Source organism: Myroides marinus, assembly GCF_900109075.1.
In the GTDB taxonomy this organism is placed as follows: domain Bacteria; phylum Bacteroidota; class Bacteroidia; order Flavobacteriales; family Flavobacteriaceae; genus Flavobacterium; species Flavobacterium marinum_A.
The window spans coordinates 1-43,499 of the sequence record NZ_FNYS01000027.1 but is presented as its reverse complement, the minus strand read 5'-3'; the positions used below and the strand labels follow the sequence as shown (position 1 = coordinate 43,499).

The 43,499-nt window shown below is 32.7% G+C and carries 40 protein-coding genes; 34 read left to right on the top strand and 6 right to left on the bottom strand.

Translation table 11 applies throughout. The features are described from left to right. On the bottom strand, positions 1–299 hold a 299-nt coding region (locus BMX53_RS17250; RefSeq protein ID WP_143061447.1), incomplete at its 3' end, for a transposase. Positions 300–380: 81 nt separating this feature from the next. On the opposite strand from BMX53_RS17250, the gene BMX53_RS17245 reads away from it, so the two are divergent. The 22 genes from BMX53_RS17245 (at position 381) to BMX53_RS17140 (ending at position 24,573) form a co-directional block, all read left to right on the top strand. After that, on the top strand, positions 381–1,106 hold the full coding sequence (locus BMX53_RS17245; RefSeq protein WP_074748053.1) for a hypothetical protein: 726 nt from the start codon (positions 381–383) through the stop codon (positions 1,104–1,106). Between the two features lie 95 nt (positions 1,107–1,201). Further along, complete coding sequence (locus BMX53_RS17240) at positions 1,202–2,392, top strand: PDDEXK-like family protein (protein ID WP_074748050.1); 1,191 nt, start codon at positions 1,202–1,204, stop codon at positions 2,390–2,392. A gap of 10 nt (positions 2,393–2,402) precedes the next feature. Continuing rightward, on the top strand, positions 2,403–3,041 hold the full coding sequence (locus BMX53_RS17235; protein WP_074748048.1) for a C39 family peptidase: 639 nt from the start codon (positions 2,403–2,405) through the stop codon (positions 3,039–3,041). Positions 3,042–3,158: 117 nt separating this feature from the next. Then, positions 3,159–6,239: a type I restriction endonuclease gene (locus BMX53_RS17230; protein ID WP_074748045.1), complete on the top strand. Its 3,081-nt coding sequence runs from the start codon at positions 3,159–3,161 to the stop codon at positions 6,237–6,239. Between the two features lies 1 nt (position 6,240). Then, on the top strand, positions 6,241–7,341 hold the full coding sequence (locus BMX53_RS17225; protein WP_074748043.1) for a PD-(D/E)XK nuclease family protein: 1,101 nt from the start codon (positions 6,241–6,243) through the stop codon (positions 7,339–7,341). Positions 7,342–7,344: 3 nt separating this feature from the next. Next, positions 7,345–8,961, top strand: a complete 1,617-nt coding sequence (locus BMX53_RS17220) for an HsdM family class I SAM-dependent methyltransferase (protein ID WP_074748040.1) — start codon at positions 7,345–7,347, stop codon at positions 8,959–8,961. Next, positions 8,954–10,840: a restriction endonuclease subunit S gene (locus tag BMX53_RS17215; RefSeq protein WP_074748037.1), complete on the top strand. Its 1,887-nt coding sequence runs from the start codon at positions 8,954–8,956 to the stop codon at positions 10,838–10,840. The genes BMX53_RS17220 and BMX53_RS17215 overlap by 8 nt, the downstream gene beginning before the upstream one ends. Positions 10,841–10,884: 44 nt before the next feature. Next, positions 10,885–11,934 carry a pentapeptide repeat-containing protein gene (locus BMX53_RS17210; protein WP_074748034.1) on the top strand — a complete coding sequence of 350 codons (1,050 nt, stop codon included), beginning with the start codon at positions 10,885–10,887 and terminating at the stop codon, positions 11,932–11,934. After that, on the top strand, positions 11,931–12,560 hold the full coding sequence (locus tag BMX53_RS17205; RefSeq protein WP_074748031.1) for a nucleotidyltransferase domain-containing protein: 630 nt from the start codon (positions 11,931–11,933) through the stop codon (positions 12,558–12,560). The genes BMX53_RS17210 and BMX53_RS17205 overlap by 4 nt, the downstream gene beginning before the upstream one ends. Then, positions 12,544–12,828, top strand: coding sequence for a hypothetical protein (locus BMX53_RS17200; protein WP_074748028.1), 285 nt, complete (start codon positions 12,544–12,546; stop codon positions 12,826–12,828). Before BMX53_RS17205 ends, BMX53_RS17200 begins: the two co-directional genes overlap by 17 nt. Before the next feature lie 304 nt (positions 12,829–13,132). After that, the gene (locus BMX53_RS17195; protein WP_074748025.1) at positions 13,133–13,996 is read left to right on the top strand and encodes a hypothetical protein; all 864 of its coding nucleotides are present in this window, start codon (positions 13,133–13,135) and stop codon (positions 13,994–13,996) included. A gap of 152 nt (positions 13,997–14,148) precedes the next feature. Then, positions 14,149–14,550 carry a four helix bundle protein gene (locus tag BMX53_RS17190; RefSeq protein ID WP_074748022.1) on the top strand — a complete coding sequence of 134 codons (402 nt, stop codon included), beginning with the start codon at positions 14,149–14,151 and terminating at the stop codon, positions 14,548–14,550. A 132-nt stretch (positions 14,551–14,682) separates the two neighbouring features. Further along, positions 14,683–14,964, top strand: a complete 282-nt coding sequence (locus tag BMX53_RS17185; RefSeq protein WP_074748019.1) for a helix-turn-helix domain-containing protein — start codon at positions 14,683–14,685, stop codon at positions 14,962–14,964. A gap of 7 nt (positions 14,965–14,971) precedes the next feature. Further along, complete coding sequence (locus tag BMX53_RS17180; RefSeq protein WP_317040038.1) at positions 14,972–16,216, top strand: type II toxin-antitoxin system HipA family toxin; 1,245 nt, start codon at positions 14,972–14,974, stop codon at positions 16,214–16,216. 10 nt (positions 16,217–16,226) lie between these two features. Beyond that, positions 16,227–16,568 (top strand): DUF3024 domain-containing protein, encoded by a 342-nt coding sequence (locus tag BMX53_RS17175; RefSeq protein ID WP_074748013.1) that lies wholly within the window; start codon positions 16,227–16,229, stop codon positions 16,566–16,568. A gap of 17 nt (positions 16,569–16,585) precedes the next feature. Continuing rightward, positions 16,586–17,158, top strand: coding sequence for a Crp/Fnr family transcriptional regulator (locus BMX53_RS17170; protein WP_074748012.1), 573 nt, complete (start codon positions 16,586–16,588; stop codon positions 17,156–17,158). 69 nt (positions 17,159–17,227) lie between these two features. Beyond that, complete coding sequence (locus BMX53_RS17165; protein ID WP_074748010.1) at positions 17,228–18,205, top strand: quinone oxidoreductase family protein; 978 nt, start codon at positions 17,228–17,230, stop codon at positions 18,203–18,205. 192 nt (positions 18,206–18,397) lie between these two features. After that, a complete protein-coding gene (locus BMX53_RS17160) occupies positions 18,398–19,090 on the top strand; it encodes an HAD family hydrolase (RefSeq protein WP_074748007.1) in 693 nt (230 codons plus the stop codon). 234 nt (positions 19,091–19,324) lie between these two features. After that, on the top strand, positions 19,325–22,630 hold the full coding sequence (locus BMX53_RS17155; protein WP_074748004.1) for a VWA domain-containing protein: 3,306 nt from the start codon (positions 19,325–19,327) through the stop codon (positions 22,628–22,630). Positions 22,631–22,735: 105 nt separating this feature from the next. Further along, positions 22,736–23,449 (top strand): hypothetical protein, encoded by a 714-nt coding sequence (locus BMX53_RS17150; protein ID WP_074748002.1) that lies wholly within the window; start codon positions 22,736–22,738, stop codon positions 23,447–23,449. A gap of 98 nt (positions 23,450–23,547) precedes the next feature. Continuing rightward, positions 23,548–24,177 (top strand): SatD family protein, encoded by a 630-nt coding sequence (locus BMX53_RS17145; protein WP_074748000.1) that lies wholly within the window; start codon positions 23,548–23,550, stop codon positions 24,175–24,177. Next, the gene (locus tag BMX53_RS17140; protein WP_074747997.1) at positions 24,178–24,573 is read left to right on the top strand and encodes a hypothetical protein; all 396 of its coding nucleotides are present in this window, start codon (positions 24,178–24,180) and stop codon (positions 24,571–24,573) included. Positions 24,574–24,671: 98 nt separating this feature from the next. Here the strand turns inward: BMX53_RS17140 and BMX53_RS17135 are convergent, their stop codons facing one another. Further along, positions 24,672–25,850, bottom strand: coding sequence for a TlpA disulfide reductase family protein (locus tag BMX53_RS17135; RefSeq protein WP_074747994.1), 1,179 nt, complete (start codon positions 25,848–25,850; stop codon positions 24,672–24,674). Between the two features lie 31 nt (positions 25,851–25,881). Continuing rightward, positions 25,882–27,213, bottom strand: coding sequence for a leucine-rich repeat domain-containing protein (locus BMX53_RS17130; protein WP_143061446.1), 1,332 nt, complete (start codon positions 27,211–27,213; stop codon positions 25,882–25,884). Positions 27,214–27,380: 167 nt separating this feature from the next. On the opposite strand from BMX53_RS17130, the gene BMX53_RS17125 reads away from it, so the two are divergent. From BMX53_RS17125 to BMX53_RS17080, 9 genes are all read left to right on the top strand, one after another. After that, entirely contained in the window at positions 27,381–29,318 is a 1,938-nt protein-coding gene (locus BMX53_RS17125; protein ID WP_074747988.1) for a DUF262 domain-containing protein, read from the top strand. 384 nt (positions 29,319–29,702) lie between these two features. Next, positions 29,703–30,635: a hypothetical protein gene (locus BMX53_RS17120; protein ID WP_074747985.1), complete on the top strand. Its 933-nt coding sequence runs from the start codon at positions 29,703–29,705 to the stop codon at positions 30,633–30,635. Positions 30,636–30,910: 275 nt separating this feature from the next. Further along, the gene (locus BMX53_RS17115) at positions 30,911–31,168 is read left to right on the top strand and encodes a helix-turn-helix transcriptional regulator (RefSeq protein ID WP_038985764.1); all 258 of its coding nucleotides are present in this window, start codon (positions 30,911–30,913) and stop codon (positions 31,166–31,168) included. Between the two features lie 2 nt (positions 31,169–31,170). Next, the gene (locus BMX53_RS17110; RefSeq protein ID WP_074747982.1) at positions 31,171–32,430 is read left to right on the top strand and encodes a type II toxin-antitoxin system HipA family toxin; all 1,260 of its coding nucleotides are present in this window, start codon (positions 31,171–31,173) and stop codon (positions 32,428–32,430) included. Positions 32,431–32,528: 98 nt separating this feature from the next. Next, a complete protein-coding gene (locus tag BMX53_RS17105; RefSeq protein ID WP_074747979.1) occupies positions 32,529–33,137 on the top strand; it encodes a hypothetical protein in 609 nt (202 codons plus the stop codon). Beyond that, complete coding sequence (locus tag BMX53_RS17100) at positions 33,134–34,255, top strand: aminotransferase class I/II-fold pyridoxal phosphate-dependent enzyme (RefSeq protein ID WP_074747976.1); 1,122 nt, start codon at positions 33,134–33,136, stop codon at positions 34,253–34,255. Before BMX53_RS17105 ends, BMX53_RS17100 begins: the two co-directional genes overlap by 4 nt. Then, positions 34,242–34,829, top strand: coding sequence for a dethiobiotin synthase (gene bioD / locus BMX53_RS17095; RefSeq protein ID WP_074747973.1), 588 nt, complete (start codon positions 34,242–34,244; stop codon positions 34,827–34,829). Before BMX53_RS17100 ends, bioD begins: the two co-directional genes overlap by 14 nt. Positions 34,830–34,967: 138 nt before the next feature. Then, entirely contained in the window at positions 34,968–36,248 is a 1,281-nt protein-coding gene (gene bioA, locus BMX53_RS17090) for an adenosylmethionine--8-amino-7-oxononanoate transaminase (RefSeq protein WP_074747970.1), read from the top strand. Positions 36,249–36,698: 450 nt separating this feature from the next. Next, a complete protein-coding gene (locus BMX53_RS17080) occupies positions 36,699–37,202 on the top strand; it encodes an acetyl-CoA carboxylase (protein WP_074747964.1) in 504 nt (167 codons plus the stop codon). A gap of 99 nt (positions 37,203–37,301) precedes the next feature. Here the strand turns inward: BMX53_RS17080 and eptA are convergent, their stop codons facing one another. Next, positions 37,302–38,828 carry a phosphoethanolamine--lipid A transferase EptA gene (gene eptA, locus BMX53_RS17075; RefSeq protein ID WP_074748056.1) on the bottom strand — a complete coding sequence of 509 codons (1,527 nt, stop codon included), beginning with the start codon at positions 38,826–38,828 and terminating at the stop codon, positions 37,302–37,304. After that, complete coding sequence (locus tag BMX53_RS17070) at positions 38,815–39,642, bottom strand: phosphatase PAP2 family protein (protein ID WP_038985704.1); 828 nt, start codon at positions 39,640–39,642, stop codon at positions 38,815–38,817. Before BMX53_RS17070 ends, eptA begins: the two co-directional genes overlap by 14 nt. 366 nt (positions 39,643–40,008) lie before the next feature. Here BMX53_RS17070 and BMX53_RS19155 point away from each other — a divergent pair, with 366 nt between their 5' ends. The 3 genes from BMX53_RS19155 to BMX53_RS17060 all read left to right on the top strand — a co-directional run bounded on the left by BMX53_RS19155 (position 40,009) and on the right by BMX53_RS17060 (position 41,845). Next, a complete protein-coding gene (locus BMX53_RS19155; protein ID WP_164071956.1) occupies positions 40,009–40,179 on the top strand; it encodes a hypothetical protein in 171 nt (56 codons plus the stop codon). A gap of 6 nt (positions 40,180–40,185) precedes the next feature. Further along, positions 40,186–41,025 carry a helix-turn-helix domain-containing protein gene (locus BMX53_RS17065; RefSeq protein ID WP_074747961.1) on the top strand — a complete coding sequence of 280 codons (840 nt, stop codon included), beginning with the start codon at positions 40,186–40,188 and terminating at the stop codon, positions 41,023–41,025. 73 nt (positions 41,026–41,098) lie between these two features. Next, the gene (locus BMX53_RS17060) at positions 41,099–41,845 is read left to right on the top strand and encodes an MBL fold metallo-hydrolase (protein WP_038985700.1); all 747 of its coding nucleotides are present in this window, start codon (positions 41,099–41,101) and stop codon (positions 41,843–41,845) included. A 112-nt stretch (positions 41,846–41,957) separates the two neighbouring features. On the opposite strand, the gene BMX53_RS17055 is transcribed toward BMX53_RS17060, so the two are convergent. After that, positions 41,958–42,857: a DUF4299 family protein gene (locus tag BMX53_RS17055; protein WP_074747958.1), complete on the bottom strand. Its 900-nt coding sequence runs from the start codon at positions 42,855–42,857 to the stop codon at positions 41,958–41,960. Positions 42,858–43,499: the final 642 nt, after the last annotated feature.

The following is a 43,499-nucleotide window of genomic DNA, read 5'->3' as shown; positions in this document are numbered from 1 at the left end:
CCCATTTGAATACTTGAGATACTTTTTGTAGAAGTTGTCATTTCAAACACAATCATAAATGCTTTTTGCAAACCAAATTTGACTTTGTGAAATAAGGTATTAGCCGTTGAACTCTCAACATGTTCACAATTATAACAATAGTATGAATGATTAGTTTTTAAACAACCTTTTTGGTGACCACATTTTACACATGTAAAACCGTTTGACCACTTTATTTTGCTTAAATAAGCTTTACAAGATTCGTCATCTGGTAGTTCTTTTACTAAGTTCAGAAGGTTTTGACCCTTAAAAATTTCCATACTATTGATTTTAAGATACTAAAATACGGAAGTTAATTTAATAACTCAAAAGAAGTATAATTGATTTAGAATACAACTGATATGAAGTATTTTTTTAATGATTTATTTGAGAAAATTAATAGATTTTCTCATAAAATTGATAGTAGAGCACTTTTAGAACACCAGCATTGGGTTGTGATGAATGAGATAGAGGAGGTAAAGAAAGTTTTTATTTTCAGACCTAATAATGAGTTGTTAGTATCATCTAATGGGAAAGTACAATTATGTAAATGGGATTATTTAGGTTATAACTCTATTTTGTTAAGTATAAATGATGAACATTTTTTATACAAGAATGAGTTTTTTGATGAAGATGTTCTTGCTCTGCGTTTAGATGGTCAGGAAATACCTTTTTTGTTGTTAAACGAAACAAGGTATGGTCAGGATATAGGGAATATGGATAGAGTATTAGAATTCTTGCAGACAAAATATGCTCCTAAAAAAACAGTAGTTGAGAAGAGAGAACCTATAAAAGATGTATTTATTGAAGAAAAAGAAATACCTAAAGATTATGCAGATGATTATTATCTTGACCCAGTTGCTCGTGCTAATGTAGATATTATAAAAGAAGATTTATTAAAATTATTTCGATACAGGTATAATTATGTCAAGCAAGGGGTAGTGGTTTATCAATATTTAAACGCAATGTATTCTATAAGTTATGGAGATCGAGTATTTGATGTATTAGGTAATCCTTTTACAGGTAAATTGAGGGTAAATTGGATTACTTCATACAATGTGGAGAATGGCATAGTTAGATCTGTTTAGTAAGAATATAAAACCGAGGTATTACTTCGGTTTTTTTGTATATAGATAATGATGAAGTTTACTGTACTTTTAGGAACTATTAAAAAAGAAGAATTATGAATAGTGTTGTTCAGTTTTATGAAGATGTAATCACGTTAATTGAATATAATACAAGAAGTAATAATCAACAAGGAGAAGATTTTAATTTAGTTTCATTGCTTGGGATGGAAAGTGATGAGGTTAGAACACATTCTAGGATTATTGCTGATTTATTAAACCCAAAAGGGAGTCATGGACAAGGCAGTGTTTTTTTACAACTTTTTGTAGAACAATTAAACAATAATAAAAAGAATACAGGTGCTTTTGATATAGGTGTTTTCGATTTTAAATCAGCGTATATAGAGGTGGAGCACTACGCTGGTTTAGTTACGAATACTATGGGTGGAAGAATAGATATCTTTATCAAAGATAAGATGGATAATGTTCTTTTGATAGAGAATAAAATTTATGCTGAGGAGACAACAAATCAGATGGAACGTTATCGAGGCAGTTTTCCTAAAGCATATATTGTTTACTTAAGTTTATTTACTGAGGAGTCAGATAAAAATAAAGATATTGTAGACAGTTTTATAACTTATGAGAAAGATATATTAAAATGGCTAAATCTATGTAGAAAGGAAAGTATTGATCTGCCTATATTACGTGAAGGAATTGCTCAATATGCTCATTTGATTAAGAAATTAACCTCTCAAAGAAATACTGATATTATGGATGAAAAAATTATTGATAGAATAACAAGAGACAATGTCTCATTAGAAAATTATTACGAGTTATTAAGCTATAGAGAGGCTGTTTCAAATAGAATTCACAAGCGATTTATACAAGAACTAAAGGATGAATTAAACAAGCTTTCTTTGAATTATGATGACATTTCATTAAATGAGATGTATAAGAGATACAATGGATTTACAATTTATACACCTGAAATGAAAGAAAAAAACCTAGGTGTGTTTTTTGAATTTGGTAGGAATGGGCTAGTAGATTTTTATTTAGGAGTAGGGTATTTTAATAATTTAGAAGAAGCAAAAGAGTATTCTCAAGAGGTTGTCGTACAAATAAATGCTATAGGATACAATTATGATAAAGGTAATGTAGGATGGTTGTGTAGTAAGTGTTTTGATATATTATGTAATTGGAATACACCAGAATGTTTAATAGCAATGAGTAATGGTGAAGCTATAATTGAGTTTAAGAAGGAAGTAACTATTTTAAAGGAGTTTATTGAACAAATTTTGCTAAAATCATAAACTGACTATCATGAAAAAAATTAAAGTTATTGATAGTTTGTATCTGTCTGAAAATGGTGTGTATACAAAGTATAAAAGCAATGGAAAGGCACATGATTTTTTCATTAAACAAGGAGATTTAGATGGAGCCTGCGCTCCTTATTCAGTAAGCATGATTTTAATGCTTCTAGGAATTATTAAAAGAAACGAGATAGGGATACGTCAACTTAGAGATAAGAGAACTCGATTAGGAAAACTGATGAGTTTGTTTTTAGATGAGAAAGGATTAGTGTTAGATGGGTACGATTATAAAGCCCTTCATCATGAATTGCAGGGGATTAAAAACTTGGTAAAAACTACTTATTATAAGGGGGATAACGAAGCTTTTTTTGAGGACTTAAAACAAAAAGTGGCTAACAATTTTCCTTTGTTGATGAGTTTAGAATATAGTGGTGGAGCCCATGCTTTGGTAGCAGTGGGGTATGAGTATGATTTAGATGGAGATATTACTAAAGTACTTTGTTTAGATCCAGGTTTTGAGAAACCATTGTTTACATATTGGAATTCTGTTATAGATGTAGAGACAGTGTATACTGGTAAGTATAAATATAAGTGGTTAAACAGTAATAGTTATGTAGATATAGATGACTATATCTGTTTTGAAAGATGATTGACTTCTAAAGTTTTGGGTTCTATATTCCCTCAATAATTCGCATTGTTTACGGGAATCCTCTTGTGCAATAGGTGTGAGGGTGGTATATTTACTTTTTATATCAAGAAAATTGTAATGGGGTACAATCCTTTTAATGAAGATACACGTGTAAAGATTCCTGCTATATGGCATTTAATGCGATTAGGATATCAATATATTCCTTCAAATGAACAACATAGAAATGAAGCAAATAATATTTTTACAGAAATATTTGTTTCTAAGATTACAGAGATAAATAATATTACAGATGAAGAAGCACTTCGCATATTAGATGAGATAAATCTTGAGTTAGATTATGAAGATTTGGGAAAGAAATTTTTTGAACGACTAACAGCTACTTCAGGTATCAAGTTGATTGATTTTGATAATTTCAATAATAATAGTTTTCACGTTACCACTGAATTGACATGTACGTCAGCTGAGGAAGAATTTCGTCCAGATATTACTGTGTTAATTAATGGAATGCCTTTAGCCTTTATAGAAGTTAAAAAGCCACATAATAAAGAAGGGATTATATCAGAACGCAAAAGAATGGGAGTGCGTTTTGGTAAGAAGTATTTTAGACGTTTTGCTAATATTACCCAACTGATGGTGTTCTCTAATAATATGAAGTACGAAGAAGGAGTAGTAGATCCGGTATATGGTGCCTATTATGCTACTTCATCTTATGGGCAGTTTAGCTTTAATTTCTTTAGAGAGGATCCTGATTATCCTGTTAAACAACGTCTTTTAGATTTAGATGATACTACTGAGAGTATGTTGCTAAAAGATAATAATAAGTCTGTTATTAAGCACAGTCCTGAGTATATAACTAATAAAAGTGAGAACACTTCTACCAATAGTATCTTAACTTCTTTGTTTGCTAAAGAACGTTTAGGTTTTATATTACAATTTGCTATTACTTATGTCGAAGAACTGAGTGGAGGTAAGATAGATAGACAAAAACACATTATGCGTTATCCACAAATGTTCGCTACACAGGCGATAGCTTCTAAGTTAGATAATGGACAACAGAAGGGGATAATATGGCATACGCAAGGGTCTGGAAAAACAGCCTTAGCTTATTATAATGTAAAATATCTAACACATTATTATGCTAAAAAAGGGATTATACCTAAGTTCTACTTTATCGTTGACCGATTAGATTTATTGATTCAAGCTTCTACAGAATTTTCGAATAGAGGATTGCGAGTAAATGCAATCAATTCAAAGCAAGATTTTGTAAGAGATATGCAACTTATCGGAGCTATTAATAACGACAGTGGGGAACCTGAGATTACAGTAGTCAATATTCAGAAGTTTAGTGAGGATGCTACTGCAATTCACTCGAAGGATTATGATATTGATGTACAGAGAGTTTTCTTTTTAGATGAAGCGCATAGGTCCTATAATCCTAAAGGTAATTTCTTAGCTAATCTGATGAATTCAGATAGAAAAGCTGTAATTATAGCACTTACAGGAACTCCATTATTAAAAGAGGTGGCTAAGGATTACGATTCTAAGATGTTGTTTGGGAATTATATCCATAAGTATTATTATAATATGTCTATTGCAGATGGTTATACTTTGCGATTGATACGTGAACAGATAGAAGGAAACTTCAAGATGGAGATGAAGGAGGTAATGGATCAAATCAAGGTGTTACAAGGGGATATTTCTGCACGTAAGATATATGCACATCCCAAGTTTGCGGCTCCTCTGTTAGACTATATTACAAAGGATCTGATTAAGTTTAGAAGAGATAATCAAGATACTACTTTAGGAGGAATGGTTGTTTGTGATTCTGCAGATCAAGCTAAGGAGTTGTTTAGATTATTTCAAGAGAAATACGGTGTGCAGGAGACTGATGCAAGTCTGTTTATGGCAGCTGAACCTAAGAGTGTGTATGGCAAAGAAGAACCAGTACTGACTGCTTCTCTTATATTACATGATGAGAATGATAAGGCAATCAGGAAAGAATTAATCTCTGCGTATAAGAAGGCTAAGATTGATATTCTATTTGTTTATAATATGCTTTTGACAGGCTTTGATGCTAAGCGATTAAAGAAACTGTATTTGGCAAGAGTAGTACAAGACCACAACCTGTTACAGACTTTAACTCGTGTCAATAGACCTTATGGAAATTACCGATATGGTTACGTAGTTGACTTTGCGGATATATCTAAAGCTTTTGATCGTACTAATAAATTGTATTTTGATGAACTACAAGAGCAATTAGGAGATGAGATGGAGATGTACTCTTATCTATTCAAAACAGAAGAAGAGATAGAACAGGAAATAAAAGAGATAAAAGAAACACTGTTTCATTATGATACTCAGAATAGGGAGATATTCTCACAGCAGATTGAACAGATAAATGATAAGAAGGTAGTAACTAAATTGATAAATGCTTTGCGATTAGCAAAGGAGTTAAAGAATATAATAGCTGTTAACAATTATGAAGCTTTAGATGGTATAGCTGATTTTGATATATGGAATGGATTATTGATTGAGGCTCAAGGACGCTTAGATAATTTAAACTTTGTAGAGAGTATTGGTAATGAAGATGTTTCTAAGAATCTATTGAATACGGCATTAGAGGATATTGTATTTCAATTTATAAAAGTTGATGAGAGCGAATTAGTTCTGGCTGATGCATTTAAAGACATTTTACGTCAAACAAGAGAGTCTTTGCAAAATAATTTTGATCAGAATGATCCTCAGTTTGTATCTTTGCGCGAGGAGTTGGAGCGTATTTTTAAGAAGAAGAATCTAAGTGAGACTACACAAGAAGATATGGTAGAACATATGCATCTACTACGTGGTATCTATGATAAAGCAAAGGAACTAAATAGAAAAAATGCTTTGATTAAAGCTAAGTATGAGAATGATGATAAGTATGCTCGTATTCATAAGCGATTGACAGAAAAGAAGACTTTAAATGCTAAAGAATTGCAGTTACACAATGCTTTAATGCAGGTAAAGTGGCAGGTGGATGAAAAGTTAGAACATCAAGAAGATATCATTAACAACGAAGCTTTCTTTAAGAAATATATGATGCAGGTAGTTATTGCTGAGTTTAAAAAGAAGGAAAACATTCCATTAGATTATGATACTACAGAAAGTATCAATCACCTGATAGTAAACGAATATTTACTACAGTATCAAAATAGATAATATGACACAAGATATAAATACACCCAATATTTTTGATTATGCAACCAAGGAGTTGTCACAAGATGCTTTTCTATGTTGGATATTAAGTTTTGCAAAACCTGAGTATAAAATAGATCATAAGAATCTACATTTATTGGCTCTAGATTGTTTTGATCAATTATTAGATTTTAAAGAACCAATAACTACACTTGTAATTAAAACACAAGTAAAGAGTATTGATATATGGATAGAAATAAATGGTAGTCATCTAATTATCATAGAGGATAAAACTTTTAGTACTTTAGGTAACGATCAATTAGAGAGATACTATAAGGTTGCTGAAAAAGAAATTCAAAAATTGGGTTTTAAATCGTTAAACTGTGTTTATTTTAAATCAGGGATAGAATCAGAGAATGTTTTTAAGAACAGTGAATTTAGTAAATTTTGGACAAGTAAGAATCTTAAAGATTTAATGCAAATCTTTAAGAAGTATTCTACTAAGATAGAGCATCCTTTTTTTAGAGATTTTTATCTTAGATCATTTGAACGTTTAAGAAGACAAGCAGAGTTCTATAAGTATATTAAACAAGATACGATAGATGTTGATACAGATGTGTTAGAAGCTTTCTACAAGAAATTAGAAGAAGATAGTGTTTTTACAAATTGGAAGTATAATGATCAACGTGGTACTCGTGCTTATTATGCTAATGATTATGAATATTGCGGAGTATTACCCTACGTCTATATTCAATTAGATCGTTTAGAATTAAAATTAAAGATAGATTTAGGGGAACTAAGAGAAGAAAGAGGTAAAACATATAAAAAGTTTCAAGAGAAATTAAGAAGTAAAGATATCAAATCAATTTTCAATAAAGTGTATGACTTGTTTGTCGAGGATCAAACATTGAAGACTTGCTTACTAAAGCAAGGTAGAATATCTGTTCATAATTTTATGATATTATCTAAATTTGAGAGAACAGCATGGATGGCTTTTAATGAGCAAGGGGAGTTGGATTACGATACAACTAAAGCGAAATTCTTACAATTAAGAGAGCAAGTAGAGAATAGAAGAATAGAAGTACAAGAGCAAATAGAAGATGTTGCTAATAAAGTATTGAGATAAACGATGACACAAGATATAACATTCATAACGAAGACAAAATCATTAATCGACAACCTAAAGAGCGTATGTGCTAATTACGGTTTAGGAAATGATGGAAATGAATTTAAGATTATTACCCAAGTATTTTTATATAAGTTCTTAAATGATAAGTTTCGTTATGAAGTAAAGAAGGAAATGCCAGAAATGGCAAGTGCAAAGGATTTTTCGGAAGCGTTAGAAGCATTAGGGAAAGATGATTATAAGTTTATGTTAGCGAGTTTGGATGCTAATATACCACACTTACAACCAGAGCATTTGATTTCTCATTTGTTTAAAAGACAAAATGACGGTGATTTTGCTAAGACTTTTGACGATACTCTTCGTCAGATTTCGATTGATAATGCAGAGGTATTTTCTATTAAATCTTTTTCAGGTGCAAAAGATACACTGTTTGACGAATTAACACAGTTTATATCAGATGCTTCTCAACGAGATGCTTTTGCAAAAGCGTTGATTAATAAATTATTTGAGTTTAGTTTTGAAGAGATGTTTGAACAGAAGTATGACTTCTTCGCTACTATTTTCGAATACTTGATTAAAGACTATAACACAGATTCGGGAGGGAAGTATGCAGAGTATTATACTCCTCATGCAGTAGCTCGTATTATGGCGGATATCTTAGTACCAGAACCTGTAAAAGGAGTGAAGTGCTATGATCCATCTGCAGGATCGGGAACGTTATTAATGAGTATAGCACATCAGATAGGAGAAGAGAACTGTACCATATATTCTGAGGATATCTCTCAGAAATCGAGTAATATGTTGCGTCTGAACCTTGTGTTAAACAACTTAACGCATTCTATTCCAAATATTATAAAAACGAATACAATTGCTCAACCTTCTTACTTAGATCAAAAGTTTGACTATATAGTATCAAATCCTCCATTCAAGTTAGATTTTAGTGATTTTCATGGAGACTTAGATAAAGATGTATTTAAGGAGCGTTTTTTCGCGGGAATACCTAATATACCTAAGAGTAAGAAAGAATCAATGGCTATCTATTTGCTGTTTATTCAACATATTATGCATAGTCTAAAAGATACAGGTAAAGCGGCTATTGTATTGCCTACAGGTTTTATAACAGCTCAGAGTGGTATAGAGAAGAAGATACGCGAACGCCTGATAGAGAATGGATGGCTGCGTGGAGTGGTGAGTATGCCAAGTAATATATTTGCCAGTACAGGGACTAACGTATCTGTGCTATTTATAGATAAGCAAGCAGATAGTGAACATATCATCTTAATGGATGCTTCTAAGTTAGGAGAAACAATAAAAGATGGTAAGAATCAACGTACAGTACTAACTCTAGCTGAAGAAGCGAAAATTACAGATACGTTTAATAGTAAAACTGTTGTAGAAGATCTATCTGTAGTGGTAACTAAAGAGGAGATAAAAGCAAAGAATTATTCTTTCTCTGCTGGGCAGTACTTCGAGGTGAAGATAGAGTATGTAGATATTACTGCAGATGAGTTTGCAGAGAAGATGAATGGCTTTGAAGATCGTTTAGCTACATTATTTAAACAAGGAAATGAATTAGATACTGAAATTCAGAAACAATTAAAAGGATTGAAGTATGAGTAAAATTAAGTTGAGATCAGTATTGTCGTATTCTAAAGATAAGATGTCTTATAAAGAACTTAATATTGAAACATATATTTCTACTGATAATCTTTTACAAAATAAACAAGGAGTAGATATAATACATCAATTGCCAAGTTCAGAGACTAATACTTCTAAGTATGTTAAAGGAAATATCTTAGTATCTAATATTAGACCATATTTAAAAAAAATATATTATGCTAGACAAGAAGGAGGTGTGTCTGCTGATGTTTTGAATTTTAAAGTAAACGCCTTGTATGATTCTAGATTTATTTATTATAATTTGTTTCAAGATTCTTTTTTTGATTATATGATGGCTGGTTCTAAAGGGACAAAAATGCCTAGGGGAGATAAAAATCAAATATTAGATTTTGAGATATCTAATTTTGATTTAAACACTCAACAAAAAATAGCTTCTGTATTATCAGCTTTAGATGATAAAATAGATTTAAACAATAAGATTAATGTGGAGTTGGAGCAGATGGCGAAGACGTTATATGATTATTGGTTTGTGCAGTTTGATTTTCCTAATGAAGAAGGTAAACCTTATAAATCGTCTGGAGGCAAGATGTTGTATAATGAGGTATTGAAGAGAGAAATACCTGAAGGATGGGAGGTGAAGAGATTTGGAGATTTAGTAGACTTAGTTCGTGGTGTAAGTTATGGTAAAGATGATATTCAAAAATCATCTACAACTGAATCTATTCCAATTTTAAGGGCAACTAATATTACAGGAAATAAAATTGATATTGATAATCCTATTTTAGTCTCAAAAAAGATGGTTTCATATGATCAAATTCTAAATGTATTTGATATACTTATAACAATGTCAAGTGGAAGCATTGATCATATTGGGAAAAATGGACTCTTTTTATTAGATAAAGTAGTATCATTTGGAGCATTTTGCGCTAAGATAGTTGCTAAAAATAATTTAAAATATTATATATATGAATATATGCAGTCTGAGTTTGTTTCTAATACAATTAGAAATGAATGTTTAGGAACTAATATTAATAATTTGAATTCTTCAATGATTAATAATTTTAGAATTATTAAGCCAGATTTAAATCATGTAGAGCAATTTAATTCAAAAGTAAATCCAATTTATTGCAAAATTCAAAATAACTTAAAACAAAACCAAGAGTTAGCTGAGTTACGTGATTGGTTATTGCCAATGTTAATGAATGGACAGGTAAGTGTGGGGGATGTGGTAGATCAAAAGGTGAGTACTGTTAAAAGTGATGGACGTATTAGAGATTTATTTGGTGATGAGGAGTATTTACGAAGAAAAGCACTTGCAGTTTATATTGTTAATCAATCGTTAGGAGATAAATCTTTCGGAAAAACTAAGTTTATGAAGTTACTGCATTTAGTGGAGTATCATATAGTACAGGGTAGTTTAGAGCAGGCTTATTATAAGCATGCCGCAGGACCTTATGATGGTGCTTTTGCAACTAAGTTCTGGAATGAGGTTATTGAGGATAAATGGTATAGAATTGAAGAATTAGGAAGCTTAAATCATATTATTTCAGGTGTGAATCATTATGACACTAAGGATTATACAAGTTTTATAGAGGATAATCTAAGAGAGCAGATAAGAGCATTTATTCATATTTTTAAGGATTGTAATTATGAACAACCAGAAATTGTTTCTACTTTATATGCTGTATGGAACAATAGAATAATCCAAAAAGAGATGATTACTGATGCTTTATTGAAACAAGACTTTTTGGCTTGGGATGAACAGAAGGAAAAATATGAAGATAAATTAGATAAAGCTTTAGTATGGATGCGCAGTAATAAGATTGTTCCTACAGGATGGGGAAAAGTGATTAAAGCTAGTAAGAGTAGGAGAGGGTAATTTTTACGTTTTTATATTTTTGAATTAACTTAACTTTAGTTTTTATGAATGATGACGAAATAGAAAAAATAGCAGATTTAGTTATAAAGAAAAGCAAAGAGGCAGAATCTATTAATAAAGAAAATAATAGATTACAGTCTTTATACTTAATTCCTAAGAGTGAGAAGAAATCTAAAGAAGAAAATGAAAATGAAATTGAAAATGAGAAGAGAAAGCTTAGAAAAGCTGACGAATGTTTAATTTCTTCAGGAAGAATTGAAAAAAAAGATATTAAGTTCTCAACTAAGAATACTGAATTTGTTGAAGGAAAGAAATATCATTATATAGAAGATATAAAGTATGATAATTACCTATTTGTAAGAGGTATAGCTACAGATTTTATATTCAGGAATATAGATTTTTCGAAAACAATTTTTGATAGTTGTTATTTTAAAGATTGTCGTTTTATTAATTGTAAATTTGAAGGAGCTAAATTTATGAATTCTAATTTACAAGGATCTTATTACCGGGAATGTAATTTTGATTATGTGCTTTTTGAAAAAACTTTTGTAGACTTTGAGATTTTTGAATGTGCTCCTAAATGGGATAATTTAAGATTTAGATTCGCACGTTCTTTGAAGCTTAATTATGCTTCTTTAGGGGATTATATAAAAGCTTCTAAAGCTGTTGCTATTGAATTAGAAGCAACCTTAAGTCATTTGAAATCAAGTTGGTTGTCAGGTGAACAGCATTATGTAAAGAAATATGGAGGATTAAAAGGGCGTGGCGAGCAAGGATTAAAATGGATTAAAGTATTTCTTCTAGATTTTGTATGGGGAAATGGAGAGAGTCTAAGAAGGCTGATTAGATTAAATTTAATACTTTTTTTTGTTTTAACTATCTATCATTATTATGAAGTAACAACAGCAAAATTTTCTGATTTTTTAGATATCTTTTTGATAAAAATTCCAGCAAATTATTTTAATATAAAATTAAAAAACCCATGTTTTTTTGACTACTATCCAACGGGTTTAAGTTTGTTTTTGGTAATTAGTAGGCTAGTTTGCTTCGGATTACTAATGTCTATAATAATTAAAAAATATAATAGACGATGAAGAATATATATATATTTGGATCAGTAGTAAGAGGTGAGATTGATCAATACTCAGATGTTGACTTGTTGCTGATTAGTGATGAAAATATGCAAGATATAGATCCTAATAAATACTCATTGTATACTCCAAGTAGAATAGAAGAAATGTTTAAGGAAGGTAATCCTTTTGCTTGGCATTTATATTATGAGTCTAAGTTGGTATATTCATCAGGAGAGGATTTTTTACTTAGTTTAGGGAAGCCGTCTAAGTATAGTGCTTGTAAAGCTGATTTGATAAAGTTCAAGAAGTTATTTGATGAGAGTGTAGATTCGATGAGAAGTAACGAGTATTCTATTGTTTTTGATTTAGCAATGATATTCTTGGCAATACGTAATTTCTCAACTTGTTATACTTTAGGGTGTTATGAACGACCAATTTTTAGTAGACAATCTTTTGAGAAGTTAACAGATTATCCTCTGATATTGGATAGTAGGATTAAAGAGATGTTAATGATGTCAAGAATTAGTTCAACAAGAGGAATTAATTATTATATTAGTAGTGAGACATTATCTTTATTTGAAAAAGAAATAGAGAAAATAGATAAGTGGTTCAATGAAATTTTAGAAAGTTATGAAAGCAGAGTTTAACAGTAGAGTTGATTTACAAAGAGAGGTTATTAAGATTATTAATAAACGATCTTTTAGACATCAGTTGACTGGTTTATCAAGACCTGCAATTGATAGTTGGTGTATGAATAATAATATTTCAGAAGGAATGTTAAGAGATAATTTGGTTACTATTGCAGAGAAACTATTCTTTATTGCAAATAAGAGTCAAGATCATATAACAGAAGAGTATAAGGACTTACAGTTAAGTGTTCGAAAGAATATAGAAAGACTGAAAGAATTGGTATAATGAAAAGAGAGTCTGTATAAGGACTCTCTTTTAGTTTATAAGAATGAGTAGATAATGGATTTACAGAAGAGTATAGAGAATAAAAAAGAAGAGATAAACGAACTGATTAAAAAGTATAAAGTGAATATTTTTATCTTTGCACAACTAAAGTAAGAGAGCAATTTGATGATATTCAGGATTGTTTGCCTGATTTTTATAAACTGACTATAGAAGAAGAAGAGAAGCTGTATAGCTTTTTGTTTGCAGAAGAAAGATTAAAGGAGGTATTTAGTACATTGTGTTTTATATTAAATGATATTAGAAAATGAAAACGTTTTATACATTGTTAAAAGTAAGAGTCAATCAGCTATCTGAGGATAGTCTGACTGTGGGGCTTATTTTGTATAATGATTTGAATTTTCAAGTAGGATTTTCAAAACACAAAATAAGTGCAGCTAAGTCTCTTTTAGATATTGATGGTCGTTTGTTAGATTTGACTATAAAGGAAATACATTCAAAATTACTTAACTCTAATCAAGATTTAGAGAAGTATAGATATTCTTTGGTAGAAGTGGGAAATCAGTTTAATGAGAGTTATTTTGAGTACTTAGCGAAGTATTCCAATGGGTATTTAATGTTCTCTCAACCAAAGTATATTGAAGTAAAGAATGATGAGGTTAATTTTAAGCAACTTTTTAAACTCTTTGTAGATAACACAGTCGAGACAACTGAAGTAATAGAAGATGAAAAGAGATTGCTTGAAAAAGAGTTTATACAACGTGTAGAAGATAATCTTATCGCTAAAGTAGTAGATAGAGTACATACACATTATAAATTTGACAATAATTCTATACCTACTTTACTGTCTTCATTTGATTTGGATTGTGTTGGTCAGAATGGGGTATTGGTAGGAGCTAAGGCAATGTCTTTTACTCATTCTAAAGAGAAGTTACACAAAGGACTAAATACTTATATCAGTGTGATAGCCCATCTGTCTACAAAATATAAGAAGTCGTTGGAAAAGAATGATTTTTATTTGATAGTTGACGAACCTAAACAAGGAACAGCTGAGCATGTGTTATGGAGCCAGCTTAGAAAATCAGAGGATATTCTTAAGGTAATTCCGTCAGAAGAGGCATCAATAGTAGCAGATAAGATTAAAGATAAAAAAGCGTCTGTATTTATATAGAACAATATAGAGAAAGCCCATCTGAGTGAATACTCAGATGGGCTTTTTTTAGATATAGTATATTAACTCTCACCTAACAATTTGTTCATATTAAAAAGGCTAACTTGGTATTGTTATGGATGTAATGATGAAGAATTTAAAAACTATTCATTATGTTAAAAGTAAAACCACATCAAGAATTAGAAGCTTGGAAAGAAGCGATGAATTTAGCTACTTCTATTTATCAAGTAGTCAACGTTGACCCAGAAACAGGGTATTCAGATTTAGCAGAGAAGATAAGAAGTGTTGCATTGGCGATTCCATTAAAAATAGAGGCTTATGTTTATGATGATGGTACGTGTGATAACACTTTAAGTGACGTTATTAGTGAGTGTCAAGTTTTAGATACTTGTTTAATTCTTGGGCAAAGAATAGGGTTGTTATCAGAAAGAGATTTTGAAACTTTAATGAATAAATTAAATGTTGTAGAGGATCTTATTCTTAAGAAGATAAAAGAGAATCAAGAAAAATTGGAGAAGTATATTTCTACATTTATAGACGGAGAAGAAGAATAAGATAATATAAAGCCCATCACCTGATGGGCTTTGTTGTTTTAAAACAATTATTATGATAATATAAAATTCTTTTAAATGTCCGTTATTTCATACATAATTATTATATTTGTTTGAAATAACGGACATTTTATCATGAAGAAACAAGTTGTACTACCTAAATATATATCTTTATTAGAGAAAATGGGAGAGAATATCAAGCTTGCTCGTAAGCGAAGAAAGTTGACCGCGATACAAGTAGCTGAGCGAGCTGGGATAGCACGTTCTACTTTGCATTTAATCGAAAAAGGTGATGCCAGTGTGGCTATGGGAGCTTATTTTAATGTGTTGAGAGTATTGGGATTACAAGATGATTTTTTGAAATTAGCAGAGGATGATGTATTTGGTAGAAAGTTACAGGATTTAGAATTGTTGTAATATAGCTATGGATAAGACAGATATTTATATATATGCAGACTGGGTAGGAATGCTTGAGTCTGAGTTGATCGGTGTGTTATCCGCTCATCAAGCGAAAGGACGTAAAGCTTTTAGTTTTGAGTATGATAGAGCTTGGTTAATGTCAAAGGGACATTTATTGATAGATCCCGATATTCAGTTTTATACAGGAAAGCAATTTTCAAATAAAACAGAGAACTTTGGTGCTTTTTTAGACAGTATGCCAGATACTTGGGGACGTACACTAATGAAACGCAGAGAAGCACAACGAGCAAAGGAGAGCGGTGAGAAAGCAAAAACATTATATGATATTGATTATCTGTTAGGTGTATATGATGAAACAAGAATGGGAGCATTGCGTTTCAAATTAAATAAAGATGGAGAATTCTTAGATAATGATAGTAAACAATCTACACCTCCATGGTCAACTGTAAGAGAAATACAACAGGCAGTAGTAGACTATGAGAATGACGTAAGTAATGATGTGCTAAATCATTGGCTAAAAGTATTAATCACACCAGGATCTTCTTTGGGAGGAGCGAGACCAAAGGCTAATGTTTTAGATGATAAGAAAGATTTGTGGATAGCTAAGTTTCCTTCTAAGAATGATACTATTGATAAAGGAGCATGGGAGTTCTTGACTTATCAATTAGCTAAAAAAGCTGGAATCAATATGGCTGAGTGTAGGATAGAAAAGATTAGTGGAGCATATCATACATTTTTTACAAAGAGATTTGATCGTGTAGGAAAAAATCGGATTCATTTTATTTCAGCAATGACACTAACAGGGAATAATGAAAGCACACTCAAAGAAAATGTTGTAAGCTATTTGGATATTGTAGAGTGTATTCAGAATTATGGTTTTGATATCAATAAAAATCTTGAAGAACTTTGGCGAAGAATGGTGTTTAATATAGCTATTTCTAATACTGATGATCATTTGAGAAATCACGGTTTTTTATTGACTAAAGAGGGCTGGGTATTATCTCCTGCATATGATCTTAATCCTTCGATAGACAAAGATGGATTATCATTAAATATTGATATGGATAACAATGCTCTGGATTTTGAGTTAGCGAAGAGTGTTGGTGAATATTTTAGGTTAAATGATAAACAAATGACTATTATTATAGAAGAAGTAATTCAAGCTGTTAGTCAATGGAGGGTAATGGCTGATAGTATTGGAATTTCAAGAGGAGAACAAGAAGTAATGCAAGCTGCATTTTATATTTAAAAAAGGTTCTATGGGAAAGATAGTAGATTTTGATGAGGAACGTATAAAACAATTTGTGGAATCGTTGCGATCTGATGATCCTGAAATCAGAAAGAAGTTAGATAACGATTTTGATAAAGATGGAAATAGCTATATATTGGTAGAAGTAAGACCTGATTGGATGGATCCGAGTATTATTCGAAGACACCCTTTCGCTAAGTTTAAGTTCATTGGGACACAGAAAATTTGGAAATTGTATTGGTTAAGAGCGAATGGAAAATGGCAATTATATGATCCTTTGTTAGAAGTTAAAGATTTAGATCAAATATTTGAAGAGATAAGAAAAGATCCTTATGGGTGTTTTTTTGGTTAGTAATAAATACGCATTTTATGTTTGAGAAAATAGATAGAGAGTCATTAATTAGTCAAGAGTTTATTAATGCGTATAAGCCTTATTTTAGACAGGAGACTTATGCCGCTAAGAAAGTATTGTTAGCAGAAGGAGAGGTGGCGCATAAGGTATTTTGGGTTGAGAAAGGAGCTATGCGTGTGTGGCTGAATAAGGATGGACAGGAAGTAACGTTCCAGTTTTTCTTAGAGAATAGTATGGTGTCTTCTATCGAGAGTTTCTGGAAAGCAGTGCCAAGCAAGTTTACTTTAGAAACAATAGAACCTACTGAGGTTTGGGTAGCAGATAAAGAGGATATCGGACCGCTATTAGAAGAGTCTTTAGCGATACCTGCTTATAGAGATTTGTTTATCGATGTGATCTTCCAACGTACGTTTGACTATGTGAATCACAGTCTTTCTTTTGTACAATCTACTCCTGAGCAGCGTTATCTAAAACTGTATGAGACTCGCCCTGAACTCATCAAACGCATTCCTCAACACTACATCGCCTCGTATATTGGGGTGTCTAAGGTTCACTTGAGCCGTATTAAAAGTAAGCTTGTAAAGGGCTAATTTGATAACAAATGTTATCGTATAAGGGTAAGTGTCTGCTGTAATTTTACATCATTAAAAATGTAAGATATGAAAGCAGTTATCGTAAAAGAAAAAGGACAAACTCCTGTATATACAACCGATTTTAAAGAGGTAGAGATTAACTCACCAGAGCAAGTACTAATGCGCGTGAAGGCAGCATCTATTAAAAACTTGGATAGAGCTATAGCAAGTAGTAAACATTACTCAGTAAGCAGTAAGCCATTTGCCCCTTTTGTGATAGGAACAGATGGAGTAGGAGCGCTTGAGAATGGAACGATGGTGTATGGTTTTGGGCTGAGTGGTATGTTGTCGGAATATGCTGTGGTCAATAAAGATCAGGTAGTACCACTGCCTAAAGGTATTGATCTAGCATTGGCTTCGGCACTTCCTAATGCACTTATGGGATCGGTAATAGCGATGCTTTTAAGAGCTAAACTCCAAAAAGGTGAAGTAGTATTAATCAATGGAGCTACTGGTGTGACAGGACAAGTGGCTGTGCAACTGGCTAAGCATTATGGGGCAAGTAAAGTAATCGTGACAGGACGTAATACACAAGCATTATCGCATCTTAAAACGTTAGGTGCTGATGAGGTTATTGTACTTAATGGAAATCAAACTGAACTAATCCAAGTATTTAAAGAGATACATGAACAAACTCCCATTGATGTTGTGATAGATTACCTATGGGGAGATAGCGCATCGGCTATTTTAACTGCATTAAAAGGGAAGGGAACCTATCAGCATAGAACTCGCTTTGTCAATGTAGGAGCGATGTCTGGAGATCTAATGGAACTGTCTTCTTCTATTCTAAGAGGAACAGATATTATGCTACTGGGTTCCGGTATTGGCAGTTGGACAGAAGAGGAGACTGTGCGATTCTTTAAAGTATTGTTACCTGAAGCGTTTGATTTGGCTGTGAAGGGTAAGCTTCGTTTAGATACTGTGAGTTATAATTGGCAAGAGATTAGCGAGGTGTGGGATATACCTTTAGATAGCGGACAGCGATTAGTGATTGTGATGGAGTAGAGGGCCGAGTGTAAAGAAAATGTCCGGTGGACATTTTTAACGATGGAGCCAGGAGGCGGGCGGGCGAGGGCTTTATAAGATGAATGAAAGGGAAAAGGAATAAGGAAGGTATTATGTGTAATAGTAGAAGACAAAAGTCTTTTTACCATTTCAACATTACCTCTATATTTGACTTTCTAATAAAGAAATAATATGAGTAAAGATATACGAGTAATAGCGTTTGATGCGGATGACACCCTATGGAATAATGAGATTTATTACCAAGAGACAGAACACGCTTTTTGTGAGTTGTTAAGTGATTACTTACCTAAGAAGGAAGTGTCTAAAGCATTATTTGCAACTGAGATGAGAAACCTAGATAGATATGGTTTTGGAGCAAAGAGCTTTTTGTTGAGTTTATTAGAGACTGGAGCACAGATTACAGGTTCTAATATGAATGATGTATTGATGCGTCATATACTTGATTTAGGACACAATCTGATCGATAAACCTATTACGTTACTTGATGGAGTAGAAGATACCTTAAATAAGCTAAATGGTGATTATATATTAGTATTAGCTACTAAAGGCGACTTGTTAGATCAGGAGCGCAAGCTAAAGAATTCTAATCTATCATCGTTCTTTAATCATGTAGAGGTGATGAGCGATAAACAGATTAAGGATTACAATAGTTTATTAGGGAAGCTTTCTTGTTCTGCAGAAGAGTTCTTAATGGTAGGTAATTCAGTGAAGTCAGATATTATCCCAGTTCTTGAGTTAGGAGGTTCTGCGCTACACGTTCCTTTTCACGTGACTTGGGCACATGAGGTGGTAGAGGAAGAGTTAACTTATGATAAGTATCGAAAACTAGAGAATATAAGAGGGGTATTGGATTACTTGAAATAGGTGTTTTTCCTCAAAACAGCATTGAACCAATGTTAGAACAAAATGAAGTTATCAAAAGCTTTGTGATTGAACAAATGAGTAAGAATAGCAAAGAGGAGCACTATCTTTAGTTATGTAAAAAGCGTTGGTGAAATGGGGGAATTAATTGATTTATTAGTAAATACATAATAAATATCATCTTTATCTGTTATTTATTGTGTAATTTTAATAGATAATTGCACAAACCAAACGCTTATGAAAAAGATTGTTTATTTGTTTTTATTATTGCTGTGTAGCTTTAATATGTTCGCTGCATCTCGCATTATCACAGGGGTAGTGACAGAATCGGGAATACCTTTACCAGGAGTGACTGTTGTGGAGAAAGGAACCCTGAATGGTACACAGACGGACTTAGATGGAAAGTATAGAATCACTATAGATGATAGTAAACCAGTGGTTTTAGTCTTTTCTTATATAGGGATGAAAGAAGAGGAAGTACGTGTTGGTGCGAGGAATGTCTATAATGTAGTACTTAAAGCTGATGATGTACAACTGGATGAAGTTGTAGTTACTGGATATGCTACTGCAAAGATGATAAACTATGGTGGAGAAGCTCCAGTTGCTTATAGATCATCTAGTTATAGAGAATTACAGGGGAATGTAGCTGGTCTAAAAATTCAAGCAAGTAATAGTAAACCTGAAGGCTCAACAGAGACTTGGAAGAAATCTACACTTAAAGACAACTCTATGCGTTTAGAGATTGGGGATAATGAGTTCTTACCTCTAGAAGATGCTCAGATTGCTATGCAGGTGGATGGTAACCGCATTAGAGTACTTATTGATGCTTATTTTTATAACGACAAGAGAAGTGGACTTGAGGGGACTTTTAAGTTAAAGTTGCCTGTTGATGCTTCGCCTTATTACTTCGCTTTTGGCGGAACTACTATGTTTGACAAAGATGCTAAGGGAAAAAACGCTACGCCGTTAGCAAAACTTCACGATTATACGAAAGATAACTTTGACCTATCTAGTGTAGGTATTCAAAAACGTGAAGATCAAAAGTCTATTAAACAAGCTAGAATAACAGAGAAAGAAACTGCTGCAGATGCGTATTTTAGTACGATTAATCGCAAGGTAGACCCTGCGCTTATGGAGTGGAGTGGAGCAGATATGTTTAGTTGTAGAGTATTCCCGTTAGAAGCCAATCAATTGCACCATATCGTAGTAGGGTATGATGTAGATATGGTAGAGGGAGTGGACTTTAGAGAGTTTGTATTGAGCCTTCCTGAGGTAAAGAACAAGCTTCGTCTAGATATGGCTGTGGCTGATACTCCTCAGTATGTTATCAATCCTGTAAAAGATGCTATAGTAGAGAAGAACAATCAGAAACAATACTTAACATACTTTAATCCTAAGGTTAAAGAAATCAATGTAAAACTAAATAATGCTAATCCACTAGCTCTAATACAAGCAGGCGATGCAAATAATTATATAGCAGGAAGTATGCGTATTAGTCTGCCTCGTGAAGTTGATCCTTCTATTTCTAAAGATGCTGTCTTTATGTTAGATACTTCACTGAGTTCTAATCCTGTGTTATTTGGGGTATGGGTAAACCTTGTTAATGAGATATTAGCTAAGAATGAAACAGTGATAGAGCGCTTTGCTATTTTAGGCTTTAATGTAGGTACTAGTTGGTATCAAAAGCAGTATGTAAACAATAATGCTAAGAATAGAGAACAGGCTTTAAATTATTTAAATACACTAGCTTTAGAAGGAGCTACGGATTTAGGCAAAGCCTTAAAAGAAGCATCATATCCACAATGGATGAATCAATCGAGTAATAAGAGTATTTTCTTGTTAAGTGACGGAGATTTAAACTGGGGAGAGAGCAATAGAAACTTGCTAGTAAATTATATCCATAAAGGTGATAAAATATATACTTATAAGACAGGACTTTCGGGTACTAATACAGAGTTGTTAGATTACTTAAGTACAGTTACTGGTGCTAGTTCATTTACGGCAAATAGTGAGGCACAACTTATAGAGAGTGCAAAGGCTCTTCGTTATAAAACATGGAAAGTAGATAGCGTTTTTGGAGAGACAGTTAAAGATATTTTATTATCAGGTGGTGTGACTCAGTTATACGATGGGCAGATCATCCAATTAGCTGCTCGTGGTAGTCTTGATAAACCTATTCATATTAAAGCGTCTTCGGGAACTGCGACCAAAGTAATAGAGTTTAATCCTGATGTGAAAGTGAGTTCTGATCTAGCTTCTCGTATCTATGGTAAGATTGCACTTAATCAATTAGATCTAATAGGAGAGCAGTTAAAGTCTGCTATTGTGGATTACTCTATTTACTATAGTGTAGTGAGTAATTATACTTCATTTTTGATGTTAGAGACTCAGGCAGAGTATGATAATTATAAAGTAAAAAGCTTTGATACAGCAGAGAAATTTGTAAAAGAGTTTACTGTTGCAGAGCTTCTAAAAGAGTTTCTTTCAGCAGATCCAATGACTGCTAAAAAAGCTTTTGAAAAATGGCTGGTGTTATTGCGTAAACAAGAAATATTAGCTAGTAATGACGATATCTTAGATAACTTTATCAAGGAGATGTCTGATAAAGACTTTGTGATTACTCCTTCATCAGATGTTTTTAAGGTATGGGATAAGAAGAATCAAACCAAAGAAGAAATAGACTTGCTGAATAATGAAGAAATGACGTTTGACGCACTGCAACTATTAGCCGCGAAACGAGCTAAGAGTCAGTCTGAAGCAGATGCTCTTAAACTTCTTAGTTCGATTATCGAAAACAATGGAAGTGATGTGAATGTACTAAGAGATTTATTGACAAGTACAATGAACATGAACAGTGGATATGATACTTACTATCTAGGTCAGAAGATACTGGATACTCGTGTTTATGATCGATTAGTTTACTTTAATATGGCAAGAGCTTTAGAACAAAACAATTCTAAGCTTGCTGCAATATTCTATTATATCAGTGCATCTAAGAGTTTTAGAGTAGATACCTATGGAAGTATTTTGGCTATTAATGGATTGTTTGCCAATGCGTTTATAGAGAAACAAAATAATAATAAAGGTAGTTGGTCTGTAAAGGAGAAGATGTTTATGCAACAATTAGAAACGCAGGTTAAGAAAGACTATGCTTCTTACTATGATGCGAATTATAACAGTGACTTAGTAGTGCTTACCTATTGGAATATCGATAGTACAGATATTGATTTGCATGTAAAAGAGGCTTCTAATGAAGAGTGTTATTATGGAAATAAAAACACGAAATTAGGAGGAAGACTTTCGCATGACGTAACAAGAGGTTTTGGGCCTGAAATGTATGTACTACCTAAAGCGAAGGAAGGGAAGTATGAGATTTCATTAAAGTACTTCGCCGAGAGCGGTATGAAGACTAAATCAGCTGCTAAGGCATATATTGAAGTCTATAAGTACTTCGGGACTCCTAAGCAAGAAGTAGTCAAAAAGACTGTGGTACTGAAAGAAAGAAAGAGTAAAGAGGTTATAGAGACTGTAATTTTTAAATAATTATAAATAGAGAGCTATTGATGAGGTAGCTCTTTTTTTGTTTTAAAAAAGCTGTAATACTGGGGGCTTATTAGTAGATTTGGGCTGTAGTAAAAAGAAATATCGATGAGAACAATAACATTTGTAGATAGTGCCTATCCAAAACCTCATGGACTTGAAGAGTTCGTATGGTCAGGGAGATTAGACGAATCAGGAAAATTGTGGTTTGACCTTCATTTAAAGTCAAATGGCTATTATAAAAGTGAAGGAGAAGATTATTTAGATGATGATGACCAGGATGATGATGATGATGAATACACAAGTATGGTTCAGTGGCAATCTGCTATTGTATGGGATAATTACCATCAGTGTATCTTATCCTCTACGTATTGGTCAGATGAGGGAGGTATTTTACTCTCAGATGGAGATGAATCATTTAGTTTTAGTTCTTTAGTGAATAAAGAATTTGTACTTAATCCTCTTCCTTTATCAGATGAGATGATGGAGAGTGACTTTGCTTTTGGAATCTATCTATTAGGACATGATTTGTCTGCTAATCACAGAATAACATTTACTGCGCTAGACAATGGATTATATGACATCAAGTGGGATGGTACAGTCGCTTTAACCTATGGTGGATTTGATGAGTTTATACACGAATTTAAGGCTCATATCCAAGATGCAAAGTTTGATGGATTCTATTTTCCTAAGTCATGGAGTATAGAAGAGGCTACACTTCACCTTAAAAAGGTACTTAGTGATTTTGATCAATATGATTTTGTTGATATCAATCCTAAAAGCAATAAACGAGAGTATAAGCTGATACCTAGTGTTCTTTAAGAAGAATAAGATTATATTAGTATGATTTAGTTTATTTCATTTAAAGTGAAATAAATTAGTTTATTTCATTATTTTTGACATAATAAATAAATAAGACAATGCAACATTATATCTTAATGGCAGATGTGATAGGTAGTAGAACTACAGATCAGGTCATATTAATGAAAGAATTTAAATCTTGTGTAGATTATATTAATAACAAATATAAATCAAGTCTATTATCTCCTCTTACCATTACATTAGGAGATGAATTTCAAGGTGTCATCAAGGATGCAAATACAGCAGTAGAGATTATTATATCAATAGAGGAATATATTATTTCTAAATCTATTAATATGAAATTGCGTTATGTGTTACATTATGGAGGTATAGATACAGAGATAAATTCAGAAATTGCCTATGAGATGCTTGGTGAAGGACTAACTGAGGCTAGGAGTAGGTTAATGAATATGAAAAATGATAGTCATCGATTTGAAGTTGATATAAAGAATGAGAAATTAAATAACCTACTAAGTAATTCTTTTATCGTATATCAAGATTTGATAGATGGTTGGAATATTAAACGAGATGGAGAACTTATTTCACTTTTTATAAAAAAGCGAGATTATAAAATAGTGGCTGATTTAGTTGCTAAGACAAGGTCACAAATTTGGAAGCGTGAACGTGGATTAAAAATGACGTCTTATTACGCAATTAAAAGTATACTGATAAATTTAACTATATTTTAGATGGTTTGGAAGTTTTTAATAATCGTTTTGTTGGAAGTTCTTGTTGCTCTGTTTTTTACTGTTATTTCTATAAAGTATAAAACAGAAAATCACAGTGATTGGAAGAAAATATTTGCTGCCTTAAAATGGAATAAGATAGATAAAATGTCTGTTTTTAAAGGAGGATGTGAACGGATATTCATCTCATTTAGTTTGTTATATGGGTTTCCTCATGTACTTACATTGTTTGGGGCACTGAAGTTAGGAACAAGGCTAAAGCGTGCCGATGATGAGAAAACTGCAGAAGGAAGAAAAAGAGAAAGTGCTTATAACGATTATTTCTTATTAGGGAACTTTTTATCTGTAGGACTATCTATAGTTTACTATGTTTTATTAAAACAATATGTTATTAATTGATTTTATCAATACTGTATTTTAAAACGTAATAAACGAGAGTATAAGCTAATGCTAAAATAATATGAAATAAGAGCTACTGATGAGGTAGCTCTTTTGTGTTATTGTTGTAGTGTAGTGAAGTAGTTTGTGACAAAGTTTTTTAACTCGTCACCTCTAAGATTTTTAGCTACAATTATTCCTCGTTTATTTACTAAATAGTTGACAGGTACACTTGTCACCGTAAAGACTCTACTTAGAATACCAGGAACAGACATATCTTGATATGTACTAGCCCAAGTGATATTGAATCTTTTCGCAAGCTCTTGTGAAGATTGATCCGTCATTCGATCTACATTAAAACTAACAGGTGCAAAGCCTTTATCTTTGTATTGGTTATATAGAATAGCAATGTCTTTGTTCGCTTGTATACAAGGGGCACACCAGCTCGCCCAAAACTCAAGTAAGGTCAATTCATTTTTGTATATAATCGGATAGAAATCAAAAGGTATATCTCCATTTTGTCTCACTGTAAAGTCAGGGATAATGGATCTTGTGTAGAATATATTATCTAAATGCCAAGGCCATCCATACGCTGATTTTAGAAATTTATAATTAGCCTTATTTACCTCAAATTCCTCTAGCATATCCTCTTCTGAGAAATCATAATCTAACTTTAGCATTGTGGACTGTTTTAATAAGAATGGACCTAGAGGGGTGTGTAAATGCTCTCTAATCAGGGCTGTATAGTAGTCCGTAAACTCCTTTCTTTTTTGAATTATGTTGTTGCGTTCTGTCCACAATTCTTGTTCAGAATGCAAACGGTGCATAAAGTAATGTTGAAAATCATCTTCTAGAGTTCTTATACTCCATGAGCGTTTTTGCAAATCCCGTTTTAACTCATCTAGTTTAGCGTTAATAGGCGTCTGATTAGAATCATAAAGTTGCTGTTCTTTATTGATATTTAGATTACCCGCTTCTCCTATAAAAGGGAATTGCATATACTCTATGGTATCATTGATAAGCAGAGTAAACTCCGCTAGCTGAACAGACTTAAAAGGGTTGTCTATCTTTAGTGGATTTCCATTAAAAGGACCAGAAGCTATGACCTTTAAGCTATTTGATATAGAATCATACGCTTTGATTCTATATCCATTAGATTTTCCTATTTCTGATGAAGTGATAGAGAGTTCATTATTTGTTTGTGCTATACAAACACTAGACAGCACCATCAGTAGTATAGTTATTACTTTTCTTAACTGGTAGTAAGTTATCGTAAAAGATTTTTTGGTAGTAGTCATAGGTAGGGTCTAATTAAATAGTAATGTTTTATTATTGATATTGAATTTCATCATCTTTATCTTGGACAATTTGAACTCTATTTTTGATATTAGCATCAATAGTAAGGATAGTCTTAAAAGTATTTGCTATATTAATCTGTTTTAAATTGTCATTCTTAGTAACATCAATGGTTTGGCTAGTTGCATAGTCCGATTTATCTCCTTTTTGATTACTAAAATCAAGTTTGGTTAGTTGATTTCCAGATAGATATATGTGCTTCAGTTCATTATTGTCGTCTAAGATGAGTTCTTGTAGTTGATTGTCATAAAGAAGCAGACTTTTTAATTGCTTAAGATTAGAAACATCTAAGGTTTTTAGCATATTTCTAGAAAGATAAAGATCTGTCAGTTTATCTAAATGCTCGAGTTTAATCTCTCTGATTTTATTACCCATTAAATCAATTGACATTAGATTGGGATGGTCAAATAGTGTTATTTCTTTCAAGTTGTTATTAGATAATTCTAGGAATGCTATAGCTTTATTGTTCTTTAGATCAATAGAACTTATTTGGTTACCGCCTAATCGCAGTTCTTTGAGATTTTTTAGCACAGAGACATTGATAATAGACAGTTGATTTTTCTGTAGGTATAGATCTACTAGCTTTGGATTATTATTAAGGTCGATATTCTTTAAGTTATTATCTTCACAATATAGTTTTTCAAGTTTAGGGTTTTTGCTTAGGTCTATCTCTTTTATTTTTAAACCTGTTATATTCAATGTTTGTAAATCAGGAAAGTTACTCCAATTGATAGGGTTGCTTATTCTATTGACTCCAAGACTCACTTCTTGTAGTTTAGTACAGTTGTCAATATATACCTTCTCTAGGTTATTGTTGTTCGCGTTTAAGTTTGTTAGGCTAGTTAGTTTACGAAGGTCTAATTTTTTAAGGTAATTAGATGCCACTACAAGATGAATGATATTATTAGAACCCTCAATATTTAGTGTTTCTATATTGTTATTAGATAGATTTACTTTTTCTAATTTATTTAGTTTAGAGGCGTCTATATGCTTTATAGAAGTAAAAGACACATATAGTTGTTCAAGTTTTTTGTAATTAGATACATCTAAACTATCTATATTAATATTTATAAAGATAAGTTTATCTATATTGGGAATTTTGTTTAGATCTTCTGCAAAATCATCATTGGTTATTGTAACCATTGTAATTTTTGATACTTCAGTTTCGTCTAAAATACCGTCTTTGTTGAGGTCATAAGAGTCTATTAATCTCTGTTCAAGTATTTTATCTTTAAAAACAACTTGTTGAGCAAAGGAAGCTGTAGAACAAGTAAATAAGGTTAATAATAGTAGGTTTCTTAGCATAGTCATATTTTTGTATAAAAATACTAAAAAGGATGATAAGTAATTGATTTTTAGAGTTTATATACAGAGGGTGAAAAGATTGTAAATGTTAACTTCTTTCTCATTGTTAGTCCATCTTCTTGATATTACCTACTTTTGCACCCCTTAATTAGCTAAGTCCAATTACTATGAACATTATCACTTTCGAAGAAGTATTTAGAGATAAAGTCTTTCGTATCCCTGATTATCAGAGAGGGTACTCATGGACCAAGAAAGAGCTTGAGGAGTTGTGGGGAGATCTAAACAATACCCATCACAACCGCAATGCCTTTCACTTTACAGGTATTTTGACAGTGACAGACTTCAGCAAGTTTGATACTGAGTGTATCAGACGAGAAGGGTTTATGGTAAGAGCAGGTAAGCTAGTTATTCAGGGCAATAGCTATGATGGGTTTAATATCGTAGATGGACAACAACGTCTGACTACTATTCTAATCTTACTATCCGAATTAGTTATGGCGCTAGAGGATAGCCCACTTAAGCAACGCCTTACAGAGCAATACTTTAAGATTAAGGAAGCAGATGGATATCGTTATATCTTCGGTTATCACGTAGATGTACCTTCACATAATTATTTGATTAGGGAGATCTTTAATGATACCGAATACGATGCTGAAGAAACAGAAACGCTATACACACATAACCTGTCTTTTGCTAAAGACTTCTTTAGTGAGCGAATTAAAGACTTTACACAAGCCGAATTATCTTTCTGGATAGATAAGCTTACTAAGCACTTATTGTTCTCTATATTGAACTTAAATGAGTCTAAAGAGCGTCCTTTAGATGTATCGATGGTATTCGAAACACTAAACTTTAGAGGAAAGCAATTGTCAAGTTTAGAACGCCTTAAGAATAGGGTGTTGTACATCGTTTCTAAACAGTTATCTGTAGCCAGTACAATAGATCGCAGTCGCAAGAAGGTAAATCAGAGCTGGTTAGAGGTATATAAATGGTTAGGGCGTAACCCTACGCAAGCTATGGATGATGACGCTTTCCTAAAGGCATTTTGGCTGTTGTATTTCTCTCGTTCTAAGATGGTTTCTACAGACTTTAAGTCTTATCAGAAGCATTTGTTTACCACTGATTTTCAATTAGACCAGCAGCACACTGAAGGGGTGAACTATGCCGACTATAGCGAGCTGACTCAGTGGTTAGAGAGCATGCGTAAGGCTGTAGCCTTGTGGTATTTTATCAATAACCCGTATGCAGTTGATACAGATGATGATTTTGTCTATATCACTACACCTTTGATTCAGAAGTCATTACTGCGTTTAACCAATTTCCCTAGAGGATATGGCAAGTATATGCTTAACCTTGTATTGGCGGTATTAATGCGTGATTTACCTGTTAAGGAAGATCACGGATTGTCTGAACTAGAATTAAAAGAACGCCTTAGCAGTATAGAGCGCCTGCTCTTTGCGATGGAGCGTCATAATATTATGTGCTTTTTATTACAAGGGAATAACTCTACACTTAACGTAGAGGACACCTTTAGAGATATCAACTTTTACTACCAACGTGGTCGTGCTCATAACAATGAGTATTTGATCAATGTATTGATGGAAAGTAGGGTAGAACACTTCCGTTGGAAAGAAGTAATTCGCCATATTCACAAAGGAAGTAGGTTCAAGACTTGGGCAGGACTTGATTATTTCCTAAAGACCATAGAAGAAGATATGGGTGGGCTATTAGAACAGACTGAACCTAAAGTGTATCTAGTATATCCAGAGGAAGATGACTATGAAGTGAGAAGTATGTATAAGGATATTAATACCATGCAAAAGGTTAATCGTGATCGTTATAGTCACTCAATAGGAAATATGTTCTTGGCTTATAACCGCTATGAAGCAAACTCTTTCGAAAAGGTGCAACACAAAGTGCAGAATGCTATTAAGCATGAATATCGTGTAAGTAAGCTAGAGTTAGACCTTTTAGAGTACCCTATATGGACTAAGGAAAATATAGAATCTAGAGGACGTAAGATGATGGAGATGTTCATAGAACGTTGGGAACTCCCAATGATACAAGATACAGAGATGAAGAGGTTGTTACTGGATGAAGTTTAGTTTAATGAGGAATGTTTTTTGTTAACGGTTAACGGTGGACGGTTTACAGTTTTTGCCTTCGGCATTATGTAGACACGGTACGTCAGAGTAGAGATGGATTATATCCATGTCACACAAACAACATCCACAATCCATGCCTACAACGAAGTGTTACTGTATGGACGTGTAAGATGAGATATTTCCTGTTATCAGGATGACAATTTTTGCGAACAAAACCACAAAATCCTTTAATCCTAATTCAGACAATTAAGGAAAGAGGCGCAAAGTCAGGAGACTATTGCGCAGCGTTAAATAGGCAACTGATTACTACCCCTAAACAACAAAAAACCAAAATTGTATAAACTCTAAGCCGAATTGTTCAAGTATTTTTGTGCCATATAAAAGATGAAAGTGATGAAAGTGATGAAAGTGACACAAGATACAATCAAATACTACCTATTAGTTTTTCTATTTATCCTATCTATGGTCACAGTGGCGATGTTCTTTAATGACCCAGAGATAGTGCTACCAGAGGTAGCAGCCTTAGCTATAGGATTATGGGTATTCCAAGAGAAAGCATGGCTTAGACAGCCTCGTATGATATTTATACTACCATCTTTAACAGCATTAATGGGCTTTGGACTTAATATGTTAGCCTTACCTTACGTGGTTAAGATTGTGCTTATACTAATGTTGATGTTATTGCTAATGCGCGTGATCAATTATAGTTTGCCACCAGCACTAGCCACAGGGTTCCTACCCATAGTAACTAATGCTCATGCCTGGTCATTTATCTATGCTATTTTAGTAACTACTTTTATACTGATGTTAGTGGTTTACATCTTAAAGCTTAATAAAGATATTGACTCTAAAGGAAAAGTAAATACTAAGATGATGTATCCCTATGCATTGATTAGTGTATTGTGGATTGCTATAGCTTATTATTCAGGTAATCAACAGATGGCTGTGATACCACCTATCGCTGTAGTGCTATATGAATCGCTAAATATGAAGATGTATTCATTAAAGATAGCCTTAAAGCAAGTAGCTATTCTAACGGTAGCCATTAGTATAGGGGTGATACTGTATTATTTTATAGCACATTGGCTGGTTATGGCTACTTTGTTTATGATCATCATGTATGTATTATCTCAGTTGTTTCAGATGAAAATACCAGCAGTATATGCCTTTCCTTTCTTGGTATATGTATTCCCAGCAGAGAAGGTAGTGAGTTTACCTATTGCTACTCTTGTCGTGGCGAGTTTTTCTTTTGGATCAGTATATATTTATAGAACTTATCTTCAATCAAAACTGGTAGCGCAACCTGTTGAAAAATAATTGATTAAGAATGTAATATTTTAAACTACAAAGCGTTAGTATAGATAAAATATTACTCTAGATAAGAATAGATAAGGGGTAAACCTTTTTTAAAATATACCTGTCTTGATAGACATAACAAAAAAGAAGTCGTTGCAACAGTAAAGTTTTAATTTAAGCGACATCTTGATTATTTTAGCACCAGAGCTACCTTCCTGAGGTAGCTCTTTTTTTGTATATTATATTATTCATTTGTTATTTTTTTATGTATATTTGAATAATATAATATACATATTATGTTTGATGTACTAACTATAAAAGAAGTAAAAATTACTATCGGAGGATGGTGTAAACAGTTGCGTAAAGAGGCTAATATGTCACAACAAGAATTGGCTGATGAACTTGCAATGTCTAGAATTACAATCTCTAATTTAGAGAATGGGGATAACTGTACCCTAGATACATTATTAAAAGTACTTCAATATTATGATCAAATGCAGGGACTATATCAGTTCATTAACCAAAAGAGTGAAGTAACGGACTCATTATATTAACTATGGCAAAGAATCAAATTATTAGTGTTTATTATCAATCAATAGAAGTTGGTAAATTAGGGTATGATGAGGATAAGAGAAAAGCCTCTTTTCAATACAATCCAAAGTTTGTAGAAGCCTCATTTAAAAATCTATTTCCTTTTCTGATAAGAAAGACTAAGAATGTTCAGTTATTTGATCAATACTCAGGAGAAACTTTTCGTGGATTACCTCCTGTAATAGCTGATTCTTTACCTGATATGTTTGGTAATATTGTTTTTAAAGAGTGGTTAGAAGCTAATAATAAAGAGATGTCTTCTATATCTCCATTAGAACAACTTACTTATGTTGGTTGTAGGGGAATGGGAGCCTTAGAATATATACCAGTTAAAGAGGTTGGAAATGTTACTATAATAGATATTCAAGAAATAACGGATGTTGTAAAGAAAGTAATGGATTTAAAGACTTCTATAAGCGAAAAAGGGTTAAGTGATTCTGCATTACTGAATATTTTTAAGATAGGAACTTCAGCAGGGGGCGCGCGCCCTAAGATACTTGTTGCAGAACATAAAATTACAGGTGAATTGATACCAGGAGATAGAGTTGTATCTGAAGAGTATCATCATTATCTTATTAAGTTAGATATTGATGAAAAAGCTCATTATTCAAAACAGAAGATAGAGTATGTATATTATCAAATAGCTACTAATATTGGAATTGAAATGATGCCTAGTAAGTTAGTTGATGATAAGCATTTCGCAACTCATCGTTTTGATAGACAAAAAGGAGAAAAACAACATGTTTTAACAGCTTCAGGTATGACTGGTTGGGATTTTACAAAACCAGATAATTCTTCTTATAATAATTTGTTTAAGTTAGCTTTAGCTTTAAAGTTACCACATAAGGATATACAGATGCTTTTTAAACGTATGGTTTTTAATATTGTATTTGCTAATATAGATGACCATTTAAAGAACTTTAGTTTTATTTATAACAATCTAGAGGATAAATGGAATTTAGCTCCAGCATATGATTTAACTTATCCGTTAGATGCTTTATTAAATTATACCCGTGTAAGTAGAGCAATGTCTGTTAATGGTAAACGTGCTGATATTACTCGAGAGGATTTAATGCTTATTGCAGAGGAGTTTTCTATAAAGGAAGCAGACAAAACTATTGAACAAGTAAATAATGCAACAGCATTATTCTCTTTATATAGTACTAAACTACAGATTCCAAATAAAGTTATAGATGTGATAAACAAAGCATTTATCATCTTATAAGCCTATTTATTTGCTACCGGACTAGCAGTTATCTTTAAAGTGGTATCCGGTTAGTCTACTGAGTCCCTATAGTTTTGTGGTCATAAATAAACACAAACATGGAACAACTATTAAACACTATTGTACAGAGTGACCAGTTACATAGTAAATGGCTAAATGCTCTGTCATTTATGGAAAATACAGGAGCTAGAAAAATATCATCATGTGAGGATCCTTATAGAGTAACTTTTCTCCAACTCAAACATGCTGCAGAAGAGCATAGACATGCGTACTATCTAAAAAAGCAGATAAAAAAACTATCTGTTGCTTTTAAAGAAGACTACAGCATAGATAGTTTACTAGCGGCTAATCACACTAGACAATATCTACAGCGATTAGATATCTTTTGTGTTAGATACCTTAAAAAAGAACTGCAGTTAACAGGTCAGCAGCTTAAGTTCGCAGCGTATTTATTAGTTACTTATGCCATAGAGCTAAGAGCAGATTTGTTATATCCTATTTATCAAGAGATACTAGAGAAACACAATTCTAAAGTGATGGTTAAATCTATTATTGTAGAAGAACAAGGGCACTTAGAAGAAATGGTTGCTCAGTTAAATGTGTTTTCTGATAAGTGGCAGCAATATGCAGAGGTCGTAATCCGATATGAACAGGAGTTAAGTGATGAATGGTTATCAGCTATTTTAAACGAAATTAAAGAGCAATGATAAAACTGCCAGAGTCATTGCAGTATCGCTTAAATAAGCGAATAATTCAAGGTAATTACCGAACCTTAAAACATTATAGTTCTTGCGCAGTAGACTTTATTTCTAATGATTATCTTGGTTTTAGTAGAGATTTAGTATTTCAAAAAGAGCTACTTCATACAGTAGTAGCTAATCCCAAGCTTCTAACAGGGAGTACTGGATCAAGGTTAATAAGTGGCAATAGTGAGCTTATAGAAGATATTGAAACAAATATTGCAAGCTTACATAAAGTAGAGGCAGCTCTTTTGTTTGGATCAGGATATCAAGCTAATCTAGCACTTTTTGGCAATTTACCTACTTCTAAGGATACAGTTATTGTAGATGAACTTATACATAGATCGGTACACGATGGCTGTTTACTTTCAAAGGCGAGAAAGTGGAAATTTAAACACAACAATTTACAAGATTTAGAACGACTACTAAAAAAAGCTTCAGGAGAGGTTTATATAGCCATAGAGAGCCTTTATTCAATGGATGGTGACTTAGCACCATTAGAACAAATTTGTGTCTTAGCAAGAAGATATGGCGCTTTTTTGATTGTAGATGAAGCTCATGCCATTGGAGTTTATGGACTAGGTAGGGTGTATAGTTTAGCATTACAAGACCAAGTTTTTGCTACACTTGTTACCTACGGCAAGGCAATGGGAGTACATGGAGCAGCAGTATTGGCTAGCCATAAGGTTATAAATAGCTTGATTAATTATGCTACTTCTTTTATTTATAGTACAGCTATCACTGAGCTAATGGCTGTAAGTATAGATAAAGCCTACCAGCATTTGTTTAACTACCCAGATGTGATAGATAAACTACAGTTTGTTATCTCAACTTATCACTCTTTAGCTCCTGTGTGGATAAGAACTACTCCAGGACCTATACAAACTATTTTTCTAAGTAACATAAAAGACAAGGTTTGCTTGGTTAGCGAATTAGAAACAGCAAATATCAACACTTGTATTATTGTCTGGCCCACTGTAGCAGTAGGCACAGAACGTATTCGTATTTGTTTACACGCTTTTAATACCCAAAAGGACATTATCTCATTGTTTAACATTATCAATAAACACTATGAATCCAATTAAACTCTTTATAACTGGGATAGATACTGAAATAGGTAAAACTGTTGTATCTGCCTATTTCACTCATAAACTAAACGCAGATTATTGGAAACCAATACAATCAGGGGATCTACATCATTCAGATAGTATGAAGGTAAAAGCTTTAGTTGAAAATGCAATCATACATCCTGAGCGTTATGCCCTTCAAATACCAGCCTCTCCTTGTGAATCAGCGGCTAAAGAAGGAGTATCAATCAGGTTAGAAGATTTCGTTTTACCAAATACCAATAATAATTTGGTAGTAGAAGGAGCAGGCGGGCTATTTGTTCCTATAAATTCTAATACATATATGATAGATTTAATTGTTCATTTTCAATTACCTGTGGTTTTAGTGACTAGAAATTATTTGGGATGTATTAACCATACAATGCTTTCTATAGAGGCCTTAAGAACTAGGGGTGTTGTGATAGATTACTTAGTTTTTAATGGAGAATTTAATCCTTACTCATTAGAAGCTATTAAAGGCTTTGCTGATCAGAGAACACAGATTATTACTCTGCCTGATTTTGATAAGATTAGTAAAGGGATGTTTGATTAAGTAGAGAGTTAAGAATGAGGAATGAGGAATGAAGAATGGTTGACTGTTTACTGTTTATGGTTGCTGTCACAGATTGCAAATCCGCGCTATTGAGCAGTTTACAAAACAACAAAACAACAAAATAACAAAACAAAAAACATGAAAACACTACAACAAGATTTAATAGCTAGAGATTATAATGTGAATTGGCATCCTTATACTCAAATGAAAACGGCTCGAGATATTATTCCTATTGTTAGGGCGCAAGGTAGTTATATATACGACGCCAATGATAAGAGGTATATAGATACTGTGTCCTCATGGTGGGTGACCCTACATGGGCATGCTCATCCCTATATAGCTAAGAAACTAAGTGATCAGTTACTAAATCTAGAGCAAGTAATTTTTGCAGGATTTACCCACCAGCCTGCTATAGAGTTATCCGAGCGTCTTTTAGAGTTATTACCAGAGAATCAGACCAAGTCTTTTTATTCTGATAATGGTTCTACAGCTATTGAAGTTGCTCTTAAGATGGCAATACAAGCTAATTTTAATAAAGCGGGTAAAAAGAAGAAAATTATAGCTTTTAAAAATGGATATCACGGTGATACTTTTGGAGCCATGTCTGTTAGCGGTAGAGGGATATGGACAGATCCTTTTGGAGATATGTTATTTGAAGTGTTATTTATAGATACACCTACTTTAGATAATATAGAAGAGTTAAAGTTGTTTATAGATACTCACGCCAAAGAAACCATCTGTTTTATATATGAGCCTTTAGTTCAAGGAGCAGCAGGAATGCTTATGCATCAACCAGAGCCCTTATCTGAGTTGATGAAGTATTGTAAGGAAAGAGAAATTTTATTAATTCAAGATGAGATATTTGTAGGCTTTGGAAGAACAGGTAGAATGTTTGCTGCAAATCATTTAAGTGAATCACCAGATATAATGTGTTTTTCTAAAGGATTAACAGGTGGGACATTACCTTTAGGTATGACTACTTGTACAGAGCAGATCTACAATGCATTTTATTCAGAGGATAAAACAAAAGCATTATTTCACGGACATTCCTTTACAGCTAGTCCTCTAGCATGTACAGCGGCGCTAGCAAGCTTAGACTTATTGTTAGAGGAAAAGACACAAGAAAGTATAAAACGAATACAAGACAAGCATCATGGTTTTATTGAGCAATTATCTAAACATCCTAAGGTATTGGACGCTCGTCAATGTGGGACTATTTTTGCTATGGAATGGAAGACACTTCAGAGTACTTCTTACTTTAGTGATATGCATGATTTGTTATATCCTTTTTTCTTAGAAAGAGGAGTACTTATGCGTCCTTTAGGTAATATTATTTATCTAGTACCCCCTTATTGTATTTCAGATCAAGATTTAGATTATATATACTCTTGCATATTAGAAGCTTTAGAACTTATTTAAAAAGGGATTTTTAGGGATATTTTTCACCTATTTTCAGTCCTTTTTGGGCTAAAAATAAAGACAAAACTTTAAGTTTTCCTTCACACTTACTTTGATACATTTGCACCGCTTTTAGCGCGATTATTTGATGAGTTAATTTTTTTGGCATTATTCTTGTTTACCCCAGTCTACTTTTTTTAATTTATAGAAGAGAGGTTATGGTAAAAAGTATGTTGTTAATGGGTTTCTCTATTATGAGTTTATTAGTATTTGCAGGAAATTATAGTTCTGTAAACTACGCTACTTGTACTGGTTCATCAAGTTGTAAAGCATGTAAGAATTGCAAGTATTGTAAACATTGCTCACAAAAGGGAAATAGTTGTGGGGTTTGCCGATAAGCAATCTTGAAGCATGTGGATTAAAAGCGATAAACCAAGTAATATTTAGGTTGAGGTATTTTTAAATAGGACAATGAAACAAATGATTCTGTTGTTTACAAGTATGACGTTATTGTTATACGCTTGTAAAGAAAGTGCCGGGTCACACGGTTTTACCATTTATGGTGAGAGTGACTATTATAAAGACGGAGTGTACTGTGCTGAGGTAAAGTATGAGAACCCTTTTACAAAAAGCAGTAGTACATACCAAGTAAGTGTTGAGGTAAAAAGCGGTAGCTTAGTGCATATTAATTGGCCTAATGATGGTTGGTTAGACAAGGTGAATTTTACTGCTCAAAACATTACAGATGGAGAGTGTAACTTTAAGAGTGAGAGAGGGTATATCTATACTGTAACACTGGGTGCAAAAGGAGGAGATTGTTATGATGATAGTTATGAGCTTCAGCAAAGAGTAAATGAAGATACCGCTGAATTAACCTGCCCTGATTGTGGTGAGATGAAAAAGGTTAAAGAAAAGTACTGCTTATATTGCAGCAATGGATTAGTATTAGAGGATAAGTGGGATAGATATATGTAAGAGATTATCTTTCAAAATAGATTAGTAGATGAGTAAAGACCAGTACTACCTTATGGTAATACTGGTTTTTTTGTTTTGTAAAGCATAAACATAATCCCACTACTTTTCTAAGAAGATATTCATCTGCTCATTATAGATAGAGCTATCTACACTTAAGAAGTTCATCACACTGTGAAATACGTGTTGTTGAGATAAGTTATTATTGGGTTTTAATTTTTTAGAATTATCAGAAACCCATACTATAAACGGGATTTCGTATTGTTCTTTTGGTGCTATACTCATAGGTAAGCCATGCATATACAAGTTTTTTTCTCCTAAAGACTCCCCGTGATCTGATACAAATAGCATTGTACTTTTATACTGTTTTAGCTCCTTTAAATCTTCTATTACACGAGATAAGATATAATCAGTATAGACTATCGTATTATCATAGGCATTGACAAGCTCGGTCTGTGAACAGTTAGCTAGTTCTACACTATTACAAACAGGTGTGAAAGTCTCAAATTCCTTGGGATACTTTTTGTTGTACTGCGGACCATGACTAGTACTTGTGTGTAGTACTATAAAGATCTTGTCCTTGGTACTGCTTAAGATTTCTTGTTTTAATCCAGCTAATAGAACCTGGTCATAATCGCCAGTTTGATCTTCGGTAATCTGTTTTAAAGCCTCTTTATTTTTATAATTCTCTATATGTACAGGAGGTTCTCCCCAATTGGTTGTTCTCCAGATAACATCTACGCCATTTCTGTATAAATAGTTAGGAAGGATTTCGTATAAATCGTTTGATTCCTGATGTTCTAAAATACATTTAACTCCAGCCGTGGTATAAGTAGCACAAGAAGTAGCATCAAAGTGATATAGATTATCCATTTTAGAAAGCAGTGGATTGGTTTGTTTTTCATATCCATATAAAGAGAAGTTTTGTCTTCTAGCAGACTCCCCAATAACCAATACAACGATTGCTTTTTGTTTGTTTTTTATTGTAGCATCTGAAAGTAAGATTTCTTTCTTATTCTTCTGTGCATTGTGGATGTAATATAAAGAGGTATTTACCGAGTAAGACCACGGCATGGCTAATCCTCCTAATTGTTTAGAATGCTTATCTATCCATAACCAATTAGAGGCATTGGCAAAAGCTAGTAGTAACATAGCTGTTAAGACAATCCCCATAGTGGAGAAAAAGCGTTTTATAGACTCTTTGATAAGTGTTGTTCTATAAATGTATATACACGGTAGTACACCTAGTAAAAGCACATATAAAACAAGTTTGAAAGAGAAAAAGCCACTTGATTCTTCAAAGTTTGTATTAAATACATTACCAATCATACTCTCATCTATAATCACACTATAAGTATTAGCAAAGTAAAGGGCTATTGCATTGATTATAAAAGATAGGATTAAGAGTGTTTTTCCTAAGTATTTTGAAATAGATAAAAACAGGTAAAAAGCAAAGAAATTAGCCAGTATCATTAGAATAATCAAACTAATGATTAAGAATCCTCCATTTAAGCTAGTAGCCTTAGTGTTATCAAAGACGAAATTAAAGAAAGGTAAATGAAAGAATACAAAATTAACAACACTCATTATAAGAGCGAAGTGACTAGTCTTTAAACTACTTTTTAAGATATGTAGCATATGATTTATATAAAGTAATAAACAAGCTTATTAGCGCCATATAATAGATAAATAGATTTTCTATTCTAATTCTATTAATAACAATAATACAAGCGATAATCATTAAAACGATAAAAATAGGATAATATTTTTTATTATAAATCCAATTCCATAATTGATACTTTTTAGTCACAAAGGTTCCTAATAACCCACAGATATAGCCTATTATACAACCTACAATTACATCTAAAGGATAATGAGCACCAACACCAACTCTAGTAAAGGCAAACAGTAATCCTAGAAGGGTTACAAAAACAAAGAAGGCTACCTTGTGTTTTATTTTATATGGCATAAAGGCAAACATCAGCACAGTAAGTATTGTAAATACAGTAATAGAGTGGCCTGAGGGAAAACTATTGGATCCCGCTAATCTTTCGCCTATAATATTAAAAGTATTAGAACTCAGTGCAGCTGCTGGTCTTGGAATGGCAAAAAACTCCTTCATTATTACAGTGAATATCAAAGAGAAGATAGAAGCTGTAATTAGTGATTCCCAAATCTTAGGAGCATAGATAACAAAGATGCTTAAAAATGATAAGAAAATCATAGCATCTCCAAATTGTGTAAGATTAAATAATATGTGGGGATAATTCCTTACAGAGGAGTTCATAAACAAAAAAGTATCTTTTTGCACCGCTATATATCCATTGGTAGATAAGCAGTCCACGCTATATAGCCCACAAGCTATAATAATTAGCAAAACAATAGGTAAGAAGAACAGTAGTAATCTTAATCTTGAGTAATTAGTAAGGATAATCTTGTTCATAGCATATCCATAATTTAGTGTTGTGTTTTTATTTAATGTCTTATATAGCGCGTTTATAACACGTGTACTATACGCATATAAAAGTATACCTATTTAACGTTTGTTGTGTTACATTATTGTAAAGTATTTGTTTATAAATTCAAATAAAGTAATTAAATTAATAGAATAGATGTTTATTTAGATTAATTATTTCAAAAGCGTTAGTATAAACTTAAAAACCACTTCGGTTGGTTCTGTATGTTGTGAACTAACAGGTAATGTGAATTGCAATAGGCAATGGGTAATAAGGATTAGGAGTTTAGAGTAAATACTTAAGTAAGTTTATTTTTGTTTAATTTTATAAATGTAAATCAATGGTCAATTAATATGAAGATAGCAGGATGGATAGTTATTGTAATAGCTGTGGTATTTTTAGCAATGTCAATAGGAGGATTAAATGGTAATTTGCCAGAAGAAATGTTTGTGTTTGTTGCCTTATTAGGTATTATAGCAGGTGCTTATTTGATTTATAGAAAGTCAAATAGATCTGAAGAGTAAGTAATTATGCAAGTAGAGTATTTCTCCCCTAGAGTAGAGTTAAAGAGTGTTATCAGTCGTTTTTGGGCTGGTAAGGTATACTGTGCTAATACAGCAGATAATTCTTACTATCGCATATTAGCTTCAGGTAGTACAGGGATAGTGATTCAACTCTTTCAGAATCAATCCCAACTCTTTAATAGTACAGATTATCGTAAACTGCCTTTGGCATTTATCTATGGTCAAAAGACAGATTCTCCTTGTTTGAACCACTTTTCAACTGACACGACTGTACTAGGAGTGGATTTTCACCCAATGGCATTTAAGCGAATTTTTGGGGTAAATACAACAGAATTAACCAATACTATAGCTAGCTTAGAAGACCTTTTGCCAGAATCTATTTGTAGAAGATTGTTTCAAAGCGAAAACCTTCAAGAGGCTATAGTAGTGTTAGAACAATATTTCTTGACTAAATTAGGTTTAGCACCTGATACTGCGAAACTAGAGTATGCTTTGCATCAGATTCAAAAAGCTCCATTCTTACTAAATACTAATCTATTAGCGGGTGAAATAGGAATGTCTAGACGTAGTTTTCAACGTCATTTTAAAGAGCAAATAGGAGTAGATGCGAGTACTTATAGTCGTATTGTTCGATTTCAAAAGGCACTTCACAGCCTAAAATGTGTAAGTAATATTTCGCTTACCCAGTTAGCCTATGACCTAGGATATGCTGATCAATCACACTTCGGTAGAGAGTTTAAACTCTTTGTGGGGCAAAGCCCTAAGCAATTTGTTAAACAGTCTAGTTATTTAGATACCCCAACTATAGATATTCAGATTCCCTTTAGAATTATTGGTGTCGAGTGATTTTGGCGTTATAGTTCTATTTTTTAAGTTAAAGGAGCCTGTATTTTGTCAGACGATATAATTAAAGAATATTATGCATAAAATACACCATTTAAACTGTGTGGAGATATTAGCTCCTACAGGGGATAGAGCTATTGGGAACTGTACTGTTTTACAACTAAAAGATAAACTTATTCTACTAGATGCAGGTATAGGCCTACAGGACAATACTATAGAGACTTCTCGATTTACACCTAGTTTAATACAAGCCATAGGGTTAAAACTTGATCCTAATTTAGCAGCTATAAATCAGTTCAAAAACAAAGGACTCGATCCTAATTGTGTTACTGATATAGTGGTCACTCATCTTGACTGCGATCACATCTCAGGACTTACTGACTTTCCTAAGGCAAGAGTACATTTAAGCCAAGAAGAGTATCAAAACTATTTGTCTGATAATCCTAGATATATTAGGACATTGATCTCACATGATCCTACGCTGATACAGTATCAGCCAAGTACTTCTATATGGAATGGATTAGAGGTTAGAAAAGTAGCTATAGAAGGTGTGGAAATTTACCTAACACCTCTTTTTGGGCATACTTTAGGTCATTGTGGAGTGATTTATTACGCAGACGCACAATGGTGGTTTTATATTGGTGATGCCTATTACATCAGAGAAGAGCTGAGTAATGCGCTTCATCCTGTACATGAACTTACTACTGCTAGAGCTGATGATAATACACTTCGATTAGAATCACTTAAGCGTATTAAACAATTTATAAGTGATTACCCAGAGGTAAATGTGTATGGATATCACGATTATAGTGAGTTCCTTTAAGAAAAATAAGTTTGAGTATTAACTTACCTTATTAAGAATATCTTTTACCGAAATGTATAAAAACATTAGTTCCTAATTATAAAGTTAAGACTAATGTTTTTATATGGTAATACTATTCAAGTAAACGCTCTAAAAAGTTCTTAGAAGGATTTCTAAGTATCCAGTGCTTCTGATCATACTCTTCTAAGTTCAAGTCCTTTATTTTCTCTAAAAACGTATTATATGGTATGTAATCTATAGTAGGTTCAGCATTATCAGGAAAACGAACAATACCTAGGTTCCATATATTAGGTTCTATTCCGTCTGGTAAACCCGATGTAATTGGAGGTACAAATGCCTGTTTAGCAACAATACTATCTACTGTTTCTGTCAAGGTATAAGCCCCTAGTATATCCTGATTTTTTTGATAGAAAGTAGGTTTCATATAATACAGATCTTCACTTTGTTTAAGGTGAAGATAAGAAGAGAAAATAGCTTCTAGATTCTCTGGAGTTTCTTTACTCCATTGTTCTAGTATGCTAGCAGGAATGTATATCGGATTATTGACACCAAAGACAATAAAAAGAAGTCCATTCTCATGTAATTCTTTTACCTGATTACTTAGATAATCTATATTCCATGCAGCTGTTTCTTGTCTTTGTGATTCTAAGTCATTTACTTTTATTTGTCTTTCTTCATACATGGTAAAAGAGTCTACTTTAAAATGCGTACACGCCTTTTGTACAAAGTCAAAGAAATCATTTACATCTTGATTTGTAGTCGGTACGTTTAAAGAAGTGCATAATTCTTTTCCCTTTGTGTAAATGATAAAACCTCTACCATAGTGATTAGGATTCTGTACGACAATGTTTACATTATCAATGTCTTCGCTTTTTAATTCGTAGAAGACATATGCAGAGTTGCTATCTCTTTCTCCTAAAACCATCTGATCTCTTAGAAGAGATTTGATCATGTCTAAGGTAATTTTCTTTTTGAAAAGACCTTTTTGTTTTATTGCAATATCTATTGCCATATATAGCTTTCTTTTTTATCAAATATACTAAGAATTAACAATATACATTGGCCGAATACAGAGAGTAAATTGATCTGTCTCTGAATCTGAGATTATAGAATTTGTGTTTATTTAGATGAGTAGTTGTCTTTAATTATCAATATTCTGTATCTACTGCATGTTAATGTAGAAACGGTTTATCAACCGTATCACGCACACAACATCCACAATCAATGTCACGTACAATCGACACACAGGATGTACACAATGCCGAAGACACCCCTGTTCCCTGTTCCCTGACGAAGGCACTCCGTTCTTCGTCCCCTTTCCCAGAAAGACAAAATTTTAAATTGAATTATATATGATGATATTTGTTTTTTGTTGCGTTATGTTTTGATTGTTTTGATTTTTTTGATTTTTTTATTTATATGTTTAAAAATACACATAATGTAATGAGTTGTATTTACTTATTATGTAAAATTAACAATATTAAGTGTTGTTGGTGTTGTGTTTTTTATAAATAATCCTCTTTTTTATGATGCTGTATCATTGATGTTACAGGTTGCACTATTGGTGTAAGTTTATTTTTGTCTTACTTTTAGATAGAATTACGGATTTGATGTTATGTGCTTTATTTATTGAATTTAAAAGGGTTGTAATGGT

What these genes read in the sequence shown, in the direction of transcription:
- BMX53_RS17245 (WP_074748053.1), top strand. Translation starts at nt 381, where the DNA reads ATGAAGTATTTTTTTAATGATTTATTTGAGAAAATTAATAGATTTTCT.
- BMX53_RS17240 (WP_074748050.1), top strand. Translation starts at nt 1,202, where the DNA reads ATGAATAGTGTTGTTCAGTTTTATGAAGATGTAATCACGTTAATTGAA.
- BMX53_RS17235 (WP_074748048.1), top strand. Translation starts at nt 2,403, where the DNA reads ATGAAAAAAATTAAAGTTATTGATAGTTTGTATCTGTCTGAAAATGGT.
- BMX53_RS17230 (WP_074748045.1), top strand. Translation starts at nt 3,159, where the DNA reads ATGGGGTACAATCCTTTTAATGAAGATACACGTGTAAAGATTCCTGCT.
- BMX53_RS17225 (WP_074748043.1), top strand. Translation starts at nt 6,241, where the DNA reads ATGACACAAGATATAAATACACCCAATATTTTTGATTATGCAACCAAG.
- BMX53_RS17220 (WP_074748040.1), top strand. Translation starts at nt 7,345, where the DNA reads ATGACACAAGATATAACATTCATAACGAAGACAAAATCATTAATCGAC.
- BMX53_RS17215 (WP_074748037.1), top strand. Translation starts at nt 8,954, where the DNA reads ATGAGTAAAATTAAGTTGAGATCAGTATTGTCGTATTCTAAAGATAAG.
- BMX53_RS17210 (WP_074748034.1), top strand. Translation starts at nt 10,885, where the DNA reads ATGAATGATGACGAAATAGAAAAAATAGCAGATTTAGTTATAAAGAAA.
- BMX53_RS17205 (WP_074748031.1), top strand. Translation starts at nt 11,931, where the DNA reads ATGAAGAATATATATATATTTGGATCAGTAGTAAGAGGTGAGATTGAT.
- BMX53_RS17200 (WP_074748028.1), top strand. Translation starts at nt 12,544, where the DNA reads ATGAAAGCAGAGTTTAACAGTAGAGTTGATTTACAAAGAGAGGTTATT.
- BMX53_RS17195 (WP_074748025.1), top strand. Translation starts at nt 13,133, where the DNA reads ATGAAAACGTTTTATACATTGTTAAAAGTAAGAGTCAATCAGCTATCT.
- BMX53_RS17190 (WP_074748022.1), top strand. Translation starts at nt 14,149, where the DNA reads ATGTTAAAAGTAAAACCACATCAAGAATTAGAAGCTTGGAAAGAAGCG.
- BMX53_RS17185 (WP_074748019.1), top strand. Translation starts at nt 14,683, where the DNA reads ATGAAGAAACAAGTTGTACTACCTAAATATATATCTTTATTAGAGAAA.
- BMX53_RS17180 (WP_317040038.1), top strand. Translation starts at nt 14,972, where the DNA reads ATGGATAAGACAGATATTTATATATATGCAGACTGGGTAGGAATGCTT.
- BMX53_RS17175 (WP_074748013.1), top strand. Translation starts at nt 16,227, where the DNA reads ATGGGAAAGATAGTAGATTTTGATGAGGAACGTATAAAACAATTTGTG.
- BMX53_RS17170 (WP_074748012.1), top strand. Translation starts at nt 16,586, where the DNA reads ATGTTTGAGAAAATAGATAGAGAGTCATTAATTAGTCAAGAGTTTATT.
- BMX53_RS17165 (WP_074748010.1), top strand. Translation starts at nt 17,228, where the DNA reads ATGAAAGCAGTTATCGTAAAAGAAAAAGGACAAACTCCTGTATATACA.
- BMX53_RS17160 (WP_074748007.1), top strand. Translation starts at nt 18,398, where the DNA reads ATGAGTAAAGATATACGAGTAATAGCGTTTGATGCGGATGACACCCTA.
- BMX53_RS17155 (WP_074748004.1), top strand. Translation starts at nt 19,325, where the DNA reads ATGAAAAAGATTGTTTATTTGTTTTTATTATTGCTGTGTAGCTTTAAT.
- BMX53_RS17150 (WP_074748002.1), top strand. Translation starts at nt 22,736, where the DNA reads ATGAGAACAATAACATTTGTAGATAGTGCCTATCCAAAACCTCATGGA.
- BMX53_RS17145 (WP_074748000.1), top strand. Translation starts at nt 23,548, where the DNA reads ATGCAACATTATATCTTAATGGCAGATGTGATAGGTAGTAGAACTACA.
- BMX53_RS17140 (WP_074747997.1), top strand. Translation starts at nt 24,178, where the DNA reads ATGGTTTGGAAGTTTTTAATAATCGTTTTGTTGGAAGTTCTTGTTGCT.
- BMX53_RS17135 (WP_074747994.1), bottom strand. Translation starts at nt 25,850, where the DNA reads ATGACTACTACCAAAAAATCTTTTACGATAACTTACTACCAGTTAAGA.
- BMX53_RS17130 (WP_143061446.1), bottom strand. Translation starts at nt 27,213, where the DNA reads ATGCTAAGAAACCTACTATTATTAACCTTATTTACTTGTTCTACAGCT.
- BMX53_RS17125 (WP_074747988.1), top strand. Translation starts at nt 27,381, where the DNA reads ATGAACATTATCACTTTCGAAGAAGTATTTAGAGATAAAGTCTTTCGT.
- BMX53_RS17120 (WP_074747985.1), top strand. Translation starts at nt 29,703, where the DNA reads ATGAAAGTGATGAAAGTGATGAAAGTGACACAAGATACAATCAAATAC.
- BMX53_RS17115 (WP_038985764.1), top strand. Translation starts at nt 30,911, where the DNA reads ATGTTTGATGTACTAACTATAAAAGAAGTAAAAATTACTATCGGAGGA.
- BMX53_RS17110 (WP_074747982.1), top strand. Translation starts at nt 31,171, where the DNA reads ATGGCAAAGAATCAAATTATTAGTGTTTATTATCAATCAATAGAAGTT.
- BMX53_RS17105 (WP_074747979.1), top strand. Translation starts at nt 32,529, where the DNA reads ATGGAACAACTATTAAACACTATTGTACAGAGTGACCAGTTACATAGT.
- BMX53_RS17100 (WP_074747976.1), top strand. Translation starts at nt 33,134, where the DNA reads ATGATAAAACTGCCAGAGTCATTGCAGTATCGCTTAAATAAGCGAATA.
- bioD (WP_074747973.1), top strand. Translation starts at nt 34,242, where the DNA reads ATGAATCCAATTAAACTCTTTATAACTGGGATAGATACTGAAATAGGT.
- bioA (WP_074747970.1), top strand. Translation starts at nt 34,968, where the DNA reads ATGAAAACACTACAACAAGATTTAATAGCTAGAGATTATAATGTGAAT.
- BMX53_RS17080 (WP_074747964.1), top strand. Translation starts at nt 36,699, where the DNA reads ATGAAACAAATGATTCTGTTGTTTACAAGTATGACGTTATTGTTATAC.
- BMX53_RS17070 (WP_038985704.1), bottom strand. Translation starts at nt 39,642, where the DNA reads ATGAACAAGATTATCCTTACTAATTACTCAAGATTAAGATTACTACTG.
- BMX53_RS19155 (WP_164071956.1), top strand. Translation starts at nt 40,009, where the DNA reads ATGAAGATAGCAGGATGGATAGTTATTGTAATAGCTGTGGTATTTTTA.
- BMX53_RS17065 (WP_074747961.1), top strand. Translation starts at nt 40,186, where the DNA reads ATGCAAGTAGAGTATTTCTCCCCTAGAGTAGAGTTAAAGAGTGTTATC.
- BMX53_RS17060 (WP_038985700.1), top strand. Translation starts at nt 41,099, where the DNA reads ATGCATAAAATACACCATTTAAACTGTGTGGAGATATTAGCTCCTACA.
- BMX53_RS17055 (WP_074747958.1), bottom strand. Translation starts at nt 42,857, where the DNA reads ATGGCAATAGATATTGCAATAAAACAAAAAGGTCTTTTCAAAAAGAAA.